Source organism: Haladaptatus sp. AB618, assembly GCF_024136965.1.
Lineage (GTDB): Archaea > Halobacteriota > Halobacteria > Halobacteriales > Haladaptataceae > Haladaptatus.
In genome coordinates this window covers 506562-561457 of sequence record NZ_JAMYJX010000001.1, presented here as the reverse complement: position 1 = coordinate 561457, position 54896 = coordinate 506562, and the positions used below count along the sequence as shown (strand labels likewise).

General features: G+C 61.3%; 59 protein-coding genes, 2 tRNA genes and 1 pseudogene (1 of these 62 only partly in view). 26 read left to right on the top strand and 36 right to left on the bottom strand.

Annotation, left to right across the window (positions count from 1 at the left end):
• Positions 1-186 precede the first annotated feature (186 nt).
• Positions 187-420 (top strand): hypothetical protein, encoded by a 234-nt coding sequence (locus tag NKF26_RS02940; protein WP_253225261.1) that lies wholly within the window; start codon positions 187-189, stop codon positions 418-420.
• A 41-nt stretch (positions 421-461) separates the two neighbouring features.
• Here NKF26_RS02940 and NKF26_RS02935 read toward each other — a convergent pair whose 3' ends face one another.
• Genes NKF26_RS02935 through NKF26_RS02925 form a run of 3 tightly spaced genes read right to left on the bottom strand, consistent with a single transcriptional unit; the run spans position 462 to position 2498 of the window.
• Entirely contained in the window at positions 462-638 is a 177-nt protein-coding gene (locus tag NKF26_RS02935) for a hypothetical protein (protein WP_253233978.1), read from the bottom strand.
• Between the two features lie 48 nt (positions 639-686).
• On the bottom strand, positions 687-1625 hold the full coding sequence (gene mptA, locus NKF26_RS02930; protein ID WP_253225259.1) for a GTP cyclohydrolase MptA: 939 nt from the start codon (positions 1623-1625) through the stop codon (positions 687-689).
• A gap of 48 nt (positions 1626-1673) precedes the next feature.
• A complete protein-coding gene (locus NKF26_RS02925) occupies positions 1674-2498 on the bottom strand; it encodes an NAD(+)/NADH kinase (protein ID WP_253225258.1) in 825 nt (274 codons plus the stop codon).
• Between the two features lie 167 nt (positions 2499-2665).
• Here NKF26_RS02925 and NKF26_RS02920 point away from each other — a divergent pair, with 167 nt between their 5' ends.
• On the top strand, positions 2666-3838 hold the full coding sequence (locus NKF26_RS02920) for a KaiC domain-containing protein (RefSeq protein WP_253233977.1): 1173 nt from the start codon (positions 2666-2668) through the stop codon (positions 3836-3838).
• A 319-nt stretch (positions 3839-4157) separates the two neighbouring features.
• On the opposite strand, the gene NKF26_RS02915 is transcribed toward NKF26_RS02920, so the two are convergent.
• A complete protein-coding gene (locus tag NKF26_RS02915) occupies positions 4158-4499 on the bottom strand; it encodes a hypothetical protein (RefSeq protein ID WP_253233976.1) in 342 nt (113 codons plus the stop codon).
• A gap of 653 nt (positions 4500-5152) precedes the next feature.
• Here NKF26_RS02915 and NKF26_RS02910 point away from each other — a divergent pair.
• A complete protein-coding gene (locus tag NKF26_RS02910; protein WP_253233975.1) occupies positions 5153-5473 on the top strand; it encodes a hypothetical protein in 321 nt (106 codons plus the stop codon).
• Positions 5474-5550: 77 nt separating this feature from the next.
• Here NKF26_RS02910 and NKF26_RS02905 read toward each other — a convergent pair whose 3' ends face one another.
• Both NKF26_RS02905 and NKF26_RS02900 read right to left on the bottom strand, forming a co-directional pair.
• Positions 5551-5973: a universal stress protein gene (locus NKF26_RS02905; protein WP_253233974.1), complete on the bottom strand. Its 423-nt coding sequence runs from the start codon at positions 5971-5973 to the stop codon at positions 5551-5553.
• Positions 5974-6031: 58 nt separating this feature from the next.
• Positions 6032-7888, bottom strand: a complete 1857-nt coding sequence (locus NKF26_RS02900) for an ATP-binding protein (RefSeq protein WP_253233973.1) — start codon at positions 7886-7888, stop codon at positions 6032-6034.
• Between the two features lie 158 nt (positions 7889-8046).
• Between NKF26_RS02900 and NKF26_RS02895 the strand changes: the two genes are divergently transcribed.
• Complete coding sequence (locus NKF26_RS02895) at positions 8047-8382, top strand: hypothetical protein (RefSeq protein ID WP_253225253.1); 336 nt, start codon at positions 8047-8049, stop codon at positions 8380-8382.
• Here the strand turns inward: NKF26_RS02895 and NKF26_RS02890 are convergent.
• Together NKF26_RS02890 and NKF26_RS02885 are read right to left on the bottom strand one after the other, a co-directional pair.
• On the bottom strand, positions 8376-9626 hold the full coding sequence (locus tag NKF26_RS02890; RefSeq protein ID WP_253225252.1) for a DNA double-strand break repair nuclease NurA: 1251 nt from the start codon (positions 9624-9626) through the stop codon (positions 8376-8378). The genes NKF26_RS02895 and NKF26_RS02890 overlap by 7 nt on opposite strands.
• Before the next feature lie 214 nt (positions 9627-9840).
• On the bottom strand, positions 9841-9981 hold the full coding sequence (locus NKF26_RS02885) for a hypothetical protein (protein ID WP_253225251.1): 141 nt from the start codon (positions 9979-9981) through the stop codon (positions 9841-9843).
• Between the two features lie 162 nt (positions 9982-10143).
• Here NKF26_RS02885 and gpmI point away from each other — a divergent pair, with 162 nt between their 5' ends.
• Entirely contained in the window at positions 10144-11664 is a 1521-nt protein-coding gene (gene gpmI / locus NKF26_RS02880; protein ID WP_253225585.1) for a 2,3-bisphosphoglycerate-independent phosphoglycerate mutase, read from the top strand.
• A 44-nt stretch (positions 11665-11708) separates the two neighbouring features.
• Here gpmI and NKF26_RS02875 read toward each other — a convergent pair whose 3' ends face one another.
• From NKF26_RS02875 to NKF26_RS02845, 7 genes are all read right to left on the bottom strand, one after another.
• Positions 11709-11912, bottom strand: a complete 204-nt coding sequence (locus NKF26_RS02875; protein WP_253225250.1) for an HVO_0649 family zinc finger protein — start codon at positions 11910-11912, stop codon at positions 11709-11711.
• A 176-nt stretch (positions 11913-12088) separates the two neighbouring features.
• On the bottom strand, positions 12089-12871 hold the full coding sequence (locus NKF26_RS02870) for an inositol monophosphatase (protein WP_253225249.1): 783 nt from the start codon (positions 12869-12871) through the stop codon (positions 12089-12091).
• Between the two features lie 53 nt (positions 12872-12924).
• Positions 12925-13731, bottom strand: a complete 807-nt coding sequence (gene nadC / locus NKF26_RS02865) for a carboxylating nicotinate-nucleotide diphosphorylase (protein ID WP_253225248.1) — start codon at positions 13729-13731, stop codon at positions 12925-12927.
• Positions 13721-15199 (bottom strand): L-aspartate oxidase, encoded by a 1479-nt coding sequence (locus NKF26_RS02860; protein ID WP_253225247.1) that lies wholly within the window; start codon positions 15197-15199, stop codon positions 13721-13723. The genes nadC and NKF26_RS02860 overlap by 11 nt, the downstream gene beginning before the upstream one ends.
• A complete protein-coding gene (nadA, locus tag NKF26_RS02855; RefSeq protein WP_369682114.1) occupies positions 15196-16329 on the bottom strand; it encodes a quinolinate synthase NadA in 1134 nt (377 codons plus the stop codon). The genes NKF26_RS02860 and nadA overlap by 4 nt, the downstream gene beginning before the upstream one ends.
• A gap of 152 nt (positions 16330-16481) precedes the next feature.
• Positions 16482-16697 (bottom strand): hypothetical protein, encoded by a 216-nt coding sequence (locus NKF26_RS02850; protein ID WP_253233971.1) that lies wholly within the window; start codon positions 16695-16697, stop codon positions 16482-16484.
• A gap of 24 nt (positions 16698-16721) precedes the next feature.
• Positions 16722-18317: an amidohydrolase gene (locus NKF26_RS02845; RefSeq protein WP_253225244.1), complete on the bottom strand. Its 1596-nt coding sequence runs from the start codon at positions 18315-18317 to the stop codon at positions 16722-16724.
• Positions 18318-18400: 83 nt separating this feature from the next.
• Here NKF26_RS02845 and NKF26_RS02840 point away from each other — a divergent pair, with 83 nt between their 5' ends.
• Positions 18401-18877 carry a hypothetical protein gene (locus tag NKF26_RS02840; RefSeq protein WP_253225243.1) on the top strand — a complete coding sequence of 159 codons (477 nt, stop codon included), beginning with the start codon at positions 18401-18403 and terminating at the stop codon, positions 18875-18877.
• A gap of 207 nt (positions 18878-19084) precedes the next feature.
• On the opposite strand, the gene NKF26_RS02835 is transcribed toward NKF26_RS02840, so the two are convergent.
• Positions 19085-19351 (bottom strand): hypothetical protein, encoded by a 267-nt coding sequence (locus NKF26_RS02835; RefSeq protein WP_253225242.1) that lies wholly within the window; start codon positions 19349-19351, stop codon positions 19085-19087.
• 104 nt (positions 19352-19455) lie between these two features.
• Positions 19456-20367 (bottom strand): winged helix-turn-helix domain-containing protein, encoded by a 912-nt coding sequence (locus tag NKF26_RS02830; protein WP_253233970.1) that lies wholly within the window; start codon positions 20365-20367, stop codon positions 19456-19458.
• A 147-nt stretch (positions 20368-20514) separates the two neighbouring features.
• Here NKF26_RS02830 and NKF26_RS02825 point away from each other — a divergent pair, with 147 nt between their 5' ends.
• The 11 genes from NKF26_RS02825 (at position 20515) to NKF26_RS02775 (ending at position 27297) form a co-directional block, all read left to right on the top strand.
• Positions 20515-21753 carry a translation initiation factor IF-2 subunit gamma gene (locus NKF26_RS02825; protein ID WP_253225240.1) on the top strand — a complete coding sequence of 413 codons (1239 nt, stop codon included), beginning with the start codon at positions 20515-20517 and terminating at the stop codon, positions 21751-21753.
• Entirely contained in the window at positions 21753-22130 is a 378-nt protein-coding gene (locus tag NKF26_RS02820; RefSeq protein WP_066140944.1) for a PIN domain-containing protein, read from the top strand. The genes NKF26_RS02825 and NKF26_RS02820 overlap by 1 nt, the downstream gene beginning before the upstream one ends.
• 1 nt (position 22131) lies before the next feature.
• Positions 22132-22704, top strand: coding sequence for a DNA-directed RNA polymerase (locus tag NKF26_RS02815; protein WP_066140942.1), 573 nt, complete (start codon positions 22132-22134; stop codon positions 22702-22704).
• A gap of 2 nt (positions 22705-22706) precedes the next feature.
• Entirely contained in the window at positions 22707-22904 is a 198-nt protein-coding gene (gene spt4, locus NKF26_RS02810; RefSeq protein ID WP_066140939.1) for a transcription elongation factor subunit Spt4, read from the top strand.
• 4 nt (positions 22905-22908) lie between these two features.
• On the top strand, positions 22909-23460 hold the full coding sequence (locus tag NKF26_RS02805; RefSeq protein ID WP_253225239.1) for a DUF359 domain-containing protein: 552 nt from the start codon (positions 22909-22911) through the stop codon (positions 23458-23460).
• 46 nt (positions 23461-23506) lie between these two features.
• Complete coding sequence (locus NKF26_RS02800; RefSeq protein ID WP_253225238.1) at positions 23507-24163, top strand: hypothetical protein; 657 nt, start codon at positions 23507-23509, stop codon at positions 24161-24163.
• A gap of 79 nt (positions 24164-24242) precedes the next feature.
• Positions 24243-24566, top strand: coding sequence for a 30S ribosomal protein S24e (locus tag NKF26_RS02795; RefSeq protein WP_066140930.1), 324 nt, complete (start codon positions 24243-24245; stop codon positions 24564-24566).
• Complete coding sequence (locus NKF26_RS02790; protein WP_253225237.1) at positions 24566-24700, top strand: 30S ribosomal protein S27ae; 135 nt, start codon at positions 24566-24568, stop codon at positions 24698-24700. The genes NKF26_RS02795 and NKF26_RS02790 overlap by 1 nt, the downstream gene beginning before the upstream one ends.
• Complete coding sequence (locus tag NKF26_RS02785; protein WP_253225236.1) at positions 24701-26320, top strand: bifunctional N(6)-L-threonylcarbamoyladenine synthase/serine/threonine protein kinase; 1620 nt, start codon at positions 24701-24703, stop codon at positions 26318-26320.
• A 128-nt stretch (positions 26321-26448) separates the two neighbouring features.
• Positions 26449-26721, top strand: a complete 273-nt coding sequence (locus NKF26_RS02780) for a DUF5808 domain-containing protein (RefSeq protein WP_253225235.1) — start codon at positions 26449-26451, stop codon at positions 26719-26721.
• 39 nt (positions 26722-26760) lie between these two features.
• The gene (locus NKF26_RS02775) at positions 26761-27297 is read left to right on the top strand and encodes an XTP/dITP diphosphatase (RefSeq protein ID WP_253225234.1); all 537 of its coding nucleotides are present in this window, start codon (positions 26761-26763) and stop codon (positions 27295-27297) included.
• Between the two features lie 25 nt (positions 27298-27322).
• Here the strand turns inward: NKF26_RS02775 and NKF26_RS02770 are convergent, their stop codons facing one another.
• The gene (locus NKF26_RS02770; protein ID WP_253225233.1) at positions 27323-27793 is read right to left on the bottom strand and encodes a hypothetical protein; all 471 of its coding nucleotides are present in this window, start codon (positions 27791-27793) and stop codon (positions 27323-27325) included.
• Positions 27794-27912: 119 nt separating this feature from the next.
• Here NKF26_RS02770 and NKF26_RS02765 point away from each other — a divergent pair, with 119 nt between their 5' ends.
• Positions 27913-28023 carry a PGF-CTERM sorting domain-containing protein gene (locus NKF26_RS02765; RefSeq protein WP_253225232.1) on the top strand — a complete coding sequence of 37 codons (111 nt, stop codon included), beginning with the start codon at positions 27913-27915 and terminating at the stop codon, positions 28021-28023.
• Between the two features lie 39 nt (positions 28024-28062).
• Here the strand turns inward: NKF26_RS02765 and NKF26_RS02760 are convergent, their stop codons facing one another.
• From NKF26_RS02760 to NKF26_RS02735, 5 genes and pseudogenes are all read right to left on the bottom strand, one after another.
• Positions 28063-28533: a hypothetical protein gene (locus tag NKF26_RS02760; protein WP_253225231.1), complete on the bottom strand. Its 471-nt coding sequence runs from the start codon at positions 28531-28533 to the stop codon at positions 28063-28065.
• 91 nt (positions 28534-28624) lie between these two features.
• Positions 28625-30451, bottom strand: coding sequence for an LEA type 2 family protein (locus tag NKF26_RS02755; protein ID WP_253225230.1), 1827 nt, complete (start codon positions 30449-30451; stop codon positions 28625-28627).
• Between the two features lie 189 nt (positions 30452-30640).
• Positions 30641-31508, bottom strand: a pseudogene (locus tag NKF26_RS02745) (dihydrodipicolinate synthase family protein).
• Positions 31509-32068: 560 nt separating this feature from the next.
• Positions 32069-32728: a TrkA family potassium uptake protein gene (locus NKF26_RS02740; protein WP_253225227.1), complete on the bottom strand. Its 660-nt coding sequence runs from the start codon at positions 32726-32728 to the stop codon at positions 32069-32071.
• A gap of 452 nt (positions 32729-33180) precedes the next feature.
• Positions 33181-34062 carry a twin-arginine translocation signal domain-containing protein gene (locus NKF26_RS02735; protein ID WP_253225226.1) on the bottom strand — a complete coding sequence of 294 codons (882 nt, stop codon included), beginning with the start codon at positions 34060-34062 and terminating at the stop codon, positions 33181-33183.
• A 516-nt stretch (positions 34063-34578) separates the two neighbouring features.
• Here NKF26_RS02735 and NKF26_RS02730 point away from each other — a divergent pair.
• Both NKF26_RS02730 and NKF26_RS02725 read left to right on the top strand, forming a co-directional pair.
• Positions 34579-36225: an alkaline phosphatase family protein gene (locus tag NKF26_RS02730; protein ID WP_253233967.1), complete on the top strand. Its 1647-nt coding sequence runs from the start codon at positions 34579-34581 to the stop codon at positions 36223-36225.
• Between the two features lie 3 nt (positions 36226-36228).
• A complete protein-coding gene (locus NKF26_RS02725; RefSeq protein ID WP_253225224.1) occupies positions 36229-37752 on the top strand; it encodes a flippase in 1524 nt (507 codons plus the stop codon).
• A 109-nt stretch (positions 37753-37861) separates the two neighbouring features.
• Here the strand turns inward: NKF26_RS02725 and NKF26_RS02720 are convergent, their stop codons facing one another.
• From NKF26_RS02720 to NKF26_RS02710, 3 genes are all read right to left on the bottom strand, one after another.
• Positions 37862-39571, bottom strand: a complete 1710-nt coding sequence (locus NKF26_RS02720; protein WP_253233966.1) for a PQQ-binding-like beta-propeller repeat protein — start codon at positions 39569-39571, stop codon at positions 37862-37864.
• A gap of 233 nt (positions 39572-39804) precedes the next feature.
• Positions 39805-39876 (bottom strand) — tRNA-Thr (locus tag NKF26_RS02715).
• Between the two features lie 51 nt (positions 39877-39927).
• Entirely contained in the window at positions 39928-40569 is a 642-nt protein-coding gene (locus NKF26_RS02710) for a hypothetical protein (RefSeq protein WP_253225181.1), read from the bottom strand.
• 59 nt (positions 40570-40628) lie between these two features.
• Between NKF26_RS02710 and NKF26_RS02705 the strand changes: the two genes are divergently transcribed.
• Positions 40629-41327, top strand: coding sequence for an enoyl-CoA hydratase/isomerase family protein (locus tag NKF26_RS02705; RefSeq protein ID WP_253225180.1), 699 nt, complete (start codon positions 40629-40631; stop codon positions 41325-41327).
• An 85-nt stretch (positions 41328-41412) separates the two neighbouring features.
• On the opposite strand, the gene NKF26_RS02700 is transcribed toward NKF26_RS02705, so the two are convergent.
• Positions 41413-42207: an NAD+ synthase gene (locus NKF26_RS02700; RefSeq protein WP_253225178.1), complete on the bottom strand. Its 795-nt coding sequence runs from the start codon at positions 42205-42207 to the stop codon at positions 41413-41415.
• Positions 42208-42427: 220 nt separating this feature from the next.
• On the opposite strand from NKF26_RS02700, the gene NKF26_RS02695 reads away from it, so the two are divergent.
• Positions 42428-42498, top strand: a tRNA-Gly gene (locus tag NKF26_RS02695).
• Between the two features lie 30 nt (positions 42499-42528).
• Here the strand turns inward: NKF26_RS02695 and NKF26_RS02690 are convergent.
• The 5 genes from NKF26_RS02690 to NKF26_RS02670 all read right to left on the bottom strand — a co-directional run bounded on the left by NKF26_RS02690 (position 42529) and on the right by NKF26_RS02670 (position 47759).
• Positions 42529-43224 (bottom strand): hypothetical protein, encoded by a 696-nt coding sequence (locus tag NKF26_RS02690; protein ID WP_253225177.1) that lies wholly within the window; start codon positions 43222-43224, stop codon positions 42529-42531.
• A gap of 67 nt (positions 43225-43291) precedes the next feature.
• Positions 43292-43576, bottom strand: a complete 285-nt coding sequence (locus tag NKF26_RS02685; protein ID WP_066142397.1) for a permease — start codon at positions 43574-43576, stop codon at positions 43292-43294.
• 152 nt (positions 43577-43728) lie between these two features.
• On the bottom strand, positions 43729-44811 hold the full coding sequence (locus tag NKF26_RS02680) for a sorbosone dehydrogenase family protein (RefSeq protein ID WP_253233965.1): 1083 nt from the start codon (positions 44809-44811) through the stop codon (positions 43729-43731).
• Between the two features lie 39 nt (positions 44812-44850).
• Positions 44851-45750 (bottom strand): acyltransferase, encoded by a 900-nt coding sequence (locus NKF26_RS02675; RefSeq protein ID WP_253225175.1) that lies wholly within the window; start codon positions 45748-45750, stop codon positions 44851-44853.
• Between the two features lie 530 nt (positions 45751-46280).
• Positions 46281-47759 carry a heme-binding protein gene (locus NKF26_RS02670; protein WP_253225174.1) on the bottom strand — a complete coding sequence of 493 codons (1479 nt, stop codon included), beginning with the start codon at positions 47757-47759 and terminating at the stop codon, positions 46281-46283.
• A gap of 136 nt (positions 47760-47895) precedes the next feature.
• Here NKF26_RS02670 and NKF26_RS02665 point away from each other — a divergent pair, with 136 nt between their 5' ends.
• Complete coding sequence (locus NKF26_RS02665) at positions 47896-48411, top strand: PadR family transcriptional regulator (protein WP_253225173.1); 516 nt, start codon at positions 47896-47898, stop codon at positions 48409-48411.
• A 36-nt stretch (positions 48412-48447) separates the two neighbouring features.
• Here NKF26_RS02665 and NKF26_RS02660 read toward each other — a convergent pair whose 3' ends face one another.
• The 4 genes from NKF26_RS02660 to pyrH form a co-directional block, all read right to left on the bottom strand.
• Positions 48448-50250 (bottom strand): site-2 protease family protein, encoded by a 1803-nt coding sequence (locus NKF26_RS02660; RefSeq protein WP_253225172.1) that lies wholly within the window; start codon positions 50248-50250, stop codon positions 48448-48450.
• A 91-nt stretch (positions 50251-50341) separates the two neighbouring features.
• Positions 50342-50650 (bottom strand): hypothetical protein, encoded by a 309-nt coding sequence (locus NKF26_RS02655; RefSeq protein WP_253225171.1) that lies wholly within the window; start codon positions 50648-50650, stop codon positions 50342-50344.
• A gap of 145 nt (positions 50651-50795) precedes the next feature.
• A complete protein-coding gene (gene lysS / locus NKF26_RS02650; RefSeq protein WP_253225170.1) occupies positions 50796-52451 on the bottom strand; it encodes a lysine--tRNA ligase in 1656 nt (551 codons plus the stop codon).
• Positions 52448-53167, bottom strand: coding sequence for a UMP kinase (gene pyrH, locus NKF26_RS02645; RefSeq protein ID WP_066140864.1), 720 nt, complete (start codon positions 53165-53167; stop codon positions 52448-52450). The genes lysS and pyrH overlap by 4 nt, the downstream gene beginning before the upstream one ends.
• 87 nt (positions 53168-53254) lie before the next feature.
• On the opposite strand from pyrH, the gene NKF26_RS02640 reads away from it, so the two are divergent.
• The 3 genes from NKF26_RS02640 to NKF26_RS02630 form a co-directional block, all read left to right on the top strand.
• Positions 53255-54064, top strand: coding sequence for a molybdopterin synthase (locus NKF26_RS02640; protein WP_253225169.1), 810 nt, complete (start codon positions 53255-53257; stop codon positions 54062-54064).
• A gap of 243 nt (positions 54065-54307) precedes the next feature.
• Positions 54308-54556 carry a hypothetical protein gene (locus NKF26_RS02635; protein WP_066140859.1) on the top strand — a complete coding sequence of 83 codons (249 nt, stop codon included), beginning with the start codon at positions 54308-54310 and terminating at the stop codon, positions 54554-54556.
• Between the two features lie 332 nt (positions 54557-54888).
• A protein-coding gene (locus NKF26_RS02630; RefSeq protein WP_253225168.1) for an AEC family transporter crosses the window boundary here: on the top strand, positions 54889-54896 show its start. 943 nt of this gene lie beyond the right edge of the window; 8 of the gene's 951 nt are visible here — the first part of the coding sequence; its start codon is at positions 54889-54891; the stop codon falls past the right edge of the window.

The following is a 54896-nucleotide window of genomic DNA, read 5'->3' as shown; positions in this document are numbered from 1 at the left end:
TTCGAGGAGGTATACTTCTCAGCAACTGTGATCGCAAAACCATCATACACGAATCGTAGCGAACGGACAGGGGCTTTCAGGGCCTTCTTCATCGCTCCAAAGTTGGAATCGTTTCCTATCAAACGGCCACGAAAAATCAGACCGGATACAGAACGTATTTGTTACTGACGAATCGAGTATCACATGATGTCCTCCGATACGTCCCCATCCCGGTCCCGCCGCCTCTTCGGTCCCGTTCACGTCCTTCCGAGGTCTCTCTCCCGGCAACTGTTCGGTCTCCTCCTCGCGTTCATCGCGGTCGAAATCATCGACTGGGCCATCGACCCGCACACCGTCCCCGCCTCGGCCGTCCTCTACGGTGCCATCGGCCTGTTCATCCTCGGTAACGGGCTATACGTCGGCGGCGTTCGGATTCGATAGCGAGCACACGTTTTCCGCGGGAAACCGATGCGGATCGTGGATCACTCCGAGAATTCGTTCGAAACGCTGTTCGTGAGGCCCAACAGGCCGATCAGCAACCCGAGAATCAGTATCCAGTATCCAGCGTTCGGGTCGAACGCCATCCCGTTGCCGACGGAGAGAAATCCACTGAAAAGGACGACCAGAATTCCAAACGGAATCACGTCTCGACCGATCATGCTCGGTCGATGTCCACGAAATAATAGAAAATAAACTGTTTCGCCGACTTATTCGCGGTCCGATTCGGCGACTTCCTCGCGCAGGGTTCCCACCTCGGCCACGCGCTCGGCGTGGGCGTTGTGCTGGTGGATGGACTCGTCGTTGCTCTGTTTCATCGTCACGACGGCGTCGTCCGGCAGGTCGGGGAAGCTATCGACCACGCCGTGGGCCATGTCGCGCACGCAGTCCTCGACGAACTTCGCGTCGGCGTGGGCCTGAAACGTCATGTGATCCTCGTCGGGGCGCTTTGCGAGGTTGTAAATCCGCGCGCTCATCGAATCGCGCGCGACCTCGATGAGTTCGTGGAGGTCCACCTCGGGCGCGCCCGCGCTCTCGACGGTGAGCGTGGCGTGGCCGCGCTGGGAGTGACCCGCCTGCGGAATCTCGCGCAGGAACTCCTTGACTTCGCGCTCGCCGACGCCGAGGTCGAGCAGTTTCTCCTCCGCACGGCCGGACATCATGCCCTGCGAGCAGGGGCAGACGGTCATGCCCGTGACGCGCGCGCCGATCTCTTCCGTGGTCTCCTCCTCGGTCGCCGTCGCGCTGGCGATGACGTCCACCATGGCTTGGGTGGGCCGCTCGCTCTCGGGGGTCCTGTCGCGCACCATGAACTCAGCTTCCATGCTGACTTCGGCCTTCGAGGTGTAGTCGTGCTTTTCGAGCAGTCGTTCTGCGGCGTCGCCGCACACGTCTTCGAGGCGGTAGGTCGGCTCCTCGACGGCGTCTTCGAGGACTTCGTCCACGACCTCCATGTTTCGGCTCATGTCCGCGCCCTTGCGCCAACTCGGGAGGTCCACCAGCACGTCGAATTCGGCGGTGAGAACGTACGGTCGTTTGTCCGGTCGGGCGACCTCGACCAGTTTCTCGACTCCGGTTACTCCCACTCGGTTCAACCCGACGGTCACGTCAGGCTCAGTCGCCTGTACGTCGGGAAGTTGCCCTTTCATTGTGGTTTCCTTACGGGAGGCAGAATTAGAGGCTTCCGCTTCCGGCAGCTAGTCGAGCTTTCCGAGCGCTTCGAAGAACGTCGGAGACGGACCGGCGATTCTGGCCGGTTCGGAGGACGCGGAGACGGTGATCGTCTCCGGAAGGTCGATGCGGGCCTGTTTCCCGTCGCTTCCGACGACCGCGGAGGGTGCATTCGTCACGCGGATCTCCACGTCGTGATTCGGCTCGAACACCAGCGGCGGCATCGGGTGCGATGCGCACATCTCGGTGAGGATGAGACCGTTCACGCTCGGGTGGACCAACGGCCCACCCTCGCTGAGGTTGTACGCCGTGCTCCCGGTCGGCGTCGAAACCAATATGCCGTCGGCGTGGCCGCTGCCGTACTCCACATCGTCGACGTGGATCTCGTAGTCGATCCCCTGTCCGTGACCACGCTGTGCGCCCTGCACGACGATTTCGTTCAATGCGGGATGGACCGACCAGTCGCCCTCGCCGGTCGCTTCCAGCCGTGGTACTTCGCGCGACGGAATCTCTCCCGAGTCCAGATATTCGCTGACGACCTCGCGGACTTCACGAACGGCGTCTTCCGGGGCGACGGCGTTCAGAAATCCGACTTCGCCGAGGTTCACACCGAGTATCGGCGTCCCACCCGCACCGCTCGCGGAGAAGAGAAACGTGCCGTCGCCGCCGATGCTGACGACGAGATCGTTTTCCGCCATTCGGCTCACATCGACGCCGTCGATACCCAAGTGCTCGGCAGTTGCCGTGTCGAGGTGAACCGTCACGGTATCGTCTCGGAGTGTCTCACGTAGTTTCCCCGCAAGTGTCGCGGCCCGCTCGTTTCCTCGCTGCGCGACGATGCCGACGTTCATCACGCCCTCGTTCTCCCTCGGTGCTCAAAAAGCCGCCGACACGAACATTAATTTACGCAGAGTGCCAGTGACAGGACGATGATAGCTGTCGCTCGGATACGGACGCGGACGACCGAACCACCGCGCCACGGGCCACGTCAAACCACGAACGGCCAGGAGGAAGCGGCGTGAGCGACGACGATTGGTTCGAGACCGCACTCCGAGATGGGGAGGCGGACGATGCGGATGAAGTGGAAGTGGATGAGGCAAACGCGGACGAGACGAACGCGGATGAAGAGGACGCGGACGACCCCGACAAATCGGACGGCGATATCGAACCGGAAACGGGAGCGGTGACTGACTCGACGGACGGCGACCCCGACCCGGTCCCGGAAACGTCGCCGGAGGCGGAGTCCGACGATAAACCGCTGTTCGACGACGACTTCGCCAGCGCGTTCGCATCAGCCCCCAACATGGGCGGAACCGAACCGGACTTCGACGACGATGGCAACTTCGGCGGCGACGCCGGTGCCGATGGGTTCGACGCCAGTGGATTCGACGCAGGCGGGTTCGGTGGCGGCAGTGACTTCGATGGCGGTAGCGGCGGATTCGGCGGCGGCCCGTCCAGTACCAACTTCGACGACGAGGAGTTCGAGTCAGCGATTCCACGCATCGACATCGGGATCGACGGTCTCGATAGGATGATCCAGGGCGGCGTCCCCCAGCACACCCTGATGGTCGCAATCGGCAACGCGGGGACCGGAAAAACCACGTTCGGGCTTCAGTTCCTGAACCACGCCCTCGAACGCGGCGAGAAGGCCGTCTACGTCACGCTGGAGGAAAGCCACCAACGAATCGTGGACAGCGCGACCGAGAAAGGCTGGCCCTACGACGAGTACGTCGAAGACGGAAAACTCGCGGTCGTGGACTTGGACCCCATCGAGATGGCCAACTCGCTGTCGAGCATCCGCAGCGAACTACCGGGACTCGTCCGCGATTTCGGTGCCACGCGCCTCGTCCTCGACTCCGTCTCGCTCCTCGAAATGATGTACGAGGAACAGGCCACCCGCCGCAACGAAATCTACGACTTCACCCGCAGTCTCAAGGAAGCGGGCGTCACCACCATGCTCACGAGCGAGGCCAGCGACGACAACCCCTACGCCTCACGCCACGGCATCATCGAGTACCTCACCGACGCCGTGTTCGTCCTCCGCTACGTCCGAAGCGAGGACGAATTCATCGAAACCCGACTCGCCATCGAAATCCAAAAGATCCGCGACGCCAACCACTCCCGCGACATCAAACCCTACGACATCACGGACGAGGGAATCAGCGTGTACCAGCAGGCCAATCTCTTCTAAACGACCTTTTGCTGTGGTCGCTGTCAGGGATGCCGACGGGTGCCGTCGGCATCCCTGATGGCTCCCTGGCAAAATGTCGATCAAAAGCGCTCCTCCCTCACTTCGCTCCGGAAGACGCAATGCGTCTTCCGTGCCCTCGTTCGTTTCACTCACGAGGACTTCGCTCCGTTCAGTCGTCGGCCCGGAAAATCGGAGATTTTCCGGCGGAATTGCTAGCGACTAGTGGTTGTGTCGTAGGCCGTCTCTGTCGGTTGTGAAAACTCCAATTCTCTTTAAAACACCCTGGAGCGTGCGGAAGTGGAGAGAACCAAGTAGAATCTCAGATGACGACGATGATAGTCCCAACGAAGCTCCAGAAGACGATTCCGAGGAGGTAAAACGTGAGAATCGCTCGATTGTTCGTGGGGAGTGAGGACCCGATATGGACCTGGGATGGTGCGGCGTCCATTTCTGTATAGTCTTCTCCACCACCACCATCGCCATCCATCTGCATGGTCGGACCGCTTCCGGTCCGTGCATGGAGAAGGGAGAACACGAACAGGGACACGATTAGCAGTAGGACGATGGCTCGGCCCAAGAAATACGCGAGCGGAACGACCGTCACACCCGCTGCAACGACGGTGTACGCGAGGAGAGCAGAGGCGAGTGTATTTCGTTCCATATCCCACGGTAGTGAGTTGTGGTTATGAGTTTTCTGAAAAGAACCGAAATCCCGACTCCCTTGAAACCCGTAGACCGTGACAGAGAGAGCGTGCTGAATACTGGTGCGAATCCCACATCACTGACTGGGAGTTCGTGGTGCAAATTACGCAGGTCTATTTCGACTTTACAGAAGAGATTTACCGGGTCTCGCGTTCATATCTGATATGTATTCAACACGTCTCTTACAGGCAATCGGTACTCTTGGTATCGTTAGCGGTGGTATCCTGATTTGGTATGGATTCCAGCGGCAGATGTGTTCGATGGTAGGCGGTCCCGGGGATCACTGCTCACCAAATATCGTCTATTTACTCCCCGGAATTCTCATCGCTTTCGTTGGAATCGGTCTTCTGATATTTCTGCACCGACGTAATCCGGCCGATTCAACGGAAACGGGCGTGTGAAAGATACGCGCACCAGATTCGGAACGTCCGTATTGGTTGTCAGAATCAGTATGGTTACGAGGGACCGAAATCCCGTCCGGCGGTCGTGCCACTGGCCGTTTCTGGCGGTTGTGCAGATTCCGTCGCTGACGGTCATCTCAGTGGCCAACGAGACCAACCGATTCAGTCGAGCGTGAGCATACGTTATTAGGGAATAAATTGATTATCGAATATGAACTTCGAGAGAGATCGTGAGTATCCGGTTATCGGAAAGACGATATTCAGCGACCCCGCTGGGGGCCTCTACGGGTGGTCGTTTTTTGCGTTCAGCGTGTTGCTCGCGGGGTACGCTCTCGTCGTCCGGGGAGCCAAAGTCGGTATCCTCGCGGGTGGGGGACTGCTCCTTCTCTCGGTGCCGAACGTCCTGCCGGAGCGGTACTATCGCACTGCAGTCGTCCTCCGCGTCATTGCTTTGCTGTACTACGTTGCTCTGTGGATGATGATTCTGGTTTATTTCCCCAATGTACTCTCCTTCTTCGAAGGGAACTGGTGATAATGAAAGCGTCTCGGCTGGCAACCCGTGTTTCACAGCCACTATCTTCTGCACGACATCTGGTGAGTTCTGCCGAATTACCGAACGACGGTCACGGGAACCGGCGAGCGTCGGACGACCGTTTCCGCGACGCTTCCGAGAAGGATTCGGGAGACGCCCGAACGGCCGTGACTGCCCATCACGACGTGGTCGAAGTCCTCGGCGGCAGTGACGATGGTTTGGGCGGGTTGCCCGACGTCGGTTATCGTCGAGACCGTGGTTCCGTACTCGTCGGCCTTCTCCTGTGCCTCCGCGAACAACTCCTCCGCGTTCTCCTTCGAGTCCTCGTACCACTCCTCGGAGTAACCGGGCATTCCGACCGTCGACGTGTAGCCGACATCGATGGGGTCGATGACGTTGATGACGGTGACCTCCGCGTCCGGGAATTCCTCGAACGTGTACGACAGTGCCTTCGTCGCGTGCTCCGAACCGTCTATCGGAATGAGTATTTTCTCTACCATGGTTGGAGATACACATCGCCATCACATAGCGTTTTATCCAATTCTCCTCTCGTGAGACTCAATCCCTGCCGTGGCGGGTGACGCACTTCGGCAGGCCGGTGATTTCGACGGGTTCGGAGTTGTCCGGCGAGTAGACGACCATCTGTCCCTTCTCCATGTACGGCACCTTCTTCTCCAGCGTGGTCGGGATGTTCACGCTCTTGATGGCGTCCTCGTCGCCGAGGTTCAGGACGACGGTCGTGTTGATTTGCTTGAACACGGGTTCCGCGATGTCCTGTGGGTCCTGCGTGATGAGGAACAACCCGAGTCGTTCCTTGCGGCCCTGCTTGGCCGCGTCGGTGAACTTGCCGATGACCTGCCGAGCCTGCACGCTGTCGGCGTTCGAGAGGAAGTTGTGCGCCTCGTCCATCCCGACGAGGAGCGGGGTCTCCTTGATGGTCGGGTAGTTCGGCGCGTTCGAGAGCTTCTCGTCGATGAGCAGGCTCGACACGGCGAGGACGACCATCTCCTTCGCCCGACTCGACGGCAGGTGGTAGGTCGGCACGACCGACAGCCGCCCCGAGCGAACGAACTGCGGGACGAGGTCGGTGATGGGGTCCGCCGCTTGATCGAACACGCTGCTCGGAACGGAGAGCGCACGACGTTTGACGGCGTCGAACGTGGCCTCGTGTACCCGCCCGCTCTCGTCCAGTTCCTCGCGGAGCGCCGGGTCGTCGAGGAAACTCAGGAACTCGTTGTAGGTTCCGCCGTCGCCGTGGTTTCGGAAGAATCGGTTCAGCAGGTGTGTCAGCGCGCCGTACTGGTTGTCGTTGAGGCTCGCGCCCGCGACGAGCCACTGGTTGCCCCGCACCATCGAGAACGGAATCGTGAACTCGACCTGCTCGGCGTCGTGGTGGCTCGCGGCGTACGTCTCGCCACCGACTTTCGGGACGAACGCCACCGTCTCGTCGTGGCCGCCGTGGGTGACGCCCTCGCGCTCCCACGCGCGTTCGTCTTCGGTCGTCACGTCCGGGTTGTCGTCGTGCATCTGGGCGTACTCGTCCTGCGGGTCGAACTGCACGACCGCCATCCGGGCGTTTCGCCCGTCGTCCATCGGATACGTCCGTTCCTCGGCGAGGTACTGCCGGAGGATGTTCTTCGCGCCGTGGGTCTTCCCCGACCCGGTGCCGCCCGCCACGAGCGAGTGCCGGAAGACGAGCGGGTCGCCCGAGTCGTAATCGTCCTTCACGCGGTAGTCGATGGTCGGCGGTTGGGCGGCCGTCCGAACCTTTTCGCCCCCGACCGAGAGGTGGCCCAGAAAGACGCCGTTCTCGGGAATCTTCAATCCCGTCTTGATCTCTCCCTTGTCGCTGGCCTGTCGAACCACCGTCTCGGGTTTCGGCACGCGGTCGGTCATCCGCCGCTTCAGGTCGTCGCCGTCCGCGAAGAGCACCGCGATGGGCTCCAACGTCGCCATGAACTTGTAATCCGTCTCGTCTATCGACCCGTTGCGCATCGCACGCCGGGCGTGAATCTCGGTGGCGTCGTCGCTGTGGAACTCCTGTGCGTATTCGAGCGTCGTGATGCGACAGAACAGCTTTTCGCCGTCCGGGTAGGGGACGAGCAGGTACTTCCCGATCCGCACGTCGCCCCGGTTCGGCGCGGTGATGTACGCCCGTAGGCAGGTATCGTCGCTCTCCTCGCCGATGGAGAGTCCCTCGGAGACGGCGAGACTGCCGATACCGTAATCGTCGCCGACCGGGGCGAGGTCCATCCGATCGAAGCCGTCGTTCCGCCCTGCATCCGTCGTTCCCTCGCGTCCCGTGCTTCCCTCGTCACCGTTTTCGGCAGTCTCCCCGTCCGTTTCCGCCGATTCCGACGCCGACGAGTCGCCGGAATCGCTCCCGAAATCCGAGAAGTCGCCCAAATCGCTCATGGACCTGCCATCTCGTGCGTGATTGAAACGTGTTTCGCACGGGTGGCGGTCGGCGCGGATGGTAATGTGTCATCGCACCCTCCGTCACGACCACCACCGTGTCATTCCACACCCCGTTTCCCACTTCCCTTTTATCCTCCCGAGTCCTACTGAGTGCTATGTTGCTCGTTCGCGGCGAGGCGGGAGGGACGACCCTCACAGGAACGCTGTACGAGCGGGGTGAACGCTCACCCACGTTCAAGGGCGCGCCGGACGAAGACGCGCCGTACGTATGGGTCTGCGACGAGTTCTATCAGGTCGAGAGCGGCGGGACCTCCCAGATGGTCTCCGGCAAGGAGGTTCACGTCGCGTTCGAGACCCCGATGCCGCGCGGGTTCGACACCCGTGACCAGGCCCTCGACGCCGCCGAAGAACACATCCGAACGCAGTTCGCCCGCATCGGCGTGGACGAGAGCGAAGTCGAGTTCTCGATGGAGAAGGGCGAACTTCAGTAATTGAGTCCCCAACGGACGTTGTTGTAGTTTTCGTCCAGTTCGCTGTCGAACGACCGCTCGAAACTCCGTAGCAACGAATAGGTGCTGTTGCGCCCGATTCGGGCGAGTGAGTCGGCTTTCGAGATAACGGTCGGAGGCCCTCGAGAGATCGCGATTTCTTTCAACACCTGTCGTTCGATACGACGACGACACGTCTCGTCGCTCGTGAAGACCCTGGGCGCTTCGATTTTGAACAGCAGATCCTGCCGCGGGTCGTAGATGACACAGAACGTCACGTCGTACTGCTCCGGTGCGAACTTCCGGTCGATGTATCGGGTGGCTTCGTCACCCCCGAAAAAAGCGTCCGAACCGGCCCGGGAGACGAACCAGTTCGTCAGCGTCAGGTCGTCGGTCAATCGCTCATACTCCCCATCGGTGACCTCACCGCGTTCGAGAACCTGCGAGAAAAACGCGGCGTCGTGTGCCCACGGCGTGTTCACGCCTTTCTCCCGAAGGGTCCGGATTATCGACCGCGCGGAGATGTTCTTGACGAATCCCGCCAACGGCACGTCGCGGTCGGCGAACGTCTCGACCAATTCGACGTAGTTTTCGAGAATCGTCCGTACTTCCTTCGATTCCTCGAACAGGTCCGGAAGAATCGAACCGCGGTCACGCCAGCGGATGATTCCTTTCGGGTACACCGGCCCGTCCAGCAGGAGAAGATCCGATACGTCCTCCGTGTGGTCGAGCGCGTGTCTGCTTTCCGCGCGGTACAGCGCCAGCGCGTGGACGATGTCCTGTTCGAACTCGTCCCGCCGTGGCGCGTGTACGATACGGCGTTTACTTCCCTCGTTGTACGATTCCCACTCGGTACCGAATTTTGGCTCCACATCGTTCGTGTGGAGCGCCTTGACCACCGTGCGCGAGTCGTGCAGGTCGAGGTCGGACGGCGACGAACTCATCGCCGCGTGGGCCACATCGACCACCAGTCCGTTCTTGAACACCTTCGGGTTGATGCTCCCCGAATCCAACCCGTGCATCGTCTCGAACTGATCGGTTTCCAGCGCGAGTTCCTCGATGTTCGCACACCGGCGTTCGAGGTCCGTTAGCGGCGCGAGGACCTCCGTCCCGTCGTGGTACAGCGGGTCGAGATAGTTCTCCCAGACCTCCCGTGCGAGTTCCCGATGGTTGCGCTCTTCCCCTTCGTACTCTATCCTGTCCGCCAGTTCGGCGATGCCGTCGAAGTGAACGGGGTCGAGTGTCATGCTCGGTCCAACCCGGTCCACCCCGAAAAAAGATACCGTTCTTCGATACGTGAAACGAGTCGGTTCGGACACGGTCGAACCGGCGTTAAAATGTCAAAGTTTCATGCTGTCGCAACGAATAAAACGCTCCGTTCCCTACTCGGTTCCGTCGAGCGACGCGCTCGGCGTTACAACAAAAGTGGTAGATTTCGGGCGGATGGACGTCTGATGGCCGTTATCCGCCCGAGTTCCGCTTTGCTATCAGTACTCCGACGGCGACGAGTATCCACCCGCAGTCGTTTCGACTGGCGATGATCGTCGCGCCAGCGGTGATGAGCGCCACGGAAACCCCGTTCGATGGTGCCCCATTGGGCATAATATCACCCGTCGTTTGGAACGAGCGAGTACAAGCACCACCGCCTCGATAGTTAAACGAATTCTTACGTGGAGTGAAAGTGAACGAAAGCGCCCCACGGTCACGGTCGCATTTTCCACCGCAGGCGAAGACTTGTTACCCCGCCCCGACGACGAATCGAATATGAAAGCGGGACTCATCGTCCTCGACGGTTGGGGATTGGGAAGCGAAGACGGCGGCCGGAACGCCATCGAGGCGGCGGACACGCCGAATTTCGACCATCTCGCGGAGTCGGGCGCGTACGGCACGCTCGACGTGACGGGGCGGCGGGTCGGACTACCCGACGGCCAGATGGGGAACAGCGAGGTCGGACACCTGAACATCGGCGCGGGACGTGTGGTCAGACAGGAGTACACGCGAATCAGCGACGCCATCGCGGACGGTGAGTTGGACGAAAACGAGGCCATCATCGGCGCGCTCGATTACGCCGACGAGCACGACGGCCGGGTCCACTTCATGGGCTTGGTCAGCGAGGGTGGAGTCCACTCCGACCAGAAACACCTGTACTCGCTCATCGAACTCGCGGCGGACCACGGTGTCGAGGCCGTCACCCACGCCTTTACGGACGGACGGGATACGTCGCCGGAGAGCGGGGCGGGCTTCCTCGGGGAATTACAGGAGGTCATCGACGAGCAGGGAACCGGCGAGGTCGCCACCGTCTCCGGGCGCTACTACGCGATGGACCGCGACCAGAACTGGGAGCGGACGAACCGAGTCTACGACGCCATCGTCAACCGGGACGCGGAGTTCGAAGCCGGAACCGCAGTGGAGGCCGTCGAGAACTCCTACGACCGCGGCGACACGGACGAGTTCGTGAAACCGACGCTGGTGGCGGACGGTCCCGAATTGGCGGACGGCGATGCGGTCGTCTTCTTCAACTATCGCTCGGACCGCGCCCGGCAACTGACGCGGATGATCGCGGATATCGACCCGGTGTGGACGTTCGACACGCATCCGCCGGACGTGGAGTTCGTCATGATGACCCAGTACGACCCCGATTTCGATCTTCCCGTTGCGTTCCCACCGCATCAACCCGAGGACACGCTGGGCGAGGTGCTTTCGGAGCACGGCCTGACACAGCTTCGTCTCGCGGAATCGGAGAAGTACGCCCACGTGACCTACTTCCTGAACGGCGGACGGGAGATCGAGTTCGACGGCGAAATCCGGCGCATCATCCAGAGTCCGGACGTACCGACCTACGACCAGCAACCGGAGATGAGCGCCGAGGAAGTGACGGACACGGCCATCTCGGTCATCGACTCGGACGACCCCGACGTGCTCGTGTTGAACTACGCGAACCCGGACATGGTGGGCCACACCGGCGATTTCGACGCCGCCGTCGAAGCCGTCGAGGCGGTGGACGAACAACTCGGGCGACTCGTGGAAACGCTCGAAGCACACGGGGCACACGTCCTCATCACGGCGGACCACGGCAACGCCGACGACATGGGAACGCCGGACGACCCGCACACGGCACATACCTACAACCCTGTCCCGCTCGTCTACGTCTCCCCGAACGGCGACGACGACGGAAAGACGGTTCGAAGCGGCGGATCGCTCTGTGACCTCGCGCCGACGCTCCTGTCACTCATCGGCGTCGAACAGCCGGGCGCGATGACCGGCGAATCGTTGTTGGAAAACTAGTCAGCAACCGCCTTTAGCGGCCGTCAGTCACCAATCGGTACCGGCTACCGCTCGCCGTATCGAAGCACACGCGTGTCGACGTTGCCACACGACGGGCAGATGTGCTGGTAGTGGATTTCGTGGCCGCGTTTCGTGACGCGCCAGTGAGTGTCCGTATCGATGTATCCACACTTGATGCATTTGTGCTCCTTGTGTTCGTAGTGCTGACGGAGTCGGTCGAATGGCGACCGGCTCGACCTAGTTGCCATACGGTATGCTTTGTCATGGCACCACATAACCATATCGATTATTCGAGATGTTTGGTCGTTATTCTGACGCGAGCCCATGCTCGATTTCGACCGGTGTTTCCCACCATTGAAGCGGAGCGACCCGGCGAGGAAGCCAATCGAATCGATTGACAGATCCACCGAAACAGGGAGTCGAATCAGAAGAGGGATTCCAACGCCTCGAACACGTCGTCGTTGGCCGCCGCGAGGTACAGTCCGTCCTCGCGCATCAGCCTCGCACCGCTTTCGCCCGCGAGCAACCACCCCGCGTGCTGTTCCACTGTGTCGGGATGGAAACAGACGACGGCTTCCAGTTTGCCGCGCGCGAGCAGTCCCCAATCCAGTGCGGGTGCCCAACTGCGCCACACCCGTTTACAACGAGTTCCGACCTCGGCTTCCAGTCGGTCGGCCGTCCCCCGCAGTTCGTCGTCCCGAAGCGCGTCCAACCCGAGGACGAACGACACCGTCGCGTTGTCGCTCGCAACGGCGCTTTCGGCTCGAATCCGCTCGCCGTTCAGGGTGGCACCGCCGTCCCGTCGAGCGACGTACGTGTGATCGTGGAGCGGGTCGCACACCACCGACAACACGGGAACGTCCCCACGGAGGAGCGCGAGTGCAGTCCCGAAGTACGGAATCCCCGAACAGAAGTTGTTCGTCCCGTCGAGTGGGTCCACGACCCAGCGGTACGCGCCCGAACCCGACCGCCGTCCGGACTCCTCGGCGTAAATCGCGTGATCCGGGAATTCGTCGGTCAGAACGTCCAAAATCCGCGTCTCCGCTTCCCTATCGGCGAGCGCCTTCACGTCGTCCGGGCCGTACTCCGCGGCGAGCGATTCGGTCTCGAACTCGGACACGAGATACTCGCCCGCGAGTTCACACGCCCGAACGCCCGCCGCCTCGAACGAATCGAGGCGGCGCTCGTCCGGAAGATCGTTTTCCATAGTAATAGTTGTCATCGAGCGGTAAAATCCGTCCCGGTCCCGGTCGCCCGATTTCACCCGGTACGGAACGAGAAGTCCAGCGACGGCGCGCTGTGGGTCAACGCGCCGATGGAAATCACGTCCACGCCGGTTCCGGCGTAGTCGGGGACGGCTTCGAGGTCGATACCGCCGCTGGCTTCGGAGAGGACGCCGTCGGGAAGGAGTTCGACGCCCGTTTCGACTGCTTCGGGGGGAAGGTTGTCGAACATGACGATGTCCGCGCCCGCCTCCGCCGCGCGACGACCGTCCTCCGGTCGTTCGACCTCCACCTCGATTTTCGTGGCGAACGACGCCAACTCCCGGAAGTGCTCGATCGCGCCGACCATCCCCATCTCCTCGATGTGGTTGTCCTTGACCATGACCATGCCCGACAGCGTGAGGCGGTGCGTGTCGCCGCCACCGGCGGCGACCGCCCGCTTTTCGATGCCGCGCAGGCCGGGCGTGGTTTTTCGTGTTCCTGCAATCGCCACGTCGTCGCTGACGAGTCGCGCGGCGGACACCGCTTCGGCCGTCTTCGTGGCGATTCCGGAGGCGTGACCGACGAGGTTGACCGCGATTCGCTCCCCGCGGAGCACGTCGGTCGCCGGGCCGTGGACCTCGAAGACGGTTTCGCCCACGTCCACGTTCGCGCCGTTCTCGACCAGCGGGTTCGTCTCGCAGTCGAGGTAGTCGAACACGGCCAGCGCGGCGTCCAACCCGGCGACGACGCCGGACTCCCGCGCGACGAGTCGCCCGACGGTCTTTCCTGGAACGTGGTTGGTCACGTCGTGGTGGCCCACGTCCTCGCGGAGCCATCGCTCGACGTCGCTATCAGTCAGCATGGATTTCCTCCACGTGGTGACAGCCGACGGATTCGGCGTCCATCGCGTCCCGGGCGATGAGCAGGGCGACGACGCTCGCGTGTCGGAGTTCGTACAGGTCCCGTGCGGTTCGGGTTCTGGCGTAGGCGTCCACCTCTCCTTTCAACCGCCGAATCGCGGCGGTCGCCCGTCGGAGGTCGTCGGGATTCCGCGAGAGGCCGACGTACTCGTCCATCACCTGTCGGAGGCGGGTGAACTTGTCGCGGGCGAACCCGGCGGGAAGCGCCGGGTCGCTGTTCAGTAATTCCGGGGTTTCGACCGGTTCCGGGCCGGTCGAAACGTCTGCCGCGCGCTCACCCGCGCGGAGACCCCAGACCAACCCTTCGAGAAGGCTGGTCGAGGCGAGGCGGTTCGCGCCGTGAACGCCGGTCCGCGCACACTCGCCGACCGCGAACAAGCGGTCGAGGCTCGTCGTTCCGTGGTCGTCCACCTCGATGCCGCCGCAGAGGAAGTGCTCGCTCGGCGCGACCGGAATCGAGTCGTGGGATACGTCGCGCTCGTCGCATTTCTCGGCGAGGTCGGGGAACGTCCCCGCGAAATCCAGCGGCGTCGTATCGAGGACGACTTCGCCGGTTCGGTCGCGTTCGCGCTGGACCGCGCGGGCGACCACGTCCCGCGGCGCGAGTTCGGCGTCCGGGTGTTCGTCGACCATGAACCGCTCGCCGTCGGCGTTCCGGAGGACTGCGCCCTCGCCGCGAACGGCTTCGCTGACGAGGAAGGGGTCGTCTCCGCTATATGCGGTTGGATGGAACTGCACGTACGCCATGTCCCTCGTCTTCGCCCCCGCCAGCGCGGCCATGGAGATGCCGTCACCCGTCGCCGAATCGGGGTTCGTCGTGTGGTCGTACAGTGCGCCGACCCCGCCGGTGGCGAGTAACGTGGCCCCGGCGAAGACGGGCCAAATTTCGCCGTCCCGTTCGAGCATCGCGCCGTGAACGCGACCCTCGTGGGTCACGAGCGTGAGCGCGGCGGTGTCCTCCGCGACGGTCACGCGCGGATGGGAATCGAGATGGGAGAGGAACGGGCCGAGAACGTGCTGGCCCGTGCTGGCGTCGATGTGGAGGATTCGCTCTTCGGAATGGGCGGCCTCCCGCCCGTAATCGTACCCCTCGCCGTCCGAGTCGAAGGTGATGCCGAGCGTATCGATGAGCACGTCCTCGACGGCGTCGTTCGCGTTCTCGACCAGTACGTCGACCGCTTCGGCGTCGGCCGTGTCCGCGCTCGCCGACAGGACGTCGGCGTGGAACGCCTTCGGATCGTCTCGGGTGACGGCGATACCGCCCTGTGCCCAGTGCGTCGAAGCGTTTTCCGGGCGAGTCGCCTTCGTGGCGACGAGCACGTTCGCACCCGCACGCGCCGCGCCGAGCGCGGCGCTACAGCCCGCAATACCGCTTCCGATAACGAGGATATCGGTTTCTTCCCCGCTCATAGCTCCAGCATCCTCTCCAGCGCCAGCATGGCGAGGTCCTTTTCCTCCGGCGCGACTTCGATGACGTTCCGTTCCCGCCCTTCGACCAGTTCTTCGAGCACCCACGTCAGGTAGTTCGGATCGATCTGGCGCATCGCGTTGCAGTCCATGCAGGCGTCGCCGCAGAGCGGGAGGACGTTCACTTCGGGATGCCAGCGTTCGAGGTGGTTGACGAGGTGGATCTCCGTTCCGATGGCCCACGTCTCGCCGGGGTCGGCCTCGGCGATGGACTCGCAGATCGTCGCCGTGCTTCCGACGACGTCCGCCGCCTCCACGACCTCGCGGCGGCATTCGGGGTGGACGACGACCTTCGCATCGGGGTGGTCCGCACGAACTCGGTCGATGTGTTCCACGCCGAAGCGCTCGTGGACCTGGCAGTAGCCGTCCCAGAGGACGATCTTCGAATCCGCGATAGCAGCGGCGTCCTGTTCCTCGGGGTCCCACGGGTTCCACATCGCCGTCTCGTCCTCCAATCCGAGACGATGGGCCGTGTTCTCGCCGAGGTGTTTGTCCGGCAGGAAGAGCACCTTGTCGCCCTGCTCCAGCGCCCACTCGAAGACTCGGTGAGCGTTCGAGGACGTACAGACCGCGCCGCCCTGCTCGGCGCAGAACGCCTTCAAGTCGGCGTAGGAGTTCATGTACGTGATCGGGATGATGTTCGCGTCGGGCGCGGCCGCCTCGATTTTCGCCCACGCGGAATCAACCTGCAACGCCTCGGCCATCCCGGCCATCGGACAGGACGCCTCCATCGACGGTAGGATGACGGTCTGATCGTCGTCCGTGATGATGTCCGCCGACTCGGCCATGAACGTGACGCCGCCGAAGACGACGTACTTCGCGTCGGCCTCGGCCGCCTTCACGCTCAGTTGGTAGGAATCGCCGATGAAATCCGCGTGTTCGACGATTTCCCGCCGCTGGTAGTTGTGTCCGAGGACGACGACGTCGTCGCCCAGCGTATCGAGCGCCCGCTCGATACGCTCCGTTCGCTCTTCTTCACTCAACCCCCGATATTCCGATGGAAGCTGTTCCAGATTATCGTATTTGAACAGACTCAGCTCGGTTTCGAGGTTTGCGGTCTCCATTTTTGGCACGTTGATCCACCTGTGGTTGCACTAGCCAACAACAGCCAGTATTGAAAATATTTTCTCTTCAAAACACGGTTTCCGATTCATTCGGTTATTGATAGCGCGTGCTGTTCGCTATCCACCGCGGAATACGACTCGAAAAACGAGTTCAGTTCCCGTTATCGCCGGTCGTCGCGCGTGTCGCGGCGGGCGGCGCGTTCGGCGCTCGACCAGTCGTGATGCTCGGTCTCCTCGCGGTCCGATTCCGTATCGATGAGCCACCAGAGGACGAGCGGGCCACCGATGGCGAAGAGAAAGAAGAGGACGAAGATGCCGCCGAGTTCGGCGGCGAGGGGAATGGGGATGGGGAAGAGGATGGGGAGGGCGAAGGACATGATCGAGAACTGTCTGGAAACGGCTTAATCGTTCCGTCCGTCGAAAGCGACGACGCCGTCCACGACGGTCATCGCCACGTCGATGTTTTCGATGTCGTCGGCGTGTTTCCACGGCGAGCGGTCGAGGACGGTGAAGTCGGCCCTCTTGCCGACTTCGACGGTGCCGAGGTCGTCCTCGTCGAATCCGGCGTAGGCCGCCCCGAGCGTGTACGCGCGGAGCGCTTCCGTCACGGAAAGCTGCTGTTCCTCGACGGGCGCGTTGACGGTTTGGTGAATCCCGAGCAGTGGGTCGAGGGGCATGCAGTCGCTGCCGAACGCGAGATGTGCACCCGCATCGAGCAGAGTGCGGTAGCGGTTCGTCTGCTTCCGGCGCTCCTCGCCCAGTCGAGCGTCGTACAGGCCGCCCGGTTGCGCCCACTTCAGGAAGTTCGGTTGCACCGAGGCGATTACGCCCGACTCCGCGAACCGCTCGATCTGTTCGTCCGTCACGAGTTCGACGTGCTCGACCCGGTGGCGCTTCTCGCCCGCGTCCCCGGTCTCGTCGAAGGCGTCCAGCACGGCCTCGATCGCCTCGTCGCCGATGGCGTGGGCCGTCACCTGAAATCCGGCACCGTCCGCCCGCGTGACGATGTCGTCCAGTTCCTCGGGGGAGACGACCCACTGGCCGGTCACGTCGTCGGCGTCCGCATCGACGACCTCCTCCGCATCGGCGTACGGTTCCAAGAGCTTCGCCGTCCGACCGCCGAAACTGCCGTCGGTGAACGACTTTATCGCGCCCGTCGTCACCAACGAACTGCCGTGGTTCGTCACGAGACCGACCTCCTCCGCGGCCTCGATGTGGTCGCTCCAGTAGTTGATGCGGACGCGCATGGTCAGGTCACCCTCCAGTTCGAGTCGGCGGTACACCACCGGCGAACGGGATTGCCGACACATGTCGTGGACCCCGGTGACGCCCTTCTCGTGGGCGTCGCGCTGGGCCGCCAGCAGGAGTTCGCGGGTCGTCTCGGCGTCGGGTTCGATGGCCTCGTAGACGGCGTTGACCGCGTCCTCCACGATGACGCCGGTCGGTTCGCCGTCCTCGGTCTCGACGTCCTCCTCGGGCATCTCGTCGCCCAGTCGGTCGAGCACCACGCCGTTGACCGAGGCGACGTGCAGGTCCTCGCGGAACGCGGCGACGGGACGGGTTTCGCTCACCGAATCGAGGTCCTCGCGGGTGAGATAGCGCGACTCGTCCCACATGCTCTCGTCGAAGCCGTAGCCCAGGACCCACTCGTGGTCGTTCGAATCGCGGTCCTCGTCCAACTCGGCCAGCAGGTCGACGCAGTCGGCAGGTGAATCGGCGTCCGAGAGGTCGGCGTTCACCAGATAGCTCCCCACGGTCTGCATGTGGGTGTGCGCGTCGATGAATCCCGGCAGGAGGACGCGTCCGCCGAGGTCGATGACTTCGGTTTGGACTCCGTTCAGGAAGTTCACCTCGTACGCCGAATCGACGCGAACGATTTCCCCGTCCCGGACCGCGACCGCTTCAGGTCGGTCGTCCGCGTCGTCGTTTCCCGCCGAGTCGTCCGCGAGGGTGTGCACCTCCGCGTTCGTGAGGATCAGATCCGCTGGCGCTGTCATGGTTTCGTGGTCTGTTCGAGCGGCGATAACTGTTCGGGGTCCGTGAGGAAAGCATATACCGACGACGCGTGATTACAGCGTCGATGCGCTCGCAATTCCTCGCCGGCCTCGTCGTCGTTTCCGTCCTCCTCGCGGGTTGCAGCGACGCCGGAGTTCTCGACCGAACGACGCAGGTCGACGTCGAGAAGAAACCGGTGGAACCGAAACTCGTCGACGCGGTAAGCACGGGGGGTGGCTGTGTCCCATCACCGGCGAACCGCGTCGAAGTGACCCGGCGCAACGCGAGCGGACGGTCGCTCCTCGTCGTCACCGGAAACGTGAGCGTCCCCGACGCCGCACATTCGCTCGACCAGCCGAAACTGGTGAAAAACGGCTGGCGAGACTACATGCTCCGGGTGAATAGTCGGAAAGAAACGGGAAAAGCCGAGCGAGGGTGCCCCGCGCTGGCGAACTACACCGCAACCGTCGAAATTCCGGACGGCGGTCCGAACCGGAAATTCACGCTGACGGTCGTTCACGACGGCGACGTCGTCCAGAAGACGAACGTTACGTCCGAGTAGCGCACGGCGCACGGCCGTGCGCCGTCGCGCGAGACGACTGAACGTAGTTCTCGTGAGGTTGCAAACGGGAGCACGGAAGCGCTCCGCATCGTCATCGCAGTTGCTACAAACGAACCACAACAAAACCGGTGTCGTCTCGGTTGGAATCGACAAACGAATCCAACAACCCCACGTTCCCGCCGTAACCCGAAATCACAAACGATTCGTTCAGAGTTCCAACGCCGTAAACACGCTCGCCATCGTTCGGACGACGAGGAACGGGAGCAAGACGAGAATTCCGAAGATAGCCGCCCACGCGACGAGCATAGCGGGGAGTGTTGCACCGACCATCGCCGCACCGTAGACGAAGACGAGGCCGATAGCAAGTGCAACAGCGGTTCCGAGCACAAGCGCGAGTAGCGCGGCGAGCGCTCGGCGGACGATGTCGAAGGTGGGGTTCAGTTCAGCAAATCCGACGGTGGTTTCGTACTTCATGGTGGCTCTCCTCGTTTGAACGAAGGGGAGCTACCGACAAATATGTTAGCTGAAGAACACTTCTGTAGGATCCGATACTGAAACGCGTTCCTGTAATTTCGGTGTCAGGCGACGCTCTCGGCGTCGGTTGCCGACGGACAGCTCTGATCGATTTCGACGACGTTCATGTCGGCGTCGAGGGTGACGTCGAGGGTCTCGTCGGAAAGCGTTATCGAGACTCGGATTCGCCACGGGTCGTCCCCGAGAATCGTCGTGGTTTCGTCGCCCACACACCACGAGAGCGACCAGAACGGCTTCGTACAGAGGTCGATGCCGTGGTCGCTGTAGAACGTGACGACCCGCGACTGGTCCAGAAGCGACAGTCCGACCGTGGAATGGAGTTGGTGATGGCACTGCTCGCAGTGGTGGTCCACCCTGACCTTCGTTCCGAGGACGTTCTCCGTATCCTTCTTCACCGTCGTTCTCATCTTCCCGTTGCACTCCGGACACACCCCGTCGGCGGCGAGACAGTGGAGGTGGCGCACGCGCTGATTGAACGCGTCCATGATTTCGTCGCTGGTACGGTCGTTCAGACCGCCCGGTGGGAACGGATAGTTGCCGTGGGCCTTCCCGCAGTCGGGACAGGCCACCGTCAGCGTCTCCTCCTCGTACGTCGCTCGGAGGTGGGAACCACAGGCGGCGCACGTCTCGTCCAGTTCGATGGGGTCGAGATGCGGATGTTCGTTGAACGAACCCGCCAGCACCGCGCTCACGACCTTCTTTCCGGCCTGGCGGAAGTCGTAGCCCTCGTCGGTTCGAACGACGAAGTGGTCGGTCAGCTGTTTCAGATGGTAGTTGAACTGGGCGCTGTCGCGCATCCCGACCTCCTTTCGAAGTTCGGAAAAGCCGACTGGTCGTTCCGGGGCCTGCCAGAGCGCCTCCAGAATCGAGAGGCGCGTCTCGTTGGCGATGACCGAGAACGCTTTCGCCGGAGCAAGACAGTCCTCACACTCCTGTAACTCGGTGTCGCTGCTCATGGGAGTAGTTTCGTCGGGTAGCGGATAAAACGTTATGTGAATTACATTTTTGTAACGTCCTTGTCAGGAACTCGCTCGATGCGAGAACAGTAGGTTTATCAGTCGTTCGGGCCGAATCTACGACAAGATTACTTCAGGAGGTCAACGTTGACAGGAACACACAACCAACCGGAGGTGAATATCGGACTCGTCGGCCACGTAGACCACGGAAAGACAACGCTCGTGCAGGCTCTTTCCGGCGAATGGACCGACCAGCACTCCGAGGAGATGAAGCGGGGGATTTCTATCAGACTCGGATACGCGGACGCGACGTTCAGGCAGTGCCCTGGCGTGGACGCACCGGAGTGCTACACGGTAGACGAGACGTGCGCCGACGGTTCGGAAAGCGAACCGATTCGAACAGTATCGTTCGTGGACGCGCCCGGCCACGAAACGCTCATGGCGACCATGCTCTCGGGAGCGTCGCTGATGGACGGCGCAGTGCTCGTCGTCTCGGCCACGGAGAACGTTCCGCAGGCCCAGACCGAAGAGCACCTGATGGCGCTCGACATCATCGGCATCGAGAACATCGTCATCGCACAGAACAAGATCGACCTCGTCAGTCCCGACCGCGCGCGACGTAACTACGAACAGATTCAGGAGTTCGTGGAAGGGACGGTCGCGGAGGACGCGCCAGTCGTCCCGATCAGCGCCCAACAGGAGGTCAACATCGACCTGCTGATTCAGGCCATCGAGGAGGAGATCCCGACACCGGAACAGGACCCGAACGACGACCCACAGATGTACGTCGCTCGCAGTTTCGACATCAACCGTCCCGGCACGACGTGGGACAGTCTCACTGGCGGCGTGCTCGGCGGCAGTCTCGTTCAAGGAAAGCTCAACGCGGGCGACGAACTCGAACTCCGTCCCGGACGCGAAGTGGAAGAAGGCGGCCAAACGCAGTGGGAACCCATCCAGACCGACGTTCGGTCCCTCCAAGCGGGTGGCGAGATGGTGGACGAAGCCACGCCCGGCGGCCTACTCGGCGTCGGAACGGGTCTCGACCCGAGCCTCACCAAGGGTGACGCGCTGGCCGGACAGGTCGCAGGGACCCCCGGCAGTCTCCCGCCGACGTGGGAGCAGTTCACGATGAAAGTCGATCTGCTCGAACGTCTCGTCGGCATGGACGAGCAGAACGTGGACGAAATCAGCACGGGCGAACCGCTCATGCTGACGGTCGGAACGGCGACGACGGTCGGTGCCGTCACCAGCGCGCGCGACGACGAGTGTGAAGTCTCGCTCAAGCGTCCCGTCTGTGCGGCTGAAGGGGCGAAAATCGCCATCAACCGCCGTATCGGCGCACGCTGGCGGCTCATCGGCATCGGAACCCTCACGACCCAGAACTGATGGTTCACACCGTCGTCATGGATACCAGTGCCCTCATGATGCCCGTCGAATGTGGCGTCAGGGTGTTCGACGAACTCGACCGGCTATTGGGCCAGTTCGAGTGTGTCACCCCTCGCGCCGTCGTCACCGAACTCGACGGACTGTCACAGGGCAACGGCAAGGAGGCGACCGCCGCGAGTGTGGGAGCCGATTTGGCGACGCGATGTCGAACCATCGACCACGAGGAATCGTACGCCGACGACGCATTGGTCGAACTCGGACCCGAGTTCGACTTCGTCGTCACGAACGACGCACCCCTTCGTACACGCCTGCTCGACGCTGGCGTATCGGTAATCCATATAAGGGGGAAGAACAAACTCGCAATCACTCAACCATAGCATGTATAAACGGGCCAGATTGAAGGACACGGTCGAAGTACCTCCCCAGTTCCTCGCAGACGTTACGCCGGACCTGGTGAAACGGTTACTACAGGACAAACTCGAAGGACGGATGGACGAGGACGTCGGAAGCGTCGTCAGCGTCACCGAAGTTCACGACATCGGCGAAGGTGCAGTGCTGCCGAACCGTCCCGGCGTCTACTACGAAGCGGAGTTCGACGCGCTGACGTTCGACCCGCAGATGCAGGAAGTCGTGGACGGCGAAGTCGTCGAAGTCGTCAACTTCGGGGCGTTCGTCGGCATCGGGCCGGTGGACGGCCTGCTCCACGTCTCCCAGATTTCGGACGAATACCTCGCGTTCGACGAGGAGGGCCAAGCGCTCGCCTCCCGCGAGTCCAACCGCACGCTCGGCGTCGGCGACTCCGTTCGCACGCGTATCGTCACCAAGAGCATCGACGAACGCAACCCGCGTGAGAGCAAGATCGGTCTCACGGCGAAGCAGGTCGGCCTCGGTAAACACGGCTGGCTGAAAGAAGACCGTCAGAAGCGCCACGCGACGACGGAGAGCGAATAACGATGGCGAGCAATCGCCTCGCCTGCCGTGACTGCCACGCCGTCGTGGAGCCGGACGAGGAAATCTGTCCCGTCTGTAACTCCACCAGCCTCACCGAGGACTGGAGCGGCTACGTCTCCATCGCCCACCCCGAGGAGAGCGAAATCGGGCGGGAGATGGAAGTAACGGAGCCGGGAAGCTACGCGCTGAAAGTCAGATAGGGACGTGTCAGAAACAGTCGTCTCGCTTCCCCGCGCGTTGCGTGGAGAGCTAAAGGAACCGCTCGGACCGATTTTCACCGACGCGGAGACGCTTCTCGAATCGGCCGAGCGACCGCTAGTCGCCGTCGGCGACGTCGTCACGTATCACCTCGAATCGGCTGGCGTCACGCCGGACGTCGCGCTCGTGGACGGGATCACCAAACGCGACGCCGTCGACCCCGAAATCCGGGACGCCGTCAGCGACGACGCGCGACGCGTTCCGGTGGAGAACCCGGCCGGCGTCCTCACGGACGACCTCCTTATGGCGCTCGCCGACGCGATCGAGGCGGACGCATCGACCGTTCTCGTCGTGGACGGGGAGGAGGACCTCGCCGCGCTTCCGGCGGTGCTCGCCGTGCCGGTCGGTGGAAGCGTCGTCTACGGACAGCCGAACGAAGGGATGGTTCTCACGAGCGTCACGTCCGACCTACAAACCGACGTTGCCGACCTGTTGGCGCGCATGGACGGCGACGTCGAGCGGTTGTTCTCGCTCGTCGGTTACGCTGACCGCCGCTAACAGGAGGTGAAACAGTTTATTAGGCTGGTTTCACAATTGTATCACGATGCGGAAAAGTGGAACCGACGAGACGCGTGCGCTGGAGTTCGAGCGAACGCTCCAGCGGTTGAAACGGGAGGGGTGTAACCTCCTACTCGTCGGTTCCGTTCCGGATTCCGTGCTCTCAGCGGCAAGCCGAAAGCTGTTCGGCGACCCCGAAGAGCGTCGATTTCGCGTTGCCGTTCTCTCGGGAACGCCACGGACAGTGGTGTACGAACGATTGCCGACGACGGCGTTGGACGAGAACGCCACCGTCATCTCACACGAAGGCGTGTCGATACCACCCCACATTTCCGCGCCGGTCGTCGATGTCGATTCGGGGATTCGGGAGCTCACTAGTTCTATTTCGGAGACGATAACGTCGTTCGAGGGGTCGAGGAACTTTCAACCGGGCGAACTCCGACTCGGCCTCGACTCGCTCGGGTCGATGTTGACCCGGTACGATCCGACGCTCGTTCGGCAGTTCCTCGGCATCGTCGGTGGGCAAGTCCGCGGCGCGAACGGGATGGGTCACTACGTCCTGCCGCGACCGTACGACCACGAACTCGTGACAGCCCTCGAACCGCTGTTCGACGGCGTCATCGAATATCGCGTCGAGGCAGGACGGGAGGAGCGGTGGCATTTTCCCCATCACGACCTCCGTTCGCCGTGGCTTCCACTGTAATCGCGTTCCAGTGGAATCGCCCACTTCGAAATCCTTTTACACGCTTCGGGGAGAAGAACACTATAACTGAGTGTTACACATGGAAGTCGAAATCCTCTCACAGGAGCAAAATCCAATGCTCCACCGGACTGAAGTGCGGTTCCAGATCGTTCACGACGAGGCAACGCCCTCGCGCCTCTCGGTGCGCGACAGCCTCGCGGCGAAACTCGACAAGAACGCGGACGAAGTCGTCGTTCACGAGATGAACACGAAGTTCGGGATGCGAAAGACCGTCGGCTACGCGAAGGTCTACGACAGCTCCGAACACGCCCGTGACGTCGAGCAGGAGTACATGCTCGAACGAAACAAGATCACGGCCGACTCCGAAGGCGAGGCGGAACCGGAAGCCGAGGAGGCTGAATAATGGCGCGAAACGAACTCTACAACGACGACGGCACGACCGAGCGCGAGCAGTGCCCGCGCTGTGGCGACACGTTCCTCGCGGACCACGGTGACCGGCTTCACTGTGGCAAGTGCAGCTACACCGAGTGGAAGTAAATGCGAATCCTCGGCGTTGAGGGTACCGCGTGGGCGGCCAGCGCGTCCGTCTACGATTCGAACACCGATTCCGTTTTTATCGAAACCGACGCCTACCAACCGGAGAGCGGCGGCATTCATCCGCGCGAAGCCGCCGAGCACATGAGCGAGGCGATTCCGCGCGTCATCGAAACGGCACTCTCCGAGGCCGACGGTGATATCGACACCGATGAGCTTCGCTCATCGAGCAAACGGGCGTCGCCCGTTGATGCCGTCGCCTTCTCGCGCGGCCCGGGCCTCGGCCCGTGTCTGCGTATCGTCGGGACGGCGGCCCGCGCGCTCTCACAGACGTTGGACGTGCCGCTGGTCGGCGTGAATCACATGGTCGCCCACCTCGAAATCGGGCGGCAACGATCCGGGTTCGACTCGCCCGTCTGTCTGAACGCGAGCGGTGCCAACGCTCACGTGCTGGGCTACCGAAACGGCCGGTACCGCGTCCTCGGGGAAACGATGGACACGGGCGTCGGCAACGCCATCGACAAGTTCACGCGCCACGTCGGGTGGTCACACCCCGGCGGACCGAAAGTCGAGCAGGCCGCCGCGGACGGCGAGTACATCGACATGCCGTACGTCGTGAAGGGGATGGATTTCTCGTTTTCGGGAATCATGAGCGCGGCGAAGCAGGCCGTCGACGACGGTCACGAGATTCCGGACGTGTGCTTTTCCCTGCAGGAGAACATCTTCGCCATGCTGACCGAGGTGGCCGAGCGCGCCCTCTCGCTGACCGGCCGGGACGAACTCGTCCTCGGCGGCGGTGTCGGAAACAACGCTCGACTGCGCGAGATGCTCGCCGAGATGTGCGAGCAGCGCGGGGCGAAGTTCTACGCGCCGGAACCGCGCTTTTTGAGCGACAACGCCGGAATGATCGCGGTGCTCGGCGCGGAGATGGTCGCGGCGGGCGACACGATTCCGGTTGCCGAATCCGCGGTAAACTCGAACTTCCGCCCGGATCAAGTCGCCGTGTCGTGGCGTGGGACGGAAGCCCCCGACGTGCTTCGGCACCCCGACGAGCGCGAGGTTCGCGGCGCGGAAGCGACTGTGGACATCGGTCCCGAGCGCGTCGAAAAGCGCCGGACGCCCAAATCCTACCGCCATCCCGAACTCGACGCGACGCTTCGCAAGGAGCGCACGACGCTCGAAGCGCGCCTGACGAGCGACGCCCGACGCGCTGGCGTCCCGACGCCGGTCGTCTACGACATCGATCTCGCCGAATTTTCCATCGAGTTCGAACGCGTCGGCGAGGCGGATTTGCGCGACGAACTCACCGCCGACCGCGTGCGGGACGTGGGCCGTCACCTCGGCACGCTCCACCGCGAGGGTATCGTTCACGGCGACCCGACGACGCGGAACTTCCGGTGTTCGGCCGACCGAACCTACGCCATCGACTTCGGACTGGGCTACTACTCGGACGACGTGGAGGACTACGCGATGGATCTGCACGTCTTCAGCCAGAGCCTCGCCGGGACCGCCGACGACGCGGAGGACCTCCAGCGCGAGTTCGAATCCGCCTACGAGGAGACCGGCGACGACCTCGTTCTCGACCAACTCCGTGAGATCGAAGGCCGCGGCCGGTATCAGTGAGAACGAACTCGTTTTCGAATCCGCTTCTTCGTCCGTATCGACTCCCGAACGACATCCGAAACGGACCCTCCGTCGCCTTGCAATCCGATGCCCCAAACGCTATAATAGGTGCGGACAATGTCTATCACATGTCCGACAAAGAAACGTCAGGAACGCTCTTCGGTGTCCCGTACAACTTCGAACGCCCCAGCGTCGGGCGAATGCTCTCGGCGTACTGGAAGCCGGGCGAGGGAATGCTCGTCGAGAAACCGTTCGGCGTCGGCTACACGCTCAACCTCGCCAACTGGCGCTCGTGGGTCATCCTCGCCGTCGCCGGCCTGATGTTCTACTTGGAGAGCGAGAAGGAAGGCAAGTCCGAAGCCGAGAACGAACCCGTCGAAGTCATCGTCGACGACGACTGATTCGACGCTTCTTTTTCCCCGCACATCCCTCTCTCGCGTATGATTCGATTCGTCACCGGCAACGAGGGAAAGGTTCGGGAGGCACGCGAGTATCTGGACGACGAGGTTCGCCAGATCGACTACGACTACACGGAAGTCCAGAGCGACGACCTCGCCGAAATCGCGCTCCACGGCGCGCGCGAGGCGTTCGAGGAGACGGGCGACGACGACCCGATAATCGTGGACGACGCGGGACTGTTCATCGATTCCGTCGGCGGGTTTCCGGGACCGTACTCGGCCTACGTCGAGGACACTCTCGGCGTCGAGCGCGTGTGGCAACTCGCGGAGGGGGAGGAGAACCGCCGCGCACACTTCCGCTGTGTCGTCGCGTACTACGACGGCGAGACCGCCGAGACGTTCTCCGGCGCGGTTCCGGGCACGCTCGTCGCGCCCCGCGGCGACGGCGGATTCGGCTACGATCCCATCTTCGAACACGAAGGGAAGACGCTCGCGGAGATGAGCACCGAGGAGAAAAACGCCATCTCACACCGCGGCCGCGCACTGGCGAAGTTCGCGGACTGGTTGGCTGAGAGGTAGCGAGGGTCGTTTTCGACGTTTGCAGTTACTCCCGCGAATCGTGGTCCGGCCCCGGGTACTCCCCGCCGACCACCGCGTCGTACAGGCTCTCGGGGTCGAACAGGGTCACGAACCCGTCGGGGCGCTTCACGCTGACCGGAATCCGGCCCTGAAGCGCACTTGCCGTTTCCGCGCTCCGCAGGGAGTCGTCGTAGGAGAGGATGTGGGCCGCGTTGCCCGCGTGTGCACTGGCGAGGGCGGGATGGTCTCCGGGTGTCTGTTCCACCTCGATTCGCAGATCCTCGACCGTTTCTCGCCAGTCATCGGCCAACTCGTCGTCGGCCAGTTCACGGATGACTTCCTCGGCATCGTCGAGTAGTTCGTTGCTGGCGACGAGTTCGACCCACGAGTGTGCACGGACGATGTCCATCGCCTCGCGGGCACTGCCGCCGACGAGTACGTCCGCCGCCAACACGTCGGCATCGACGGCGAGGCGGGCGGGATTTGGGTCACTCATCGCGTCGCTCCGCGAGCGTCTTCCGAATCGTCTCGATGTCCGTTTCGAACCGCGCCGCTCGGTCGAACAGGTCGCGCCACGTCATGGTTCGACGTGTGTGGCCGAACGGGAAAACTGGTATGGATGAACGGGTGAAGGAATCGAAGAGTGAATCTGGCCAACCCGGTTTCGGCATCGGTGTCGCAGTCGTCGCGCTCGCCGCAGTGGCACTGCTCGCCCGGCGCGACTGAATTCCAAAAACACGCACTTATTTTTCGCTCGCTCGGACGTTACGTCCCTTCGACGCCGTGAATCTCGATGGACGAATCGGAGTAACTGGCTTTCACGTGGTCCCCGACCTGTGCCCGGTTGAAGTCCTCGCGTTTCGTGGAGGCGGTGTAACACCCGATCCGGTCACCACCACCCGACCAATCCTTGCTACAGACGCCGATGACGTAGCCGAACTCCTCGTATTCGTCCCGTAGGAGGTCGTTGAGCGTAGTCGAGACGTGTAACTCCCCCGGGTTGGAAAAGCGGTCAGCCCACTCCTTCGCGACGTCCATTATCGGTTCGTCGCTCGGTTTCGTTAGCCCGACGCTGACGATGGTTTCGTCACGAAGACCGCCGCTGGTTCGACGTTTGCCGGTTATCTCCTTCTTTCGGACGAATCCACCGACGGATGCAAACGCGGAACAGCCAGCGAGACCCCCGCCCACCACGGCGGCCGACAGGGATGCTAGCACGGCACGTCTCGAAGGCATACGCGAGTATTTACCTTCACACACAAATAAATTGCGTCGGGAATTACGAACGTGTGGCTGGAAATCAACACGGAAACAGGACGAACGTGTCTCAGGCCGTCGAGTTTCCGAGGATGTTCGTGGTCACCGTCTTCCGGTAGTTCAGCGAATCGAGATCGATCCGTTCGGTGTAGCCGTGGTATTCGACGACGACGTAATAGCTGACTTCGAGCGTGCTCTTCTCACCATTCTGAAGGTGTGTCTTCCACCACGGGCCGAGTTTCGAGTTGTCGAGGGTCATCGTATCCCGAATCGTCGCCTCGCTGTGCGGGCGGACCTCGACGGATTTCTGCCTCGATTCGTCCGAAAGGACGATGCCGTTCATCGTCACACGTGATCCGACTTCGACGATATGAATCGACTGACTCCGATCGTTTTCGACGGTCGCGGATGCGTCGATGGGTGTCTTCTCCATCGTCGCGTGGCCCCAGTTCGCCTGCACATCGGAGATTCGTCCGATCTCCTGCCCGGCGACCGAGAACGACTGACTCGACGTCGAATCGACGGGGCCGAGCATATCGGTCGTTATCGTTCCCCGGTCGGCTTTGCCACCGACGGGCAGTCGGGCAAACCCGGCATCCACGGTCACGTTACGCTCGATAACGCGGTCGGTCCTCTCGCCGTTGTTGACGTGACTGACCCACCAGCGTTGGATCTTCTCATCAGAGATCCTTTCGGTAAAGTCGAGATGTGTTTTTCCTGACTCGATTTGGCGGGCCGTCTCACCCTCGACCAGCGGGACGTCGTTCATCGACACGCGATACCCCGCATCGACCGAGAGGTGCTTTGCGAACACCGACCCCGGTTCGTTCGGGTTTACGACGGTCGCTCGGGTTCGAACGCCGGTGTCACCCGTCGCAGGAACGATCCAGTTACTCTCGACGGATTCGAGTTCGGGCGGCGCGAACGACGAGTTTCCGTCGCGTGGAACGACCTTCGTCGTCGTCTTCCCGCTACCGAGTACGTCGGTCGTAAAGACGATACGCTTGCTCAGGAATGGGAGGTCGACGTTTTGCGTGGTTCCGTTGTCGTGCATGACCGCGTAAAACTGCACGTCCATCGTCGTCTTCTCGCCGTTCTCCACGTGGTTTTCCCACCACTCCGGCAGTTTGCCGTTGTCGAACGTCGAGTCGATACCGAACGTGGTCGTCTTCCCCGGTTTCATGTGTACCTCGCCGTCGGTCGTTCCGTTGGCGACGGTCACGTTGTTCATCGTGATCGTATATCCCAACTGTGAGAAGACCACCTCGCCGCTGGTCGGGTTCTCGACGGTCGCGTTGACGGACAGCGGCGTCCGCTCCGTCGTGGCGTGTCCCCACGATGCGTTCGTTTTCGTCACCCGCAGGATTTCCCGGTTTCCAGCGGTCATCGTACGCGTCTCGTTGCTGTCGAACGCGCTGAGCAGGTCGGTCCGGAACGTCCGTTTCTGTGCGGGAAGTCGCTTCGAATACAGCGGAACGCTGACCGTCGGCGAGATACTGACCGTCGTCTTCTCGCCGTTGTTGATGTGGCTCGCCCACCACGCCGGTATCTTTCGGTTGTCCATGCGTGTCTTCATCGAAATCGTGGACCGTCCGGACGGTAATCCGATGTTCTCCTTTTTCCCGTTCGCCACGGTCACGTCGTTCATGTCCACCCGATAATCGAGGTCCGCGACACCCGGCATCCCGACCGAACTGGGATTGTTCACGTCGATGTTCGTCCGAATTTCGGTCGTCTTCGCGCTGACGCCGCCCCACGCGGCGTCGACGTTGTCGACGCTCGGTTGCCCGACCGTCACGATTCCGGACGTGAGCGCCACGCCCAGTCCGCCAGCGCTCACGAGGAGGACCGTCATCACTCCCACGAGCAGTTTTCCGAGGAGGCTACGAATCGCCATTGTCTACTCCCCTAACATATATGTCTTTTGTCCCACAGTTCATTATCCGGTCAATTCGCAGCCACCACCAAGTAACTTTACCTGTAATTATCCAGTACAAGAGCGGGTATCACCCGCCATCACGACAACGAAATTGGATATGACATACCCAAGATCAACGAAACGTATCAAATTGAGAAAGAGGACAGATCAGTGCTCGGCGGCACCGACGAGGTCGATGATTTCCGCTCGAACCTCCTCGGATGCCGGTCGGTGAGGACTGCGGGGTTCCCCGGCCGGTGCGCCGCGTTCCGCCATGGCCGCTTTGGCCCCGGGGACGCCGTATTCGCTCGTGACCGCATGGTTCAGCTCCACGAGGCTGGCGTTCAACTGTCGGGCCTGTTCTCCGTGTCCGCCCCGGTGAAGACGATGGATTTCGCTGGCGCGCTCGGGTGCGACGTTCGCCAAGCCGAGGATACCGCCGTCAGCCCCGGCGTCGAGTGCGGGGGCGTAGACCCCCCCCGCTTCCGACGAACAGATCGAAATCGGCGTGCTCGGTTCGGGCACGCTCGCGTTGGAGACGCGTGAGGTTTCCACTCGAATCCTTCATTCCGGCGATGTTCTCGTGGTCGGCGAGTTCACCGACCACTTCGGGCGACAGGACGACATTCGTGTAGGCCGGGACGCTGTAGAGGTACACCGGCAGGGGGCTCTCGTCGGCAACCGAACGGTAGTAGTCGGCCATCGACTCGTCGTCGTGGCCGTAGTAAAACGGCGTCACCACGAGCGCCGCGTCGGCTCCCGCCTCCGCTGCGAGGGACGTTTGACGGAGCGTCTCGTGAAAGCCCGGATGGCCCGTTCCGGCCAGCACTGGAACGTCCGCCTCCTCGACCACGATTTCGACCACGCGGGCACGCTCCTCGACGCTCATCAGTTCCGCTTCGCTGTTCGACCCGCACGGGACGATGAAGTCCACGCCACGCTCTTGGACCCACGCGACGAGTTCACGGAGGTCGTTTTCTTGGAGGATTCCTTCCCGGTCGAACGGCGTCAATAGCGGTACTCCAGTTCCGTGCATGGCAGTCATCTCTCCCGGAGAGCGTATGAAATCGGGGGGAGCGGTAGTGTCTCACGGGTGTCTGACGCGGTTTTAAGTTCTCGCCGTTCCCATCCGAAAATGGGCGCGCACAACACCCTCTCTCCCATCCTCCCACTCTGCGCGCCCGGCACACACCACCCACATCGCCCCTGTACCCCGCTCTCCCATCCCGTTCCGCTCTCCAATCCCGTTCGACACTCCCCCTCTTCCGTTTTAGGAGACGTCCACTCGTCCGTAGACACATCCTGATCGTAACAAAGAGTACCTGTACCGGGTGCAAACGGTTCATAACAAAGTGGTGTCCGCTCATTCGTACAGTTGCGCCCGACGGCTCGGGCGCGAAGCGTGTCGCAGTCTCGCGGTGGGTCTCCGGCGGGGCCGGGGGCTCTGGCGACGGGTTGGCTTCCCGTTACAGTGTCACCAACCCCCCCACGAAAGTTCTCGTCCCGGACGGCCCTAGAACCCCGCGCTGCCCAATCGTTTTTCGCTTCGATACGACCGACGAGCGATTTCTCCGATTTCGATACTCGAACCCGTTCTCAAGCAGTCGCTTGGAGCCGGTCGCGTACCGCCGGAAGCGCCTCGCGTGAAGCGATGAGCGCGACACGGTCTCCCGCTTCGAGCTTCGTTCCCGGCAGCGGAATGGTCATCCGCTCGCGGTTTCGACCGTGTGCGTAGATCCGTGCGTTCGTGGGGAGTTCGACCGCCTGAACGCGCGTTCCGACCAGCGGCGAGTCGTCCGGAATCGTCATCGTCGTCAACTGGAGGTTTTCGGTCAAGTCGGCGATGACGTCGAAGTCGCCGCCGAGAAGCGCGGTTTTCGCCCCTGCCGCACCGAGGCGCTCGGGGTAGATCACGTCGTCCACGTCGTCCGCGAACTTCTGGTAGATCTCCTCCCGGTAGTCCTCGTCGATGCGCATGACGGTTCGACAACCGTGATGCTTGCCGACCATGCACGCCGCGAAGTTGACGTTCAAGTCACCCGTCAGTCCGCCGATGGCGTCCGCCGACTCGATGCCCGCCTCGGTCAGTACGTCCTCGTCCGACCCGTCCCCTTCGACGACATCGAAGCCGTCCTCTCGCGCACGATCAACTTTGTCGGGGTCGTCATCGATGACGACGACCTCGTGACCCTCCTCCGAGAGTATCTGTGCGGTCCGGATCCCGACACGACCATACCCAACGATAACAAATCGCATACTGTTTCAGAACGCGACCGACGACAAAAACGTCACGGTCGGTGAAGGTGGGTTGACAAAAAGGTCGAAGCGTCGGTACGCTTCACGAAGTTCGTACGGTCCGACTTCGACACGAATTTCGTTTCCGTCGCGGATTCTATTTCCGTTACGGATGCTGCTTCTATCACCGATTCTGCTTCCGTCACCTATTCGCCTTCAGTCATGGATTCCGCTTCCGTTGCTACTGGCGTAGGGCTTTCCACCGACGATGGTGGTTCTCCCCGTTCGATTACGTCCGCGGACGTGGAGTCGACTGACGTCCATCGAATGCGACGATCATCCCGTCGTGACGCTCGTTCGCTGTCGTTGCACTCGTTCGTTCGGGGGAGCGTCAACGATCGTTGACCGTCTGCGATCCGCGACAAAATGGGAATAGATAGAAAAGGAAAGAGACTGGCGAACTCAAATTCTCGTTATTTGTGGCCTTTCACGGCCTCTTCAGCCGACATCGGGACGCCCTTCGGGGGCGTCGTGTCCGCCTGTTTACCGGTCTTGGTGTTCTTCGTTTTGAAGTCTCCGCCGTCCGTGGTGGCAAAGCCACCCTGGATGTCGGAGTTGATGACCTTCGTCGTACCGTACCACGACCAGACACCACGGTTGTTGACCGTACCGGGTGCCGAGCAGTTCTCGCCACAGACGGGCGTCTTATCGTCGACTTTTACGACCGTATTCTTGACGTACGGTGTTCGGTCACCCTTCGCGTTCAGGCGGATGTTGGAGATGTTGTTCGAGTGGAAGTACGAATCCTCGACGTTCGTAATTCCTTTCGCTCCCTGTTTCCCCGGACCCGACGCGTACAGACCGTTGTTGACAGTCTTTGCTACGTGCGTGCGACGAACCGTGATGACGCCCTGGTGCGGGAGGTTGGCGTTGACCCACATGCCGCCTCCGCTTTTTCCGGGCTTCGTACCGTCGCCCATGTAGACGTTTTCGATGAGACCGTGACCGTCCGGCGATTCGACGCCGGGCATCATGATGTAGGACTGGCCGCTGTCCTGTCCCTTGATACCGACGTTGCGAATCGTCCATCCGCTTCCGCTCGTCGTGAACGCGACTCCGGCACCTTCGGCGGTGAGATCGATAAGCGTGTTTTCGAACGTTTCTCCGTCGCCGACTTCGATCGCCTTTTGCTGGCCAGCGGGGACGGTAATCGTATCATACCCTTTCGCACTCGCCACTGAACTGACGCCTACTGCCCCTGTCGCGGCCACTGCGGTACCGGCCGCCTTCAGGAACGAACGTCGTTTCAGAAACGATCCATTGTCGGTTGTGTCGTTTTCGAATTCGCGTGCCATGCAGGTTCAACGTGAGGTTGGTATGGTAAAAGTGTAGCGATTCTCTTTCAATGTAGTACTAACAATTTATAAGGAGACCCATGATACGACGTTGTGACCCATTACCACAGGATCGACGCTGAAATACCGAGATAGTCGAAATCGTACACGAGAGCGGTTCTCTTGTGATACGTGATCGGAGATACCTCTCGTTACCGGAGTACACCCGGAGCGAAATGAGTATCTACAGCTTACTCGTGGCCAGCGTCACCGGCCAGGGGAAAATTCCAGATAGATTCTTGATGATTTATTCAGGCAGGTGCGGTGATACGCATAGGCTTCGCTTACAAGCGGGGCTGTAGAGTATAACAAAGTACCACGAAGGGGGTGTACGATGTGAATGAGCGGAGCATCTGAACATCGGCACCTCCATCCTCTCGACAGTATACATCGGCGAGTCGTTGGGCGGATCGGGGTCAGAACGACATCCTCGACGCATCGAATCATCGATACGCGTTCCGTCGTGAGGTGGGAGCGGTGACTTCCGACGGATCACGTACCGTCGTGCTCGGATTCGATGCGCTTTCTTTCGAGTATCTCGACGAATTTGCGGATGAACTGCCGAATTTCGGCCGTCTCCGTTCCACGGGTATCGACGCACCACTTCGTTCGACACATCCACCGTGGACCGGAAGCGCGTGGCCGTCAATGTACACGGGGACCGACCCGAGTCGGCACGACGCGTACGGGTTCTTCGACTACGAGGACACGTATCCGGACGAGGCGAACATCATCACTCGCAACGACGTACAGCAACCGGCGATTTGGAACTACCTCACTTCCATCGACGAGCCATCCATCGTGCTCAACGTCCCGGTCACGCATCCTGCGGAGCCGCTGAACGGAGTCCTCGTTCCGGGATACCTCGCATCGGAGGACGCCGATGGCTATCCGAAGGACATCAGAGGCGAGTTGTCCGACGCGCTCGGCGAGGAGTACACCATCTACTCACAAGCGGAGATGGTGAGCGACAAGGAACGCAAACTCGATGGATATGCTGACCTCGTTGGCATGCGTGCGCGCGCGGCAGAATATTTACTGACGAACTACGAGTGGCGCGTGGCGATTATCCAAGTCCAAAAGACGGATGCAGTTTTTCACAATTTCGACGAACGAAGCGCGTTTCGGCGGGTTTACCGGGCCGCCGATGAACTCGTCGGCACCGTTCAGCAGTGTGCCTCCGATGCCAACATCGTCGTCTGCTCGGACCACGGGATGGGTGTCACGAACGGGCACAAACTGTTCGTGAACGAGATTCTCCGAGAGCACGGCTTCGTCCGGGAGGATTCGACCGGGAACAACTACGGAACCAGTCTCAGTTCGGTTAAACAATCGATCGTTAACCCGGACGAGGAAGTACGCGACGATACTGAAAACAGTCCGATAGAACGCGCAGCCTCAATGGGGATTACCGGGCTCGGTAAGGTCGGCTTAACCCCGGCGAAGGTGCTCACCGTGGCTCAACATATCGGATTGGAGGAAGAACTGAAACGCCTCGTCCCGAGCAACGTTCGCTCGGCGGCCGAACGAACCGTCGATTGGCGTCAGTCGAAGGCGTACTGTCGGGCGCTCGGTGAACTCGGTATCCGTATCAACCTCGAAGGGAGAGACCCCAGCGGTGTCGTTCCGCAATCCGAGTACGAAGCCGTTCGGTCGGAGTTGATCGAACTCCTCTCGTCGGTCAGAACGCCGGACGGACGGTTGGCGTTCGACTTCGTCGACAGGGCAGAAAACGTAAACCACGACCCGGACCCGGGAAGCGGACCGGACGTCGTCTTCATGCCGAAGGACATGAACCACCTCGTCCTTCCGGGACTCGTCGGCGAGCGGTTCCTCCCTGTAGACGAATACAACCACAAACCCGACGGCGTCTTCATCGGCACCGGACCGTCGTTCGATCCCTCCGTCAACCCCGAACGACTCTCGCTGACGGACATCGCTCCGATCGTCATGGCTTCCGCCGGGTTGGACGTTCCCGACCGGATGACCGGACACGTTCCACAGGGGATGGTAACGTTGCCAGTGGAGCGGTCTTCGTACCGCGATATCGAGTACGGATCGACGGAAACGGTCGAGACGGAAGGCGACGTGACCTCGCGACTGGAGGACCTCGGCTACCTGTAATCCATGGGATCGGAACGTGAACTCAAAAAGCTCCTTTCGAGTGCGAGCCTCGTCTTCGTTGGCGCAGGTGTGGCGGCAGTAGCGAAACTGGCCGAGCGAATCGTTTTGGGGCGGAGTTTCTCGCCGGATATCTACGGCGAGATCAACATCGCGATCACGACGATGGCGCTGGGAACGACGTTCGCGCTCATCGGCCTCGGACAGGGCATCCCGCGCTACGTCTCACGGTTCGAGACGGAGCGCGATATGAGGGGCGCATGGTTGACTGGATTTCTCCTCGCCGGTATCGTGAGCGTCCTGTTCGCCGGAATCCTCTATTTCAACGCGGATTTCGTGGCGTCGAAACTGTTCGACCACGGAGGGGCGAGCAACCTGATACCGGTGTTCGCGTTCGCCATCCCTCCCGTCGTCGGCTATCTCGTCGGTATCGGCGGAATTCGCGGCTTCCAGAACACCATCTACAAGACGTACGTCGGTGACCTCCTCTATCCGTTCGGGAGATTACTACTTCTGGGCACGCTGTTGGCGTTGGGGTTCGGAGCGAAAGCGGCCGGCTACGCATACCTGGTTAGCGCCGTCATCGCCTTTCTGGTCGCTCACTACCTTCTCAATAAACTCATCCCTCTCTTCGGTGAATTCACCCTGCACGTGAAGGAGATTACGACGTTTTCCGCACCCCTCGTCGTTTCATCGGTCCTCGGTGACCTCCTCACCCGAACTGATACCGTCATGCTCGGCTACTTTTCCACCTCCCATCAGGTGGGACTCTATTCGGCGGCCTATCCGCTCGCCAACAGCCTACTGATCGCACTCTCGTCGTTCGGATTTCTCTATCTTCCCCTCGCATCGAAGCTCGATGCGGACGGGGAGCGGGACGAGATAACGAAGATATATCAGCTCACTACGAAATGGGTGTTTCTCGTCACGTTTCCCGCGTTTCTCCTCTTCGTTACGTTTCCCAGTGACGTCATCTCGATCTTTTTCGGTACCGACTACGCGAGTGGTGGACTCGCCCTCGCGATTCTGTCCGTTGGTTTCTTTACCAACGCGGCGGGCGGCCGAAACCGTGAGACACTCTCCGCGCTCGGTCATACTCGGTTGATACTCGCGGGCAACGCCATCGCGTTCGCTCTCAACTTCGTTATGAACTTGATCCTGATACCCATCTACGGGTTCGTCGGTGCCGCGGTCGCATCCTCGACTTCGAACATCATCCTCAATCTCTTCATGTTCTCGGTGCTCTGGTGGAAATTCGGGATAACGCCGTTTTCCCGATGGACCGTCAGAACGATGACTCGTGTGCCACTGGCTCTCATCCCGGTGACCGTGATAGCGTCTCGATTCGTCTCCCTGTCCATCGTGCTGCTACCGGTCGCACTCGTATTGGCCGCCGTCGGAACCCTCGTCGTGTTCTCATCGACGAACTGTGTACAACCGGAGGACGGCGTCATAATCGATTTCATCGAGGGAATAACGAACACGAAGATGTCGTTCCTGCACGGCTACATCCCGGAAGGAACCGAGTGACCGCCCTCACGAATTTCAGATGATGAAGGCGATTCCAAAAACCTCGCTCGGTTCCCCGAAACCGACGGAACTCGGACTCACGATCTGAAAATCGGCAACTCGTGTGGTGTTAGTTCGCCGAGATGGTGACGCTCGCTTTGTCGGCGTTGTATCCATCGCTCACTTCGAGCGTGACTTTCACCGAACCACAGCGCGGCACGGTCACCGTCACGGTTTCTCCGGTCGCATCGAACGTCCCGTCGCCGTCCGTGTCCCACTTGTAGCTGACGACACCGTCATCATCGGTGGAGTTGGAACCGTCGAGTGTGACTTCGTCGCCCGCTTCGAGCGTACACGAGTCCAAATCCGGTGACGACTCGATGTGCGCCGTCGGTTGTTCGTTCGGATCGACGACCTTGTCGTTCGCGATACGATGGTCGGCATCCGGTGCTTCGTCGGTGGATTCGAGGACGAACAGCTGAGACGAGACGTACTTAGCGTACTCTCCATCGAGTTCGTAGGTCGAGACGTACAGTTTGCCATCCCGAACGACAGGAGTGCTGGAAGTCCTGATCCTGTCGCCGTCCATCATGTAGGTCCACTTCCGTTCGCCCGACGCCGCGTCGACGGCGTAGACGACCGTCTTGTAGTGAGCCGGTGGGCCGGGGTCGGGTTCGGAAGCGGGAGTAAATTTCCCGCCGAAGTAGACGGTCCCGTCGGCGAGCGTGGGATCACCATAGGTGAACGCGAGGGTGCGGTACGTCCAGTCGATATCGCCGGTCTTCGCGTCGATGGCGTGAAGTTTCTGATGGTCGTTCGCGCCATCCGGATACCCCGCGTAGGTGAGAACGTACACTCCTCCTTCCCCGACGACCACGTTGCTGATCTGATCGTCCGACTCGATGTCGAACGACGTGTTCCACTTTTCCTCACCGTCGGCCGCCGCGTACGCGAGGATGTCGAAGCCCGGTTCGCCGTCACGCTCACGGCTGCCGTACACGATACCGTCGGAGACCGCTTCCAACGAGGAGAGTTCCCGATTCCACAGCACTGTCCCATCGTCAGCGTTCAGAGCAGTTCCGGTCCGGGCGTACAGTATTCCATCGGCGTAGGATACTTCGTCGGTGTAAACGTCGGTGTTCTCCCAGGCGGTCTCTCCTGATTTTGGGTCGAGCGCGACTGTTCCGGAATCGTTCGAGAAGTGACCGTATGCGGTGTAGACACGACCGTTCGCGACGAGCGGGTTCGCCCATTGGAAATGGTCATCCCGTTTCCACAGTATCGAACCGTCACTCGCATCGAGCGCGTAGAGGGCACCTCTTTCCTTGTAGTTGTTTCCGGGTGTCTCCGTGGCGAAGTAGAGGGTTCCGTCGCTTACCGTTGGTGTATCAGGTGCGCCCATATCGGTCTGCTTCCACAGTTCGTCGCCGGTGTCGGGGTCGTACGCGACGACGTATCCATCGCTCGCGTAGGTTCCAGTATCGGTCTTCACGCCGAGGTACATCGTCCCGTCAGCGAACACCGGTTCTATCTGGCTCCGATCCACGTCGTTTGTCGATCTACCACCCAGCCGTGTCGTCCCGTCGATGTCCATCGACCAATCGGTCGTCGCGTACGGACTCGGACCGCTGGCGTCCGTCGCTCCCGTGCGAGCCGAGTCGCCGCGGAAGGTCGTCCAACCGCCACCGTGTCCTGTGGCGTCGTCGCCTCCGCTCTCGTCGCTGCTTTCGCTGCTATCGTCGTTCTGCTGTGCGAGGACCATTCCCGTTCCGGAGACCGTCGCGGCTCCGGTGGCGAGGCCGACCGTCTTCAGGAACGTCCGCCTGCTGTCTTCTGGCATGTTCGATTACCATTCTCGGCGACACGACCTTCCCTATAATTCATATAATACCTACAAGAACGCATTTATGTATCCGATAACTGGAAATGAATTCTATATTTTCGGAGAGACACGTGTGTTTCTAAAAACACGTATTGTTATCACAGACTGCCCTGAGCATCGTTCCGTAGTCAACCACGAAGCCAAAGGAAACATACCACGAATGATGTAACTCGTAGTTCAAAAATCGGAGAAGCCTAGGCCGGGATTTGAACCCGGGCTCTCGTCCTTACCAAGGACGCGCTTTACCGCTAAGCTACCCAGGCGCAGGCATTCATTTCTACACGCCGAACTGGGTTTAGGCGTTTCGATTCGCGTCAGGGATCGGTGGCCGATGAGGTGGTCTCATCGAACCAGTTTGGGTGTCTTCCTGACAGCTTCGTCAGCGTATCCACCGCCTCGTCGAACAGTAGTTCGGTCGAGTCGCGGTTGGCAACCGACGTCGCCAGTTGCTCGGCGTATCGTCGGATTCCGGTCGGGACCTCGTGGCCTGCCGCCGTCGTTCCGGCGACCATGGCGAGTTCGAACACGTCCGTTTCGAGCGCGTGTTCGGTCCGCCGTTCGGTCTGGTCCCGACCGAACGATTTGACGGTTCGAACGGCCGTATCGGCCGCTTCCGTTCGTGCCAACAGAGAAAATCCGCGGGAGACCATCACGTCCGCTGCCAGAACTGCGATGTTGCTCTCGATGTACGGTTGCTCCCCGTTCCACGGTTCGTCGCGTGCCAGCGTGCGTGTGAGGCCCAATCCCTCGTAAATCAGTTGCACGCCCGCGGCACGGGCTTCGACGTCACCCGTCTTGGCACCGCTCTCGACTGCTCGTGCGCTTAACAACGTCACCACCCCCGGAACGACCGTCGAGGACTCCAGTAGCCCATCGATGTGGTCGCGGAGGTGCGCTGGCGTAATGTCTTCGATAGCCTCGCGCGCAGCCCCGCGCGCCCGGACGGCCTCTTCCATTGTCGGAACTTACGACGGGACAGCCAAAGACCTTTGGAAAGCGTCTCCAACTGGACAGCATGATTCGCATCACCGACGAGCCGAAACTTAGAATCGTGACGATCGACCGCCCGGAGCGTCGAAACGCGCTCACACCGGACGGACTCGACGCGCTCTCCTCGGCGGTCCGAGAAGCGACACAACCGGTCGTCTATCTCCGCGGCGCTGGTGGGGCGTTCTGTGCCGGGGCCGACCTCGACGTCGTCGCGTCGTTGGATCGGGAATCGGCGGAGGAGTTCGCGAGCCACGGTCAGCGAGTCGCAAACGACATCGAAGGGAGCGATAGCGTCGTCGTCGCCGGAATCGACGGTCCGGCGCGCGGCGGGGGCGTCGAACTCGCGCTGGCGTGTGATATCCGGGTGGCGACGTTCGACGCGACGTTCGCCGAACCCGGCGTCCGCCTCGGAATCTTCGGCGCATGGGGCGGGACGACCCGACTCCCCGAAATCGTCGGCATGGGTGACGCGCTCGACATCGCGCTCACGGGCCGCGTCCTCTCGGCCGAAACGGCCCATCGGATGGGGCTCGTTTCACGCCTCACGGAAACGCCGCGCGCTGTCGCCGACGAACTCGCGGAGAACGTCCCGGCGGCGCTTTCGGTCGTTAAGGAACGAGTCCGAGATCGGTCTTCGACCGACGTCCAACTGGCGTGCGAGGCGGAAGCATTCGGCGAACTCGTCGCCGCGAACGCCGATAGCATCGCGGAAGAGCGGGAGTAGGAGCGGGGATCAGTAAGGAATCGACCGGGAATCGGTCGGGAATCAATCGGGAACCGGAAGGGATCGACCGAGAGTCGGTCGGAACTTACAACGATTCGGGGGACTGCGGCACGGCGCGTTTGTGCTCGCTCAGCCGGTACATCTCGTCGATTCGTCGGACATCGTCGGCCGATGCGCCGTCGACCTGCCGCGCCGTCGCCGACGCGGACAGCGGTCCATCGACATGGAGCGCCAGAATCGCGTCCAGCGTGTCGTAATCGATACCCAACTCTTCCTCGTCGGTCTGGCCCGCCCACAGCCCCGCCGTCGCTTCCTTTTCGGCGAGTCGCTCGGGAACGCCGACGTGGACGGCGAGCTGTCGAACCTGTTGTTTGTAGAGGTTGCCGATGGGGTGACAGTCCACCGCGCCGTCGCCGTACTTCGTGAAGTAGCCGACGAGCGCCTCGGTGCGGTTGCCGGTGCCGAGGACGACCGACCCCTCGTGGTTGGCGACGAGGTAGTTCATCACTGCGCGGGTTCGGGCGCGGGCGTTGCCCACCGCCATGTGGTCACCCTCCGCTTCCGAATAAGCGTCCAAGAACGTGTCCACGATAGGGTTGATTTCGAACACGTCGTAGGTGATTTCGAGGTCCGACGCCACCCACTCCGCGTCGCTCATGTTGTCCTCCCGACTCACCGCGCCGGGCATGACGAGTCCGTGGACGTTCTCGGTGCCCAGTGCTTCCACGGCGAGGTACGCCGTCAGCGTGCTGTCAATACCGCCGGAGAGGCCGAGAACCGCCGAATCCGTCCCCGCGTCGGCCACCGTCTCGCGAATGAACGACACGATGTGATCGCGGTGTGCGTCGAGTTCTTCCGTCGAGAGTTCGAGATCTATCATGTACGCCTGTAGGAACGCTGATGACTAAAACCTCCCCTCTTCGTCGTATTTCTGGACGAACGTCCGAAACGCTACGTTGAAGTGAACGCGGAATGAAGTGGAAAGCACACGACTGCTCGCTCTCGTTCGCCTGATCTTATTCGGGTTGAGTGCACCGGTGGTGAGCAAATCCTTCGGATTTGCGAGTCACGGTGCGCGGGACGAACGAAGTGAGTGCCGTGCACCGGTGGTCTAGTGGCAGGACATAAGCTTCCCAAGCTTATAGCCCGGGTTCAACTCCCGGTCGGTGCATTCTGCGAGGAACGAACGTGACGAGCGGAGTCACTTCCCGAATTCCGAAATTTCCCGAATCCCGTCCCCATCGAACTTCATCGGCCTGCGCCACCACGGTCCCTTTCCGGAGTCGCTCGACAGTTCGGTGACGACGTGGTTCGCTTTCGACCCTTTCTCGGGGCTACTCAACGGAACCGCCGTTTCGTACAATCCAGATTCGTCCGGGGCACCTTCCACCAGCACTTCCGCGTCGAACTCCTCGCGTTTCAGGTGGGCGTTGTTCTCGAAAACTCGCTGTTCTTCCGAATCCAACTCCGCGAATTCCTCCCCTGTAATCGGGTCGCGTGCCAGTCGGAACTGGCCGATGATGTACGCGCCCCATCTCGGTGAAATCCAGTCGCGTGTCGGGTCCCCGACGGTCGAGAGCGTGGCGTAGAAGAAGACGTAATCGCCGCGATCCAGTTCCAACAGCGGTCTCGCTTTCATGCCGAACGGGTCGCCGTAGGTGTAGCGTTCACAACACGGATACTCCGCGAATTCGGGGTCGAGGTGGACGGGCAGGGTTTCGGCTCCGTCCGGCAGTTCGACCGACGGGTCGAGGTCCGCGTAGGTCGGCACCGATCGGTTCGTCGGTTCGGGTTCGGGAATCGGAAGGTATTCGAACCGACCGTCCGGGAAGATCGGGCCGCGAACGCCGGGCTGGTTGGTGTTGGCGGCGACGTTGATGGCGACGGCACGGGGCATAGCTCACGCTGGGGACGGGAACGGGAAAAGCGTAGCTACCCCCTTTGGTAGCTACCCCCTTCGACAGCTACCACACGCCGAGTGGGCCGACGCACTCGCGGCAGAACGTGTATCCGACGCCGTTTTCGGTCCCACAGTGTGGGCACACACGCATGTCGGAGTTCGTCTCCGCTTCGCTAAACTCTTCGAGGATACGTTCCCGTCGGATGTCATCAGGCACGTGCCCATCCGACCCGGACGGCGTCGATGCGAGCAGCGCCGCATCGTCGTCGCTCCGTAGATATCGGTAGATAAGCAGCTGTAGCCCGACGAACAGGACGACATACAGGACTATCCACCCCCAGACGTTCATGGAACACCATGACATACGCTCCCATGATACTTGGTAGCTTCGTACGACAGGATTCATAACTGTCAGCACGGCAGATGGACATGTGGATCACACTGGCTGACGGGACACGAAGGCGACGGGGTACACACCCCCACAAATGAACGAAAAAGGGACTACGCGGGCTTGAATTTGAGTATCCGGTCGTCCTGGGGTGCGGGACCTTCCGCACGTCCGTCTCGATTGCTCGTCGTCGCGTAGAGATGCCCGTTCGGGCCGGTGAACGTCGTCCGAAGGCGACCGTACTCGTTGACGAGCAGGCGTTCCTGCTCGACGACGTTTTCCCCGTCGAGTCGCACCCGGTGGAGATGTGTTCCGACGAGTGCGCCGAAGAAGAAGTCACCGCTCCACTGTGAAATCGGTCCGTCGTAGAAGGCCGCTCCGCCCGGCGCAATCGTGGGCGTGTACGTCGCGATCGGATCGGTATACTGCTCGTTCTTGCTCTTCCCGGTAACGTCGGGCCACCCGTAGTTCTTCCCCGCTTCGAGGACGTTGATCTCGTCGTTTTCGTCCGGTCCGTGTTCCGTACTGAACAGGGTTCCGTCGTTGAACGCCAACCCTTCCGGGTTTCGGTGCCCGTACGTGAACACTTCGTTGTCGAACGGGTTGTCGGGATGCGGCTTCCCGTCCAGCGTCAGTCTGAGGACTTTCCCGGCCAACGAATCCGTGTCCTGTGCCCGTTTCCCGTCCCCAGCATCGCCGGTAGTTACGAACAGCGCGCCGTCGTGAATCAGCAGTCGTCCGCCATCGTGGTTGGACGCCGCCGGAATCCCGTCGAGGATGACCGACTCCCGTTCGAATCCGTCGCTGACGCGATGCCGGATGACGCGGTTTTGCAGGTCACCACTCTTCTCGTAGGTTTGATAGGTGTAGGCCAAATCCTCGTTTTTCGGGTGGAAGGTCAATCCGAGCAATCCCCCTTCGCCGACGCTTGCGATGCGATCAGTCACGTCGGCGATGATTTCGTTTTTGTTCTTTCGAATCCGGCGAATCCGTCCCGGTCGCTCGGTAAAATAGAGATCGCCGTTGGGGGCGAAATCGGCACCCCACGGAACTTCGAGGTTCATCGCAACCGTCTCGACGCGCACGCCGGGTTCCCCCTTGGCCGTCGTCCGATGGGAACTGCCAGGGGAGTCCGTACACCCGGCAAATCCAGTAATGCCGAGCGCGATCGATCGAAGGTACGTACGACGTCGCATGCTCTCCACCACGGATTGACAGGAGAAAAACGGTCCGGGTTACTCCGACGAACGGGGGGTACGCCGGAACTCGTCGAACTGTTCGAGGTTGTCGGGTAGTTCGTCATCGATACGGCGTGATTCCTTCTCCGTCGATGGAACGTCGTCCAACGGAGCGGCCTCGTCCTCGTAGCCGGGCTTGATCTTGATGCTCTTCGCCGGCATGCCGACGGCGATATGATGGGCAGGCACGTCACTCTGGACGACCGCCCGCGCACCGACCACGGAGTCCTCGCCGATTTTTACGCCTGCGCGAACCATCGCGTCGTAGGTCACCCGTGCGTCGTCCCCGATGACGGTGTGGAAGTTCGTCACGTCCGTCTGGTCGATGATGTCGTGATCGTGGCTGTAGATGTGCACGCCGTCGCTGATGGAACAGCGGTTCCCGATGGTCAACTTGCCGCGGTCGTCGAGGTGAACATCGTCGTGAATGACCGTGTTGTCGCCGACCGTGATGTTGTGGCCGTAGGTCATCGTGACACCCTTGAAGATACGAAGATTGTCGCCCGCATCCTCGAAGAGGTGGTTCGCCATCATCTGACGAAATCGCAGGGCGAACTCGACGTTGTCCGCCATCGGCGTCGCGTCGAACTGCCGCCAGAGCCACTGGAGGTGTTTCGACCGACGGAACTTCTCCTCGTCCTTCTCGGCGTAGTATTCGCTCTCGAGCGTGGAGTTACACGGGTCATAGCTCTGGAGCCGGACGCGCTCGGCGTTCGACACCGGCTCGCCGCTCTGCCACGCTTCGTAGGCGTCGCGGTCACCGTGCAGGTCGATGAGCACCTCCTTTACGACCTGGCACGTATCCTCGTCGCTTGCGAGTCGTTCGTCTACTTCATCGATAAACCCGCGTACGCCCGCTTCCGCGGACTCGGGGAGGGTAACGTGTCGCTTTGTCATAGCTTATTTCACTCTCGATTTTCTTATAGGTTAGTAACTCTTCCGTAGGCAAGGGGGTTTTGGTTGCGGCGGCGAGTGCCCGCTCTTGCCCCATCGCTACTTACGCCGGATTCGAATGACGGAACGACATTCTTTGTGGCCAACAATACAGTCACGACGGGCGAAGTACGGTCGTTTTCTGGCTACGAGGACCGAGGCACAAATCTCGAAAGTCCGCACCGCCACCGCCTCTACAACGAACCACGAGCCTCCCCAGCCGATTCCTCATTGGCGCTCGTCATCCACCGTCAGAGCGTTGCTCTGATAGTGGACGACTGAACGGAGTTCCCGCGAACGCAGTGAGCAAGAGCACGGAAGAACCCAGTTCTCCCGGAGTGAAGGAGTCGGTTGGGGAGGATATAGTGCGGTAATTCATGCGGCTCGGGTACTGAAATCACGACAAAACCAAACACTTCTCTTCGAAATGTTCGTGGACGAGGTCACCCGTCGTAATCAGAGAAAAATCAATTCTATCGTTCCTCGTCGCCGTTTTACGCCAGGAAGACGTGTCGCGGTCGGTCCGCCAGGATGTCCCGGCCCCAGCTCACCGTGTCCCGGAAGGCGTCGCTGCGGAAGAAGTCCATGGCGTCGTCCTTCGACCGCCACTGGCTGGAGATGAACATGTCGTTCTCGTCTTCGTGGTTGGCCAGCAGTTCGGAGTCGAAGTGGCCCTCCATATCGGCGAGCGCGTCGCCGACCGCTCCGAACTTCTCGACGAAGTCCTCGCGGTGTTCGGGCTTGACGGTGTAGAACATCCCCATCGTGCCGAAGCCGCTCTCCTCGCCCGCACGTGCGACGATTCCGGGCAGATCCGAGAGGAAGCCGCCCGCCGTCTCGGCCGCGCTCTGGGTGTCCCAGATACTCACGACGGCCGCCCGCTCGTCGCCCTCGTACACCGCCGTTTTGACGTGCGTGTCGTAGTGGTCGAAGCTCTCCCGGAGTCCAGTGACCTCCTCGAACAGTTCGTCCGCGTCGGCCTCGGAGTACAGGACGATGGAGTACACGTCCTCGCCGTGTGGCTGTCCGGCGTAGATGTCGAGGTCTTCGAGTTCACCGCGGATGCCCTCGGCCTCCGCCTCGCCGGTTCCGTGTGGGCTATCGGCCTCGCTGGTTTCCCCGTGGTCACTCTCGCCGTGTGCGTGGCCGCTCCCGTGGTGGCTTTCGCCGTGCGGGTGTGCGTCCTCCGGCGTCGGAATCTCCTCGCCCGCCATGAACGCGGGGAGGTCTTCCGGCGGGAAGCGCCGCCCGAAGGAGAACTCGCCGAACTCCGCGAAGCGGGAACTCGCCTCGTCGAAGCGCATCTCGTAGAGGATGTCCTTGATGTGGGTTGGGTCGTTGCTGAACAGGTCCACGCCCCACTCGTAGTCCTCCATCCCGATACTGCCGGTGATGATCTGGGTGACCTTCCCGGCGTAGGTCTTCCCGATTTCGCCGTGGCTCGCCATCATGTCTGCGCGCTCGTCGTACGGCGTGTCGTACCAGTTGGCCTCCGGCAAGCGGAGTTTGCTCATCGGGTAGAAACAGAGGAATTCGGCGTCCGGAACGTCGGGGTAGAGTTTGCTCGCCACGTAGCGAGCCATGCCAGTGTCCTCGATGTCCTCCGGGTCTTTCACCATCTCGTCGGAGGTGTAACTGCCGACTTCGGTGACGGACATGTAGGAGTCGGTTCGCTCGGTGAAGTCCGCGAACTCGGTCCGTTCGAAGGCGCGCTCGGCCGTGTCGAGCGCGTTCACCGTCGGGCGGAAGTGGAGTATCAGCAGGTCGGCTTCGTGACCCATGACGCTGAAGACGGCCGAGGAACCGTCCTCGGCGTCGGTCACGTCCTCGTGTGCGCTCAGGAATTCGACACCGTCGGCCAGTGCAGCGTCGCGGGTTCGCTCCGGCGCGTCTCGCCACGCATCCCAGTCGATGGTTCGGAAGTCGTGAAGCGCATACCACCCCTCGCGGGTCGGCGGTACTTTTCTCGGCATATGTGGAGGTTGGGAACGACCGGACAAGGAACTTTTGAGTTTCACCTGTGTTCAGTCCACCCCGCAGTTTAGGTTACGCCGGCCGGTGTCGCCCCGACCGAAAGCCTTTCAAAATCTGGACTTAAATCCCCACCCGATGCGGAAAAGTGGCCCGCCGAAAGGCCTGATATCGTACCTCGTGCTCGAACTTCTGGACGAAAAACCACGGTACGGGTACGAGATACTGAAAGAGATACGCGAGATAAGTGGCGGCCACTGGGAACCGTCCTACGGGTCGGTGTACCCCATCCTTTATAAATTCGAGGACAAGGGATGGACCGAACGGATCGAGCGTGAGGACGAACCGGACCGGAAATATTTCAAGCTGACCGACGCGGGACGCGAGGAACTCGAAGAGAAACGGGTAGAGAGCGGCACGAAAGCTCACGAGTTTGCGGATGTGATCCTCGGCTTCTACCACGTCTACGTCTCCTTCGCCACCGACGAGCGCTTCGAAGTCGAGAGCCCGGACGGCGAATGGCGGTTCGACGAGACCTTCAGCGCGTGGATCGTCGAGCAGATAATTCGCCACCACGAACGCGACTTCGGCGACTTCGAACGCATTCCCGACACGCCCGAGGAGTTCAAAGAACGGATGGGACTCGACGAGTGACGATCGGTTAACAGTCGAAAAAATTTTCTTCGCGCTTCAGGACAGCAGGCGCGGCCCGAACACCATTAGCAGAAGGCTCACCAGCATGACCAACCCGACGGTCGTCGTTATCATCGTGGTGACCTGCCGACCTTGATCGGTCGGGAGCCTGGAGACGATGGCCTCGGCACCCATGCGGAGGATGTGCCCCCCATCGAGCGGGAACGCGGGGATACAGTTGAAGAAGCCGAGATTGAGGTTTATCCATCCCGTCCAGAACAGCACGTTGGCCAACAGGAAGACACCGCCGCCGAAGGACGACAGCGGACCCTGCACGGCGTAGAAGTTGCTATTCCATCCGACGAAGCCCGCGAAGTTGTAGCCGACCGGCATCGAAAGGCTGGCGAACGGGAGCAACAGCGTTCCGACGATGCCGAACAGGAACGTCGTCACCGGGCCACCCGAACCGCCGCCGAACATCGAGATGAACTGTCCACCCATGAGGTCGTGGAAGACCCCTGCCGGGTAGAGTTGTGTTCCGAAGCTACTCGTCGAAATACCGGACACGCCCGGCGAGACGAGGATGCCGACGATGGCCTTCCCGTCGCCGTTGTCCTTGAGCGTCACGTCGTAGGTGTGCCGAGTGTACCTGCCACTATCGTTCACGTAGGCTTCGACGGTCGCCGTCTGCCCGACGTTGTACCCGTCAAGCGTCGAACTCAAGTCGGTACTGTTGGTGATACGCTCCCCGTCTATCGCCGTGATGACGACGGTATCGCCTGTTTTCAGGTTCGTCTGACGGCTGAGGGGACCGTCTTGGAGGGTCGAAAGTCCGCCGATGGGACCGCTCACTTTCGATCCGTTCACGGTCATCGTGGCGACCTTCTTCCCGCCGAGTTCCCGGTCCAACGCTTTTTCGGTGTAGACGGACGTGCCGTTGGCTTTGGAGATGCTCTCACCCTTGTCGACCCCCGATGCGAACGGGGAGGCCTGTGCAACACCCGTAATGAGTAGGGAGCGTCGAATGGTCGTTTGGTGCTCCTTTCCGTCCCGGTTCACCGTCACGTCCACTGACCGGCCCTGGACGTCCGCGAGTTTGCCGTGTAGGTCACCGTTGCTCGTCACGTCCGTGCCGTTGACGGCTACGATACGGTCCCCGCGCTGGATGTTCGCGTTGTCCGCCGCGGACCCCGGGAACACACCCCCGACTGCCGCGCCCGACGCGACCGAAATCGCGCCCATCACGGGACCGAACAGCAGCAAGAAAGCGATGACTGTGATGGCGAAGTTGTTCGTCACACCGGCGGCGAACATGCGGCTTTGGCTCCCCCTGTCGGCGTTTCTCCTGCTTTCCTCGTCGGGTTCGACGAACGCCCCGACCGGAAGGAATGCAAGGAGTGCCAACCCCATCGATCGGATTTCGATGTCTTCGACGCGGCAGAAGATGCCGTGGCCGCCCTCGTGGACGACCAATCCGATGAGCAGGCCGAGCAGTATCTCGGGAGCGACCGACAGCGGCAGGAACTGGTTGACCCCCGGAATGACGAGCACGTTCCGCGGTTGCGTCACTGCCGTCGGTTCGGGTGGGTTCTGAACGACGATGATCGCTTGAACGACGAGCAGGAGGAACGTCCCGACCATCACGACGAGTGCGATTCCTAGACCGAAGTTCCCCCACGCCCGCCAGAACCGTTTCGGTCGCGCGAGTCGTTCGATGAGTTCCTTTCCTTTCTGCGTGTGGAGGGTTAAAACCGGCCCCTGAGTGCCAATATAGGAGGGGAGTAGACCTCTGTCCCGTAGTCCGATGAGGGCCACCCAATAGATGAACAGGCCGACGAGGACCCAGACGAACGTATTCATTGACGGAACGAAGGGCCGCGGCGCTCAAAGGCGTTTGGGAACGGACGTGAAAAAAGTGCGAAACGTCGGGCGAAGTCGGTAACTACGGAACTTATTCCGCAGTCTGCCAGTCTTCCTCGAAGTCCTCGACGTCGTCTCCCTTGCCGGCCCGCTTCTGCTGGAGTTTGCGGGCGGCGGCGAGTCCGGCGGCGGTACCGCCGAGGACTGCTGCACGACGGACGAAGGTTCGCGCTTTTCCGCGTCCCTTCGTCTCCTCGACTTCCGTCTCCTCGATTTCCGCTTCGGACACTTCCGTTTCCGTCTCCGTCTCCGGTTCCTCGGTCGTCTCGACTTCGGATTCTTTGACGAGTTCGGTTCGCTTCAACGCTGGCTTCTCTAGATTTAGTTCTATCAGGGCCATGGTAATATATCGGTTTAGTCGTTGACGTGATTAGTCGCCATTCCGACTGTACATCCTTCCGTACTACTGGGAAGTACTTTGTTATGTCCTTGCTAGAAGGACGCAGTTGGGAACTACTTGCCAATCAACTTAACTCTGTTGGCGTTTACCCTTCCCGCCGCAAACGGCAGAGTACGAACTCCTCGTCCAAGTTCGAGAGGAAAGGGCCGAGTTTCGGTCCCTGCTCCTCGCCGAAGAACAACCCGTATCCGGTGCTGAAGAAATCGCCGATGTCGATATCGTGGCGTTTCGCCGTTTCGTAGATCTCGCCCTGCACTTCCTCGCCGTCGTGGCCCTCCTCGATGAAGTCGGCGAGTTCAGCGAGCGCGGCGTCCGTTTCGGCGTCGATATCCACGTCCGGCATCTCGGTCCGTTTCAGGTCGTAATCGTACTCGTTCCCCGTACGTCGCGCCCACGCCTGTGCGCGTTCGACGCGTGCGAGCGCATCTTCGACTGCCCAGTCGGGCGCGTCATCGGAGATGTGCCCTTCGCGCCGCGCGATCTCCTCGCGGAGTTCGGGGTCGTCCGTCATACCCAAGATGGCGGCGAAGGTGTACGGAATCCGAATCCGTTCCTGCCGCGGTTCGGCGACGACCATCGGGTACACCCGTTCGGCGAGCGTCCGCTCGCGTTCGTCGGCGTCCTCCTCGCCGAAGTAGATCCGTTCGAAGCGGTCGAACTCGTCCACGAGCAGGTCGAGACGGTCGAGGTCGAAGTCCCGCGCCTTGCTCGGGTCCTTGGTGAAGAAGTAGCGCAACACCTCGGGTTCGAGCAGTTCCAGCACTTCCGCGACGAGCACGATGTTCCCCTCGGAGGAGGAAAACGGCTTGCCGTTGAGCGTGAACCACTCGTAGGTCATCGGCACCGGCGGTTCGAACTCCATCACGTTCCGGGCGATGTCCTCACCGCTCGGCCACGACCCTTCGGCGTGGTCCTTGCCGAACGGTTCGAAGTCCACGCCGAGCGTCTTCCACTGGGCGGGCCACTCGAAGCGCCACGGGAGTTTCCCCTCGCGGAGGGTCGCCGTCCCTTCGTGACCACAACCGTCGATGACGTTGTCGCCCGCCTTCAGGTCCGTGCAGACGTATTCGACAGTTCCGGCATCGACGTCGAAATCGGTGACCGTCTCGGTCACCTTTCCACACTCCTCACAGATGGGGTTGAACGGGATGTATTCGCCGTCCACCTTGTCCTGATACTCCGCGAGCACATCACGGGCTCTCTCCGAATTTTCGAGAAGTTCGCGGGTCACGTCCTCCAGTTCGCCGGATTTGTACATCTCGGTGTTCGACACCACGTCGATTGGAACGTCCAACAGGTCCGCGCTCTGCTGGATGAGGTTCGAGAAGTGCTCCCCGTAGGAGTCACAGCAGTCGAACGGGTCCGGGATGTCGGTGTACGGTTTGCCGAGGTTCCGTCCGAGTGCCCCCGCGTTCACATCACCCAGTTCCACGATGTTGCCGTCCAAATCGGCCAGTTTTCGGGGGAGCTTTCGAAGCGGGTCGCGGTCGTCCGCGGTGAAGACCTGTCGAACCTCGTGACCCCTGTCGCGGAGGACTTCGGCAACGAAGTAGCCGCGCATAATCTCGTTGACGTTGCCGAGGTGCGGAACGCCGGACGGCGATATTCCGCCCTTGATGACGATGGGGTCGTCGGGGTCCCGCGCCTCGATTCGGTCGGCGACTTCGTCGGCCCAGAATGCGTGGTGGTTTTCCGACGCCGATTCGTCCCGCTCGTCTATCGGTGTCGTTCCCGCGCTCATTCTTGTACCCAGTAGGTCATCTCGTCGTCCGCGCCCTCGGGAATGATGTCGGTTCCAGTGTGTTTCCCGTCGAGGACGGCGTCCGCGATGCGTTGCGGTTCCGTTCCGTCGAGGACGATGGTTCTGACGCCCGAGCGTCCGATGAGTTTCGCGGCCACGAAGTCCACGGGTGCGGAGCTACCCGCCGTCATTTCGAGGTCGGTGACGATGTCCACGAGTTCGCTCGCCGAGAGTTCGTCGTACTTCGTCGCGTCTTCCACTTCGTTGGGATCATCGCTGTACACGCCGTTCACGCTCGTCGCATAGACGAGCAGGTCGGCGTTGGTGTACTCGGCCAGTGCCGCGCTCACGGCGTCCGTCGTCTGGCCGGGCATCACGCCACCCATGACGGCGATGTCGCCGCGATGCATCGCGGTTCCCGCTTCTTCGTACGTTTCCGCCGGGCTCGGGGCGGCGCGTTCGCCGAGCGCTGCGATGAGCAGCCGGGCGTTCAGTCGCGTCACGTCGATACCGATATCGTCCAGTTCGATTTCGTTCGCGCCGAGGTTCCGTGCGGTACCGATGTAGTCGCGGGCGACACCGCCGCCGCCGACGACCGCACCGATTTCACATCCCTCCGTTGCGAGCGATTCTATGACTTCGGCGTGTCCGCGCACTCGCTGGGATTCCAGATCAGGAGCGAGCACACTACCGCCGATAGAAACGACCACCTTCATACTACAGCCGACTTACCCGGACGCGGCCTTAAGCGTTCTCAACTTCCGACCGAAGGCTAAAAGCGCCTCGCCCCCTGCAATACGTCCATGTACGTAGTGGGTGTCGCCGGCGAGGGTGCGGAGACCGTCGCCGACCGACTCACCGATCGGTTCGGGGAATCGGGCACGGTTGGAACCGTTCGTCGTGAGCCGGACGCGTCGGACGCTCCCGCCCCGTCCGGTTCGGCGGACTCGTTCGATGCTGCCGCTGAAACGGCGTTCGAACTCGGCGACGGCTGGCGCGCACGCGGACAAAATACGTCAGTTACCGAGGTTATCGACCGACTCGCTCCGGACCACGAGTACGCCGTCGTGGTCGGATTTCCGGATGTCGACATCCCACGGATCGTTCTCGGTGACGCGGACTGCTCCGGTGAGGTTCTCACGCGAGCGGCGAGTCCCGATGCGCTCGACGTCGAGGAGGTCGTGACTGCGCTCGAAGCGACCGAACCACACGAGACGCTCGAATCGTTGGTCGCGCGGGTGAAACGCGACCCCGAAGCCGAACGGTCGGGCGCGATTGCCACGTTTACCGGCCGCGTCAGGGCGAAGGACTCGGACGACGATTCGCCGACCGAATTCCTCGACTTCGAGATGTACGACGGTGTCGCCCAGGAGAAACTGGACGCGATTCGTTCCGACCTCGAAGCGCGTGAAGGTGTTTTCAGTGTCCTCATGCACCACCGAACCGGCCGAATCGACTACGGCGAGGACATCGTCTTCGTCGTCGTGCTGGCGGGTCACCGCGGAGAGGCGTTCCGAACCGTCGAAGACGGTATCGACCGTCTGAAAGCGGAGGTACCGATCTTCAAAAAAGAGGTGACGCTCGACGAGCAGTTCTGGGTTCACGACCGATAACGGGACGAGATTAGTCGATAATCTGGCTATTTTGGGCGAGTTGGGTTGTTTACGTATTGCTGCGGAATAAAAGACGAGAGGTGTTTGTAAACTATTAAACCGATTCTAAAGGATTTATAAAATGTCGTTTTTACCCGTGTTCACGACACTTCGTGTTCAATTCACCTGAAGATTCCCGAAATTACCCTAAGCTTCCTTCCTTTATAACATATCCCCGGTCTATGGAGAAACTGGAGTCAGCACATGAGCGCTACACAAGCCGCCACCGAAAGCCCTGAACCGGAATCCAAAGAAGCCCGCCTCAAGCAGTACCTGTGCGAGAAAGCGAGCGATGGCGAGCTCTACTTCAAGAGCAAGTTCATCGCCGACGAAGTCGGCCTCTCCGCGAAGGAGATAGGCGCGCTGATGGTGAAACTGACCGACTGCTCCGAACTCGAAGTCGAGAAGTGGTCGTACACGAGTGCGACGACGTGGCGTATCGCTCGTGCGTAACTTCGGCTCACGTCCCCCGTGTGCTCCTGAAGTCCCCGCGCCCGAGTCACCCACCTCCGACCCCAAGCAACCCCTGACAACCCCGAACACCCACCCCCAACACCCAAGCAACCCCTGACGACCCCGACTCGAACCACCACCCCTCCCACCACCAAACCACGACTGTCACACCCCATCCCTGAATCCCCGAACCGAAACTCGATCCCCAGCAGCCACCGAAGCCCCGGTCCCCCTGGGATTCCGCAGCTGTCCCGCGGATCTGCCACACGCTTCCCCTCCCCCCTTTTCCTCCTTCGACGCTTTTGTAGTCTCGGACTGTTTTCGTTCGACCAGTGTCACT

What these genes read in the sequence shown, in the direction of transcription:
- gpmI (WP_253225585.1), top strand. Translation starts at nt 10,144, where the DNA reads ATGAAAGCGGGACTCATCGTCCTCGACGGTTGGGGATTGGGAAGCGAA.
- NKF26_RS02670 (WP_253225174.1), bottom strand. Translation starts at nt 47,759, where the DNA reads ATGCCGAGAAAAGTACCGCCGACCCGCGAGGGGTGGTATGCGCTTCAC.
- NKF26_RS02660 (WP_253225172.1), bottom strand. Translation starts at nt 50,250, where the DNA reads ATGAATACGTTCGTCTGGGTCCTCGTCGGCCTGTTCATCTATTGGGTG.
- NKF26_RS02700 (WP_253225178.1), bottom strand. Translation starts at nt 42,207, where the DNA reads ATGATAGATCTCGAACTCTCGACGGAAGAACTCGACGCACACCGCGAT.
- NKF26_RS02680 (WP_253233965.1), bottom strand. Translation starts at nt 44,811, where the DNA reads ATGCGACGTCGTACGTACCTTCGATCGATCGCGCTCGGCATTACTGGA.
- NKF26_RS02895 (WP_253225253.1), top strand. Translation starts at nt 8,047, where the DNA reads ATGTTGCTCGTTCGCGGCGAGGCGGGAGGGACGACCCTCACAGGAACG.
- NKF26_RS02815 (WP_066140942.1), top strand. Translation starts at nt 22,132, where the DNA reads ATGTATAAACGGGCCAGATTGAAGGACACGGTCGAAGTACCTCCCCAG.
- mptA (WP_253225259.1), bottom strand. Translation starts at nt 1,625, where the DNA reads ATGAAAGGGCAACTTCCCGACGTACAGGCGACTGAGCCTGACGTGACC.
- NKF26_RS02655 (WP_253225171.1), bottom strand. Translation starts at nt 50,650, where the DNA reads ATGGCCCTGATAGAACTAAATCTAGAGAAGCCAGCGTTGAAGCGAACC.
- NKF26_RS02675 (WP_253225175.1), bottom strand. Translation starts at nt 45,750, where the DNA reads ATGACAAAGCGACACGTTACCCTCCCCGAGTCCGCGGAAGCGGGCGTA.
- NKF26_RS02890 (WP_253225252.1), bottom strand. Translation starts at nt 9,626, where the DNA reads ATGACACTCGACCCCGTTCACTTCGACGGCATCGCCGAACTGGCGGAC.
- NKF26_RS02665 (WP_253225173.1), top strand. Translation starts at nt 47,896, where the DNA reads ATGCGGAAAAGTGGCCCGCCGAAAGGCCTGATATCGTACCTCGTGCTC.
- NKF26_RS02635 (WP_066140859.1), top strand. Translation starts at nt 54,308, where the DNA reads ATGAGCGCTACACAAGCCGCCACCGAAAGCCCTGAACCGGAATCCAAA.
- NKF26_RS02885 (WP_253225251.1), bottom strand. Translation starts at nt 9,981, where the DNA reads ATGCCCAATGGGGCACCATCGAACGGGGTTTCCGTGGCGCTCATCACC.
- NKF26_RS02770 (WP_253225233.1), bottom strand. Translation starts at nt 27,793, where the DNA reads ATGAGTGACCCAAATCCCGCCCGCCTCGCCGTCGATGCCGACGTGTTG.
- NKF26_RS02785 (WP_253225236.1), top strand. Translation starts at nt 24,701, where the DNA reads ATGCGAATCCTCGGCGTTGAGGGTACCGCGTGGGCGGCCAGCGCGTCC.
- nadC (WP_253225248.1), bottom strand. Translation starts at nt 13,731, where the DNA reads ATGCTGACTGATAGCGACGTCGAGCGATGGCTCCGCGAGGACGTGGGC.
- NKF26_RS02755 (WP_253225230.1), bottom strand. Translation starts at nt 30,451, where the DNA reads ATGGCGATTCGTAGCCTCCTCGGAAAACTGCTCGTGGGAGTGATGACG.
- NKF26_RS02860 (WP_253225247.1), bottom strand. Translation starts at nt 15,199, where the DNA reads ATGAGCGGGGAAGAAACCGATATCCTCGTTATCGGAAGCGGTATTGCG.
- pyrH (WP_066140864.1), bottom strand. Translation starts at nt 53,167, where the DNA reads ATGAAGGTGGTCGTTTCTATCGGCGGTAGTGTGCTCGCTCCTGATCTG.
- spt4 (WP_066140939.1), top strand. Translation starts at nt 22,707, where the DNA reads ATGGCGAGCAATCGCCTCGCCTGCCGTGACTGCCACGCCGTCGTGGAG.
- NKF26_RS02765 (WP_253225232.1), top strand. Translation starts at nt 27,913, where the DNA reads ATGGATGAACGGGTGAAGGAATCGAAGAGTGAATCTGGCCAACCCGGT.
- NKF26_RS02835 (WP_253225242.1), bottom strand. Translation starts at nt 19,351, where the DNA reads ATGAAGTACGAAACCACCGTCGGATTTGCTGAACTGAACCCCACCTTC.
- NKF26_RS02735 (WP_253225226.1), bottom strand. Translation starts at nt 34,062, where the DNA reads ATGGCACGCGAATTCGAAAACGACACAACCGACAATGGATCGTTTCTG.
- NKF26_RS02905 (WP_253233974.1), bottom strand. Translation starts at nt 5,973, where the DNA reads ATGGTAGAGAAAATACTCATTCCGATAGACGGTTCGGAGCACGCGACG.
- NKF26_RS02820 (WP_066140944.1), top strand. Translation starts at nt 21,753, where the DNA reads ATGGTTCACACCGTCGTCATGGATACCAGTGCCCTCATGATGCCCGTC.
- lysS (WP_253225170.1), bottom strand. Translation starts at nt 52,451, where the DNA reads ATGAGCGCGGGAACGACACCGATAGACGAGCGGGACGAATCGGCGTCG.
- NKF26_RS02685 (WP_066142397.1), bottom strand. Translation starts at nt 43,576, where the DNA reads ATGAACGTCTGGGGGTGGATAGTCCTGTATGTCGTCCTGTTCGTCGGG.
- NKF26_RS02690 (WP_253225177.1), bottom strand. Translation starts at nt 43,224, where the DNA reads ATGCCCCGTGCCGTCGCCATCAACGTCGCCGCCAACACCAACCAGCCC.
- NKF26_RS02875 (WP_253225250.1), bottom strand. Translation starts at nt 11,912, where the DNA reads ATGGCAACTAGGTCGAGCCGGTCGCCATTCGACCGACTCCGTCAGCAC.
- NKF26_RS02720 (WP_253233966.1), bottom strand. Translation starts at nt 39,571, where the DNA reads ATGCCAGAAGACAGCAGGCGGACGTTCCTGAAGACGGTCGGCCTCGCC.
- NKF26_RS02640 (WP_253225169.1), top strand. Translation starts at nt 53,255, where the DNA reads ATGTACGTAGTGGGTGTCGCCGGCGAGGGTGCGGAGACCGTCGCCGAC.
- NKF26_RS02840 (WP_253225243.1), top strand. Translation starts at nt 18,401, where the DNA reads ATGCGCTCGCAATTCCTCGCCGGCCTCGTCGTCGTTTCCGTCCTCCTC.
- NKF26_RS02780 (WP_253225235.1), top strand. Translation starts at nt 26,449, where the DNA reads ATGTCCGACAAAGAAACGTCAGGAACGCTCTTCGGTGTCCCGTACAAC.
- NKF26_RS02775 (WP_253225234.1), top strand. Translation starts at nt 26,761, where the DNA reads ATGATTCGATTCGTCACCGGCAACGAGGGAAAGGTTCGGGAGGCACGC.
- NKF26_RS02830 (WP_253233970.1), bottom strand. Translation starts at nt 20,367, where the DNA reads ATGAGCAGCGACACCGAGTTACAGGAGTGTGAGGACTGTCTTGCTCCG.
- NKF26_RS02705 (WP_253225180.1), top strand. Translation starts at nt 40,629, where the DNA reads ATGATTCGCATCACCGACGAGCCGAAACTTAGAATCGTGACGATCGAC.
- NKF26_RS02910 (WP_253233975.1), top strand. Translation starts at nt 5,153, where the DNA reads ATGAACTTCGAGAGAGATCGTGAGTATCCGGTTATCGGAAAGACGATA.
- NKF26_RS02925 (WP_253225258.1), bottom strand. Translation starts at nt 2,498, where the DNA reads ATGAACGTCGGCATCGTCGCGCAGCGAGGAAACGAGCGGGCCGCGACA.
- NKF26_RS02935 (WP_253233978.1), bottom strand. Translation starts at nt 638, where the DNA reads ATGATCGGTCGAGACGTGATTCCGTTTGGAATTCTGGTCGTCCTTTTC.
- NKF26_RS02940 (WP_253225261.1), top strand. Translation starts at nt 187, where the DNA reads ATGTCCTCCGATACGTCCCCATCCCGGTCCCGCCGCCTCTTCGGTCCC.
- NKF26_RS02795 (WP_066140930.1), top strand. Translation starts at nt 24,243, where the DNA reads ATGGAAGTCGAAATCCTCTCACAGGAGCAAAATCCAATGCTCCACCGG.
- NKF26_RS02915 (WP_253233976.1), bottom strand. Translation starts at nt 4,499, where the DNA reads ATGGAACGAAATACACTCGCCTCTGCTCTCCTCGCGTACACCGTCGTT.
- NKF26_RS02790 (WP_253225237.1), top strand. Translation starts at nt 24,566, where the DNA reads ATGGCGCGAAACGAACTCTACAACGACGACGGCACGACCGAGCGCGAG.
- NKF26_RS02710 (WP_253225181.1), bottom strand. Translation starts at nt 40,569, where the DNA reads ATGGAAGAGGCCGTCCGGGCGCGCGGGGCTGCGCGCGAGGCTATCGAA.
- NKF26_RS02760 (WP_253225231.1), bottom strand. Translation starts at nt 28,533, where the DNA reads ATGCCTTCGAGACGTGCCGTGCTAGCATCCCTGTCGGCCGCCGTGGTG.
- NKF26_RS02845 (WP_253225244.1), bottom strand. Translation starts at nt 18,317, where the DNA reads ATGACAGCGCCAGCGGATCTGATCCTCACGAACGCGGAGGTGCACACC.
- NKF26_RS02850 (WP_253233971.1), bottom strand. Translation starts at nt 16,697, where the DNA reads ATGTCCTTCGCCCTCCCCATCCTCTTCCCCATCCCCATTCCCCTCGCC.
- NKF26_RS02725 (WP_253225224.1), top strand. Translation starts at nt 36,229, where the DNA reads ATGGGATCGGAACGTGAACTCAAAAAGCTCCTTTCGAGTGCGAGCCTC.
- NKF26_RS02870 (WP_253225249.1), bottom strand. Translation starts at nt 12,871, where the DNA reads ATGGAAAACGATCTTCCGGACGAGCGCCGCCTCGATTCGTTCGAGGCG.
- NKF26_RS02800 (WP_253225238.1), top strand. Translation starts at nt 23,507, where the DNA reads ATGCGGAAAAGTGGAACCGACGAGACGCGTGCGCTGGAGTTCGAGCGA.
- NKF26_RS02900 (WP_253233973.1), bottom strand. Translation starts at nt 7,888, where the DNA reads ATGAGCGATTTGGGCGACTTCTCGGATTTCGGGAGCGATTCCGGCGAC.
- NKF26_RS02740 (WP_253225227.1), bottom strand. Translation starts at nt 32,728, where the DNA reads ATGCGATTTGTTATCGTTGGGTATGGTCGTGTCGGGATCCGGACCGCA.